Annotated in this window: 54 protein-coding genes (1 of these 54 cut by a window edge); 31 read left to right on the top strand and 23 right to left on the bottom strand. The window is 62.7% G+C overall.

The features are described from left to right. Window positions 1-527 carry the 5' portion of a glycerophosphodiester phosphodiesterase gene (gene ugpQ, locus BCA01S_RS30290; protein ID WP_027780114.1) on the bottom strand. It extends 238 nt beyond the left edge of the window, so 527 of the gene's 765 nt are visible here — the first part of the coding sequence; the start codon lies at window positions 525-527; its stop codon lies beyond the left edge, outside the window. 327 nt (window positions 528-854) lie between these two features. On the opposite strand from ugpQ, the gene BCA01S_RS30285 reads away from it, so the two are divergent. Beyond that, the gene (locus tag BCA01S_RS30285; protein ID WP_020067080.1) at window positions 855-1,625 is read left to right on the top strand and encodes a DeoR/GlpR family DNA-binding transcription regulator; all 771 of its coding nucleotides are present in this window, start codon (window positions 855-857) and stop codon (window positions 1,623-1,625) included. A gap of 29 nt (window positions 1,626-1,654) precedes the next feature. On the opposite strand, the gene BCA01S_RS30280 is transcribed toward BCA01S_RS30285, so the two are convergent. Further along, window positions 1,655-3,322, bottom strand: a complete 1,668-nt coding sequence (locus BCA01S_RS30280; protein ID WP_027780113.1) for a Na/Pi cotransporter family protein — start codon at window positions 3,320-3,322, stop codon at window positions 1,655-1,657. A 207-nt stretch (window positions 3,323-3,529) separates the two neighbouring features. Here BCA01S_RS30280 and BCA01S_RS30275 point away from each other — a divergent pair, with 207 nt between their 5' ends. After that, window positions 3,530-4,213, top strand: a complete 684-nt coding sequence (locus tag BCA01S_RS30275; protein ID WP_027780112.1) for a histidinol-phosphatase — start codon at window positions 3,530-3,532, stop codon at window positions 4,211-4,213. A 259-nt stretch (window positions 4,214-4,472) separates the two neighbouring features. Here BCA01S_RS30275 and lipA read toward each other — a convergent pair whose 3' ends face one another. From lipA to BCA01S_RS30260, 3 genes are all read right to left on the bottom strand, one after another. Next, complete coding sequence (gene lipA / locus BCA01S_RS30270) at window positions 4,473-5,480, bottom strand: lipoyl synthase (RefSeq protein WP_020067083.1); 1,008 nt, start codon at window positions 5,478-5,480, stop codon at window positions 4,473-4,475. 13 nt (window positions 5,481-5,493) lie between these two features. Beyond that, complete coding sequence (gene lipB, locus BCA01S_RS30265) at window positions 5,494-6,219, bottom strand: lipoyl(octanoyl) transferase LipB (RefSeq protein ID WP_027780111.1); 726 nt, start codon at window positions 6,217-6,219, stop codon at window positions 5,494-5,496. Between the two features lie 73 nt (window positions 6,220-6,292). Beyond that, a complete protein-coding gene (locus tag BCA01S_RS30260) occupies window positions 6,293-6,619 on the bottom strand; it encodes a DUF2917 domain-containing protein (protein WP_020067085.1) in 327 nt (108 codons plus the stop codon). Window positions 6,620-6,717: 98 nt separating this feature from the next. On the opposite strand from BCA01S_RS30260, the gene BCA01S_RS30255 reads away from it, so the two are divergent. Further along, on the top strand, window positions 6,718-7,695 hold the full coding sequence (locus tag BCA01S_RS30255) for a transcriptional regulator GcvA (protein WP_027780110.1): 978 nt from the start codon (window positions 6,718-6,720) through the stop codon (window positions 7,693-7,695). A 9-nt stretch (window positions 7,696-7,704) separates the two neighbouring features. Here BCA01S_RS30255 and BCA01S_RS30250 read toward each other — a convergent pair whose 3' ends face one another. The 10 genes from BCA01S_RS30250 to BCA01S_RS30205 all read right to left on the bottom strand — a co-directional run bounded on the left by BCA01S_RS30250 (window position 7,705) and on the right by BCA01S_RS30205 (window position 16,496). Beyond that, window positions 7,705-7,974 carry an HP0495 family protein gene (locus tag BCA01S_RS30250; RefSeq protein WP_020067087.1) on the bottom strand — a complete coding sequence of 90 codons (270 nt, stop codon included), beginning with the start codon at window positions 7,972-7,974 and terminating at the stop codon, window positions 7,705-7,707. After that, window positions 7,946-8,896: a D-amino acid aminotransferase gene (locus tag BCA01S_RS30245; RefSeq protein WP_027780109.1), complete on the bottom strand. Its 951-nt coding sequence runs from the start codon at window positions 8,894-8,896 to the stop codon at window positions 7,946-7,948. Before BCA01S_RS30245 ends, BCA01S_RS30250 begins: the two co-directional genes overlap by 29 nt. Window positions 8,897-8,908: 12 nt before the next feature. Then, a complete protein-coding gene (locus BCA01S_RS30240) occupies window positions 8,909-10,138 on the bottom strand; it encodes a D-alanyl-D-alanine carboxypeptidase family protein (protein ID WP_027780108.1) in 1,230 nt (409 codons plus the stop codon). A gap of 334 nt (window positions 10,139-10,472) precedes the next feature. After that, on the bottom strand, window positions 10,473-11,117 hold the full coding sequence (locus tag BCA01S_RS30235) for an alpha/beta hydrolase (RefSeq protein ID WP_027780107.1): 645 nt from the start codon (window positions 11,115-11,117) through the stop codon (window positions 10,473-10,475). An 8-nt stretch (window positions 11,118-11,125) separates the two neighbouring features. Then, a complete protein-coding gene (locus BCA01S_RS30230) occupies window positions 11,126-11,449 on the bottom strand; it encodes a (2Fe-2S) ferredoxin domain-containing protein (RefSeq protein WP_027780106.1) in 324 nt (107 codons plus the stop codon). Window positions 11,450-11,632: 183 nt separating this feature from the next. Next, window positions 11,633-12,796, bottom strand: a complete 1,164-nt coding sequence (locus tag BCA01S_RS30225) for a VanZ family protein (RefSeq protein WP_027780105.1) — start codon at window positions 12,794-12,796, stop codon at window positions 11,633-11,635. Window positions 12,797-12,827: 31 nt separating this feature from the next. After that, window positions 12,828-13,469 (bottom strand): ABC-type transport auxiliary lipoprotein family protein, encoded by a 642-nt coding sequence (locus BCA01S_RS30220; RefSeq protein ID WP_042319945.1) that lies wholly within the window; start codon window positions 13,467-13,469, stop codon window positions 12,828-12,830. Between the two features lie 30 nt (window positions 13,470-13,499). Further along, window positions 13,500-14,462 carry an MlaD family protein gene (locus BCA01S_RS30215; RefSeq protein ID WP_027780103.1) on the bottom strand — a complete coding sequence of 321 codons (963 nt, stop codon included), beginning with the start codon at window positions 14,460-14,462 and terminating at the stop codon, window positions 13,500-13,502. A gap of 25 nt (window positions 14,463-14,487) precedes the next feature. After that, entirely contained in the window at window positions 14,488-15,366 is an 879-nt protein-coding gene (locus BCA01S_RS30210) for an ABC transporter ATP-binding protein (protein WP_042319940.1), read from the bottom strand. Then, window positions 15,363-16,496: an MlaE family ABC transporter permease gene (locus tag BCA01S_RS30205; RefSeq protein ID WP_027780101.1), complete on the bottom strand. Its 1,134-nt coding sequence runs from the start codon at window positions 16,494-16,496 to the stop codon at window positions 15,363-15,365. The genes BCA01S_RS30210 and BCA01S_RS30205 overlap by 4 nt, the downstream gene beginning before the upstream one ends. Before the next feature lie 106 nt (window positions 16,497-16,602). Between BCA01S_RS30205 and BCA01S_RS30200 the strand changes: the two genes are divergently transcribed. From BCA01S_RS30200 to BCA01S_RS30190, 3 genes are all read left to right on the top strand, one after another. Beyond that, window positions 16,603-17,517 carry a biotin--[acetyl-CoA-carboxylase] ligase gene (locus BCA01S_RS30200; RefSeq protein WP_027780100.1) on the top strand — a complete coding sequence of 305 codons (915 nt, stop codon included), beginning with the start codon at window positions 16,603-16,605 and terminating at the stop codon, window positions 17,515-17,517. Next, entirely contained in the window at window positions 17,514-18,356 is an 843-nt protein-coding gene (locus tag BCA01S_RS30195) for a type III pantothenate kinase (RefSeq protein ID WP_027780099.1), read from the top strand. Before BCA01S_RS30200 ends, BCA01S_RS30195 begins: the two co-directional genes overlap by 4 nt. A 79-nt stretch (window positions 18,357-18,435) precedes the next feature. Beyond that, window positions 18,436-18,675 carry a hypothetical protein gene (locus tag BCA01S_RS30190; protein WP_020067099.1) on the top strand — a complete coding sequence of 80 codons (240 nt, stop codon included), beginning with the start codon at window positions 18,436-18,438 and terminating at the stop codon, window positions 18,673-18,675. A gap of 129 nt (window positions 18,676-18,804) precedes the next feature. Here the strand turns inward: BCA01S_RS30190 and rfaE2 are convergent, their stop codons facing one another. The 6 genes from rfaE2 to BCA01S_RS30160 all read right to left on the bottom strand — a co-directional run bounded on the left by rfaE2 (window position 18,805) and on the right by BCA01S_RS30160 (window position 25,253). Further along, window positions 18,805-19,287, bottom strand: coding sequence for a D-glycero-beta-D-manno-heptose 1-phosphate adenylyltransferase (gene rfaE2 / locus BCA01S_RS30185; RefSeq protein WP_027780098.1), 483 nt, complete (start codon window positions 19,285-19,287; stop codon window positions 18,805-18,807). 232 nt (window positions 19,288-19,519) lie between these two features. Further along, entirely contained in the window at window positions 19,520-20,392 is an 873-nt protein-coding gene (locus BCA01S_RS30180; protein ID WP_027780097.1) for a ferritin family protein, read from the bottom strand. A gap of 587 nt (window positions 20,393-20,979) precedes the next feature. Beyond that, entirely contained in the window at window positions 20,980-21,855 is an 876-nt protein-coding gene (locus tag BCA01S_RS30175; RefSeq protein ID WP_027780096.1) for a PhaM family polyhydroxyalkanoate granule multifunctional regulatory protein, read from the bottom strand. A 119-nt stretch (window positions 21,856-21,974) separates the two neighbouring features. After that, window positions 21,975-22,826, bottom strand: coding sequence for an enoyl-CoA hydratase/isomerase family protein (locus BCA01S_RS30170; protein WP_027780095.1), 852 nt, complete (start codon window positions 22,824-22,826; stop codon window positions 21,975-21,977). Between the two features lie 36 nt (window positions 22,827-22,862). Continuing rightward, complete coding sequence (locus tag BCA01S_RS30165; RefSeq protein ID WP_027780094.1) at window positions 22,863-24,146, bottom strand: ABC transporter substrate-binding protein; 1,284 nt, start codon at window positions 24,144-24,146, stop codon at window positions 22,863-22,865. 123 nt (window positions 24,147-24,269) lie between these two features. After that, on the bottom strand, window positions 24,270-25,253 hold the full coding sequence (locus BCA01S_RS30160) for a fumarylacetoacetate hydrolase family protein (RefSeq protein ID WP_027780093.1): 984 nt from the start codon (window positions 25,251-25,253) through the stop codon (window positions 24,270-24,272). A gap of 159 nt (window positions 25,254-25,412) precedes the next feature. Between BCA01S_RS30160 and BCA01S_RS30155 the strand changes: the two genes are divergently transcribed. The 7 genes from BCA01S_RS30155 (at window position 25,413) to BCA01S_RS30125 (ending at window position 33,608) form a co-directional block, all read left to right on the top strand. Further along, window positions 25,413-26,315 (top strand): IclR family transcriptional regulator, encoded by a 903-nt coding sequence (locus tag BCA01S_RS30155; protein WP_027780092.1) that lies wholly within the window; start codon window positions 25,413-25,415, stop codon window positions 26,313-26,315. Window positions 26,316-26,378: 63 nt separating this feature from the next. After that, entirely contained in the window at window positions 26,379-27,614 is a 1,236-nt protein-coding gene (locus BCA01S_RS30150) for a DUF3108 domain-containing protein (RefSeq protein ID WP_027780091.1), read from the top strand. Between the two features lie 194 nt (window positions 27,615-27,808). Next, entirely contained in the window at window positions 27,809-28,597 is a 789-nt protein-coding gene (locus tag BCA01S_RS30145; protein ID WP_027780090.1) for an alpha/beta fold hydrolase, read from the top strand. Window positions 28,598-28,715: 118 nt separating this feature from the next. Next, complete coding sequence (locus tag BCA01S_RS30140; protein ID WP_013337859.1) at window positions 28,716-28,973, top strand: BTH_I0359 family protein; 258 nt, start codon at window positions 28,716-28,718, stop codon at window positions 28,971-28,973. A gap of 392 nt (window positions 28,974-29,365) precedes the next feature. After that, complete coding sequence (locus tag BCA01S_RS30135) at window positions 29,366-30,436, top strand: homocysteine S-methyltransferase family protein (protein ID WP_020067110.1); 1,071 nt, start codon at window positions 29,366-29,368, stop codon at window positions 30,434-30,436. A 65-nt stretch (window positions 30,437-30,501) separates the two neighbouring features. Further along, window positions 30,502-33,228, top strand: a complete 2,727-nt coding sequence (metH, locus tag BCA01S_RS30130; RefSeq protein WP_255218487.1) for a methionine synthase — start codon at window positions 30,502-30,504, stop codon at window positions 33,226-33,228. A 173-nt stretch (window positions 33,229-33,401) separates the two neighbouring features. Beyond that, window positions 33,402-33,608: a hypothetical protein gene (locus BCA01S_RS30125; protein ID WP_020067112.1), complete on the top strand. Its 207-nt coding sequence runs from the start codon at window positions 33,402-33,404 to the stop codon at window positions 33,606-33,608. Between the two features lie 174 nt (window positions 33,609-33,782). Here the strand turns inward: BCA01S_RS30125 and BCA01S_RS30120 are convergent, their stop codons facing one another. Next, on the bottom strand, window positions 33,783-34,109 hold the full coding sequence (locus BCA01S_RS30120) for a DUF1840 domain-containing protein (protein ID WP_042319935.1): 327 nt from the start codon (window positions 34,107-34,109) through the stop codon (window positions 33,783-33,785). A 434-nt stretch (window positions 34,110-34,543) separates the two neighbouring features. Here BCA01S_RS30120 and argS point away from each other — a divergent pair, with 434 nt between their 5' ends. From argS to BCA01S_RS30085, 6 genes are all read left to right on the top strand, one after another. Continuing rightward, window positions 34,544-36,346 (top strand): arginine--tRNA ligase, encoded by a 1,803-nt coding sequence (gene argS, locus BCA01S_RS30110; RefSeq protein WP_027780087.1) that lies wholly within the window; start codon window positions 34,544-34,546, stop codon window positions 36,344-36,346. Window positions 36,347-36,407: 61 nt separating this feature from the next. After that, a complete protein-coding gene (locus tag BCA01S_RS30105; protein WP_027780086.1) occupies window positions 36,408-37,235 on the top strand; it encodes an SPOR domain-containing protein in 828 nt (275 codons plus the stop codon). Window positions 37,236-37,420: 185 nt separating this feature from the next. Continuing rightward, complete coding sequence (locus BCA01S_RS30100; RefSeq protein WP_020067117.1) at window positions 37,421-38,059, top strand: thiol:disulfide interchange protein DsbA/DsbL; 639 nt, start codon at window positions 37,421-37,423, stop codon at window positions 38,057-38,059. A 16-nt stretch (window positions 38,060-38,075) separates the two neighbouring features. After that, on the top strand, window positions 38,076-38,849 hold the full coding sequence (locus BCA01S_RS30095) for an SDR family oxidoreductase (RefSeq protein WP_027780085.1): 774 nt from the start codon (window positions 38,076-38,078) through the stop codon (window positions 38,847-38,849). Window positions 38,850-38,852: 3 nt separating this feature from the next. After that, a complete protein-coding gene (locus tag BCA01S_RS30090; RefSeq protein ID WP_027780084.1) occupies window positions 38,853-39,671 on the top strand; it encodes a cobalamin-binding protein in 819 nt (272 codons plus the stop codon). A gap of 256 nt (window positions 39,672-39,927) precedes the next feature. Beyond that, window positions 39,928-41,514 carry an ABC transporter substrate-binding protein gene (locus BCA01S_RS30085; RefSeq protein ID WP_027780083.1) on the top strand — a complete coding sequence of 529 codons (1,587 nt, stop codon included), beginning with the start codon at window positions 39,928-39,930 and terminating at the stop codon, window positions 41,512-41,514. Window positions 41,515-41,599: 85 nt separating this feature from the next. Here BCA01S_RS30085 and BCA01S_RS30080 read toward each other — a convergent pair whose 3' ends face one another. Next, window positions 41,600-42,670 carry an MBL fold metallo-hydrolase gene (locus BCA01S_RS30080; protein ID WP_020067121.1) on the bottom strand — a complete coding sequence of 357 codons (1,071 nt, stop codon included), beginning with the start codon at window positions 42,668-42,670 and terminating at the stop codon, window positions 41,600-41,602. 125 nt (window positions 42,671-42,795) lie between these two features. Between BCA01S_RS30080 and BCA01S_RS30075 the strand changes: the two genes are divergently transcribed. The 12 genes from BCA01S_RS30075 (at window position 42,796) to bioB (ending at window position 56,675) form a co-directional block, all read left to right on the top strand. Continuing rightward, a complete protein-coding gene (locus BCA01S_RS30075; RefSeq protein WP_027780082.1) occupies window positions 42,796-43,209 on the top strand; it encodes a MerR family transcriptional regulator in 414 nt (137 codons plus the stop codon). Window positions 43,210-43,430: 221 nt separating this feature from the next. Further along, entirely contained in the window at window positions 43,431-45,278 is a 1,848-nt protein-coding gene (gene aceK, locus BCA01S_RS30070; protein WP_027780081.1) for a bifunctional isocitrate dehydrogenase kinase/phosphatase, read from the top strand. A 94-nt stretch (window positions 45,279-45,372) separates the two neighbouring features. Then, window positions 45,373-46,149, top strand: coding sequence for a carbonate dehydratase (gene can, locus BCA01S_RS30065; RefSeq protein ID WP_027780080.1), 777 nt, complete (start codon window positions 45,373-45,375; stop codon window positions 46,147-46,149). Then, complete coding sequence (locus BCA01S_RS30060; protein WP_027780079.1) at window positions 46,142-47,350, top strand: acetyl-CoA C-acetyltransferase; 1,209 nt, start codon at window positions 46,142-46,144, stop codon at window positions 47,348-47,350. The genes can and BCA01S_RS30060 overlap by 8 nt, the downstream gene beginning before the upstream one ends. A 46-nt stretch (window positions 47,351-47,396) precedes the next feature. After that, complete coding sequence (locus BCA01S_RS30055) at window positions 47,397-48,074, top strand: SDR family oxidoreductase (RefSeq protein WP_027780078.1); 678 nt, start codon at window positions 47,397-47,399, stop codon at window positions 48,072-48,074. A gap of 12 nt (window positions 48,075-48,086) precedes the next feature. Next, window positions 48,087-49,223: an acyl-CoA dehydrogenase family protein gene (locus tag BCA01S_RS30050; RefSeq protein WP_027780077.1), complete on the top strand. Its 1,137-nt coding sequence runs from the start codon at window positions 48,087-48,089 to the stop codon at window positions 49,221-49,223. A gap of 6 nt (window positions 49,224-49,229) precedes the next feature. Beyond that, window positions 49,230-49,688, top strand: a complete 459-nt coding sequence (locus BCA01S_RS30045) for a YchJ family protein (protein ID WP_027780076.1) — start codon at window positions 49,230-49,232, stop codon at window positions 49,686-49,688. Window positions 49,689-50,330: 642 nt separating this feature from the next. Further along, window positions 50,331-51,620 (top strand): dienelactone hydrolase family protein, encoded by a 1,290-nt coding sequence (locus BCA01S_RS30040; RefSeq protein ID WP_027780075.1) that lies wholly within the window; start codon window positions 50,331-50,333, stop codon window positions 51,618-51,620. A gap of 645 nt (window positions 51,621-52,265) precedes the next feature. Further along, window positions 52,266-53,627: an adenosylmethionine--8-amino-7-oxononanoate transaminase gene (gene bioA / locus BCA01S_RS30035; RefSeq protein WP_027780074.1), complete on the top strand. Its 1,362-nt coding sequence runs from the start codon at window positions 52,266-52,268 to the stop codon at window positions 53,625-53,627. Then, window positions 53,627-54,811, top strand: a complete 1,185-nt coding sequence (gene bioF, locus BCA01S_RS30030; RefSeq protein WP_027780073.1) for an 8-amino-7-oxononanoate synthase — start codon at window positions 53,627-53,629, stop codon at window positions 54,809-54,811. Before bioA ends, bioF begins: the two co-directional genes overlap by 1 nt. After that, entirely contained in the window at window positions 54,808-55,536 is a 729-nt protein-coding gene (gene bioD, locus BCA01S_RS30025) for a dethiobiotin synthase (protein ID WP_027780072.1), read from the top strand. The genes bioF and bioD overlap by 4 nt, the downstream gene beginning before the upstream one ends. A gap of 35 nt (window positions 55,537-55,571) precedes the next feature. Further along, window positions 55,572-56,675, top strand: coding sequence for a biotin synthase BioB (gene bioB / locus BCA01S_RS30020; RefSeq protein ID WP_027780071.1), 1,104 nt, complete (start codon window positions 55,572-55,574; stop codon window positions 56,673-56,675). The last annotated feature ends 56 nt before the right edge of the window (window positions 56,676-56,731 follow it).

Raw genomic sequence — 56,731 nt, 5'->3', positions numbered from 1 at the left:
ATGCCGCGCAGCAACGAAGGCGCCGCGTCGCGCGCAGCCGCAAGCGCCTCGAAAGAGAACGACGACAGCAGCGGCGGCGTTTGCCCTTGCCACAACCTGAACGCACCGTCCGCAACGAGGTGGCCGGTGATCTCTTCACGGCCGGGACAGGGTTTGATTTCGATGTTCGCCGCAATGCCGTCGCGCGCGCAACGGGCTGCCGCATCGGCAAGCGTCGGCAGGCGAGTGCCGGCGAATTGCGGACCGTACCAGGCGCCCGCGTCGAGCATGGCGAGCTGCGCCCATGTATAGACGGCAGCGGCACCGTAGCCGTTGGTCGTGCGCTCGAGCGTGTCGTCGTGCAGCAGGAAGAGTTCGTTGTCGGCGGAAAGCTTGGCGTCGAACTCGACCATGCGGTAGCCGTAGCGCACACAGGCGTCGAATCCCGCTAACGTGTTCTCAGGCGCAAGCGTGCCGCCGCAGCGGTGCGCCACGAGCGGCGGATATGGCCAGTCTGCAGGTGATGCATGATCGATCCCGTTTCCCACGTCCGGTCACCTTTCACCCAGAATAAAGCGGAGAGCGCATTGGATGCGCTCCAACATATGCGGTCTTGTCAGAAAGCGCCACACTAATTCACGAAAGTGCACGAAAGAACAGATCAGACTTTGCCTTCGAACATTCGAGTTTCAAACAAGCGCGGCGCTTCGATTTGCGAAGGCTAAAGTCAAATACACAAACTTGCAAGCTGCCAAAAAAATACAACACAATGGGGCTAAAGTAGTAGGCTTGACATCGTCCGGACACACATTCGTGTCCACGATGTCACTGACTAAGACACGTTGTGCGAGCGCCTTCGCATCCAAGGAAAATGCATGTGGCAGGAAGACCGTCATCAGAGAATACGCGCGTTGGTGTCGACACTCCATCGGGTGTCGACCGAACGGATCATGGCGGACCTTGGCGTGTCGCGCGAAACGGTCCGGCGCGATCTGCTCGACCTCGAAGCGCTCGGTGAATTACGGCGGGTACACGGCGGCGCCATCAAGCCCGCCGACGAAGCGCCCATCGCCGAGCGCGCGCATATGCGCGTCAAGTCCAAAACGGCGATTGCGAAGGCGGCGACCGGCTTGATCGCGAGCGGCCAGACGCTGTTCATCGACGCGGGCACCACGACCGCCGCACTCGCCGAAGAGCTCGCGAAACTCGCCAACCTGACCATCGTGACCAATTCGATCGACGTCGCGTTGAAGCTGCGCGGCGCAGCGGAACAAGCCGATGCGGGTAACGAAGTGATTTTGCTCGGCGGCACGATCAGCGACCGCGCGATGGCAACCACGGGCGCCACTACCGTGCTCGATATTCAGCGCTACCGGGCGGATCTCGCGTTACTGTCGCCGGTCGGCGTCGATCACCGGCATGGCGCGACGAACTACGACCACGCGGAAACAGAAGTGGCGCGCGCTATGGTCGCGAATGCCGACCGTGTCGTGATCCTTGCGGATTACAGCAAGATTGGTCAGCGCAGCCGGATCTCGTATTGCCCGGTGGAACGGATCGACGTGCTCGTCACCAACAAGAAGGCCGCAGACGCCGCCGATTTCACGGCGCTAAAAAAGAAGCTCGAAGAGGTCGTGCTGGCCTGAAGCTTCGTGCTGCACGCCGCGCGCGCCGCTCATTCCTTCACATGCATCGTGTCGAGCGCGCGCTTTCGCAAACGCGTGTCATGCAATGCGCCGGCGGCGTCGAGTACCGGATAAGCCGTCGAACAGAACAGCGAGTTGAGCCGCTTCATGTCGCTGATCAGATCCAGATGCAATGCGCTCGTTTCAATGCTGCGCAGCGTCTGCCCCGTGAGTCGGTCCAGATGCCTGTATGAATACGCGCGCTCCAGATCGCGGAAACGCTCTTTTTCTGCGAGTAGACGTTCGGCGCAGCGCAGATCGTTGTTCAGGAATACGGATAGACCGAGTTGCAGATTACTGACGAGCCGCGTCTGCAGATCGTCCAGTTCACCGAGTCCTTCTTCTGAAAACGCCAGGCGGTGAGCGATCTTCTTCTCCTCGATATCTCCCACGATCCGCTCGATGATGTCGCCCGCATGTTCGAGGTTGATCGTCAGCGAAATGATGTCGGTCCAGCGGCGGCTGTCGGCTTCGTCCAGTTGCTCGCGAGAGATTAACGTGAGGTAGTTCTTGACCGCTGCATAGAGTTCGTCGACGTCGTCGTCCATACGGATCGTTTCGCGCGCCTTGTCGAGATGATTGTGATGAATCAATTCTGCCACGTTGTCGAGCATGGCCCGCACGATGTCGCCGATACGCAGCACTTCGCGCGCCGCATGCGCGAGCGCGAGCGTCGGCGTGGACAGCGCGGCCTCGTCCAGATGCAGCGGCCGCAGTTCGCCGTTCGGCATGGGCCGGTCGGGCAGCAGCCGCACGCAGACGCGCGCAACCGGATCGATCAGCGACAGGCACGCGCAGCAACGCAGCGCGTTGTAGATCAGATGAAAGCCCACCGTGGCTTCACGCGGATTGGCAATCAGCACCGGCAGTCCGCGCGCGAGCAGCGGCGCAAACGGCAGGATCAGCATCGCGCCCGCCAGCTTGAAGGCGAAGCTGCCCAAAGCGAGCCGCCGCGCCGCCGCGTTCTGCGCCACTGTGCCAAGCAGCGCCAGCATGCCGCTGCCGAGGTTCGCGCCGATCACGAGGCACAATGCGACCTTCAACGAAATGACGCCCGACGATGCAAGCGTGGCCGTGAGCAGCACGGCCGCGAGGCTGGAATACGACAGCATTGCGAAGGCTGCACCCACTAGCGCGTCGAGCATGGTGTCGCCGGTCAATGCGCCGAACATCACGCGCACGCCTGCGCCTTGCATCATGGGCTGCGCGGCCTCTACGATCAGATGCAGCGCGAGCAGAATCAGACCGAGGCCAATCAGCGTACGGCCGGCCTGGCCTGTGCGCGTCTGCTTGCGCGACAGGAACAGTGGCACGCCGAACAGGATCAGGATCGGCGACAACCAGGATAGATCGAGGGTAAGAACCCGCGCCATCAGCGCGGTGCCGACGTCGGCGCCGAGCATGATCGCAAGACCACTGGTCAGCGGCAGGAGCCCTTGCGCGGCAAACGACGTGACGATGACCGCCGTGGCGTTGCTGCTTTGCACGAGGCTGGTGACGCCGACTCCTGACAGGAATGCTCGCCAACGGCTGCGAGTGCTTCGCCCGAGGATGCTGCGCAGATCTGCGCCCAGTACGCGCAGGATGCCGGTGCGAACGATATGCGAGCCCCACACAAGCAGTGCCACGCCGGCGAGAAGGTTAAGGAGAATCAACATAAGGCACTGCTCTTATTCTCTGCTGCCATGACCCGAACCGCATGCCGCGCGTACGACACCCGGGGCGTATATGACAGTAGTGTTGCACATTTTTGCCTTATTGTAATTTTGTGCTTTTAAATATACGCTCGGCCAACGATGAAGATCGTCGCGTGACCGTCTGTGCCGTTCATGTGACGCTACCACCACCTGTCACGAGGACAACGGATGAGCCGCAATCTCGCGCTGTTCGACCTGGACCACACGTTGCTGCCGCTCGACAGCGACCAGGCGTGGGCTCACTTCATTGCTGGACTCGGCATAGAGGGCGCGGCGCGCCATGCGCAAGACATCGACGAATATTATCGGCAGTACGTAGCCGGTACGCTCGACATGGCCGCCTATCTGGACTACACGTTGGCGCCGCTCGCTCGCCACTCGCGCGAACAGCTCGACACGTGGCATGCGCAATTCATGCAGGAAGTGATCACGCCGGCGATCCTGCCGGCCGCACGTGAACTGGTGCAGCGTCACATCGAGGCGGGCGACCTCTGCTGCATCGTCACCGCGACGAATGTGTTCGTCACCGCGCCTATCGGAAAGGCGCTCGGCTTCGAGCATCTCCTTGGGATCGAACTGGGTACGGAGGGTGGTGATCCGCTTGCCCGTTTCACAGGTGCGTCGGTGGGCGTTCCGACTTTCCGTGAAGGCAAAATCGCGCGCACGGAGAGCTGGTTAGCTTCGCTCGGCCACCGTTTGCACGACTTTCCTCAAAGCTGGTTCTATAGCGATTCGATCAACGACGTTCCGCTGCTCGAACGCGTCACGCATCCGGTCGCGACGAACCCCGATCCGCGTTTGCGTGCGATCGCGAACGAGCGAGGCTGGCCTGTCATCGAGCTTTTCAGCTGACGCACGCTTGGCGCATAACCACTAGCGCGCTAGGACGGTCGCGATACGGAACACGAAGCAATGTCGATGTGGCCGTCAACGGTCGTGACCGCGATGGTGGCGGCCTCGTTCGCCGCATCTGATTATTCGTTAACCTAACCAATATATTTTTTGTTCGAGCCGGCGGTACTACGGTGAGCAGGCGCCTGCTCACCGCAAAATAAAAAAACCCGCAGCATGTGCGGGTTTTCTTAAACCTGACCGATCAGCCACCTGACACTCACACTACGCCGGCTCCATGCGCCTGCAAGTCGGCGTGGTAGCTCGAGCGCACCATAGCGCCCACCGCTGCGTGCGTGAAGCCCATCTTGTACGCCTCTTCCTCGTACATCTTGAAGGTGTCGGGGTGCACATAAGAGCGCACCGGCAAATGGTGTTCGGATGGCTGCAGATACTGACCGATGGTGAGCATGTCAACATCGTGCTCGCGCAGATCGCGCATGACCTGCAAGATCTCTTCTTCGGTTTCCCCCAGGCCGACCATGAGGCCCGACTTGGTCGCGACGTCCGGATGCAGCGCCTTGAAGTCTTTGAGCAGCTTGAGCGAATGCGCGTAGTCCGAACCCGGGCGCGCTTCCTTGTACAAACGCGGCACCGTTTCGAGGTTGTGATTCATGACGTCAGGCGGTGCGGCATTCAGAATGCCGAGCGCACGGTCCAGACGACCACGGAAATCCGGCGTCAGAATTTCAATGCGCGTGTCGGGCGACAACTCGCGCGTCTGACGGATACATTCGACGAAGTGCGCCGCGCCGCCGTCGCGCAAATCGTCACGATCCACGCTCGTGATCACCACATACTTGAGCTTCAACGCGGCAATAGTGCGCGCGAGATTCGCCGGCTCTTCCGGATCGAGCGGGTCCGGGCGGCCGTGGCCTACGTCGCAGAACGGGCAGCGACGTGTGCACTTGTCGCCCATGATCATGAACGTCGCCGTGCCCTTGCCAAAGCATTCGCCGATGTTCGGGCAGCTCGCTTCCTCACACACCGTATGCAGATTGTGCTCGCGCAGAATCTGTTTGATTTCGTAGAAGCGCGAATTGCCGGTCGCCGCCTTGACGCGAATCCAGTCCGGCTTTTTCAGCTTTTCGATCGGAACGATCTTGATAGGAATGCGGGCGGTTTTGGCTTGCGCCTTCTGCTTCGCGGTGGCGTCGTAGGCAGCGGCGGATGCCGGCACGCCTTCAGGCACGGGAGAAGTTGCGAGGTTCGCGGTAACGTCAGTCATTCGTTCGGTCCAGTCAGGCGGTGAGCGCACCGGCCTGCGGTTGGGCGACGGCCGCGGGATTGCCGTCGAGGTTTGCGGTGAGGCACGCTGCGAGGGTGTGAGCCACGTCGTTCCAGCCGGCCACAACGCCTAGCGTTGCCATGTCGACTGTTTCGAGCCCCACGTAGCCGCAAGGGTTAATGGCCAGAAACGGCCGTAAATCCATTTTCACGTTCAGGCTAACGCCGTGATAGCTGCAGCCGTTGCGGATCTTCAGGCCCAGCGCGGCGATCTTTGCGCCGGCATGCAACCCGGCGTGCGGCCCGGGCGCGACGTAAATACCGGGCGCGCCCGCCTTGCGTTCTCCGGCGAGATTATACGCCGCAAGGGTGTCGATCACGGCCTGCTCGATCCGCATGACCATCTCGCGCACCATCAACTTGCGACGCCTCAAATCGAGCAGCAGGTAGGCAACCACCTGCCCCGGACCGTGATATGTGATCTGCCCGCCCCTGTCGACTTTCACCAGAGGAATAGCGCTGTCGGCGGCCAGCAGATGTGCCGGATCGCCGGCCTGGCCAAGCGTAAACACGGGTGGATGTTCGACTAGCCAGATTTCGTCGGGGGTGTCGACGGTACGCGCGTCGGTGAACGCGCGCATCGCATCGAAACTGGCTTCGTAGAGTTCGCTGCCGCGCCAGCGCAGCACGAGCGGCGCCGCGGCGGGCATTGGGGAAGTAGAAACCGGCGGGACGGACATGATCCACGCAGTTTACCGAAATCCGGCGATTCCCGCCGGGAGTCGCCGCGCCCCGGAGCCGGGGCGCTCCCCATCAAACGGTGCGCCAGCCGCCGCGCATCCGCGCCGCCCAACGTTCGACGACTCGCGCAAACCAGTTAAGCGCACGCTCGTCGCAACGCGTGGGCACTGAAAACGCGATCGTCGCGCGCGGTGTACCTTCCGCACTGATCCACAGCCGTTCACCGCGCCGCAATCTCAGCGTGTGGCCCGGTTGCAGCCAGTAGTCTTCGGTGTCGTCGCTGCGTGTTACCCAAACCGCACCGCCGCGCACGACCAGCTTCGTGCTGCGGGCCACCTTCAGGGGAAGCGTTTCGCCACCGTGGATTTCATACGCGATGCTAGAGGAAACTTCTCGCATAATGCCCTCGCCAAAAGTCGTTTCATGGCTACAATCGTAGGCGTAGCAAGGGGTTACGCAAAACGATCAATTTTCACCTCTATGTGAGAAATACTACGATGGAGCTGCGTCATCTGCCGCCGTTGAATGCGATCAAAGCGTTCGAAGCCGCCGCCCGCCACGAGAGCTTTTCGCGCGCCGCCGACGAACTTTTCGTCACCCACGGCGCGGTCAGCCATCAGATCCGGGCGCTGGAGGCGGAACTCGGCGTGTCACTGTTCGCCCGCGACGGCAAGCGCGTGCGGCTGACAGAGACCGGCAGGCGTTACGCGAACCACGTGCGCTCCGCGCTAACCGCATTGTCCGACGCCACGCGCGAACTCCGTGCCGGTGACCGCGAGCGGCGGCTCGTGGTGTCCATGCTGTCGTCGTTTGCGGCGCGGTGGGTCACGCCGCGCGTCGGCAGTTTTATCGAAGCCCATCCGCAATGGGACCTGGAACTGTTGTCCACTAACGCGCTGACGGACTTCGCGCGCGACGACGTCGACGTGGCAATCCGTTTCGGGTACGGAAAATATGCGGGGCTTTACTCCGAACTGTTGCTCGAGGAGATTTTCTTCCCAGCATGCGCGCCGAATTTCAACGGTGGCAACCTGCCGAAAACGCCCGCCGAGTTGGCGAAGCTTCCTCTGCTCCGTTCCGACGACGAATTATGGCGGCCATGGTTCGACGCCGCGGGCCTTACCGAATGGCCGGAGCCAAAGCGCGGCGTGCTGTATCAGGATTCGTCGAACCTGTTGCAGGCGGCGATCGACGGTCAAGGGATTGCGCTCACGCGCCGTTCGCTCGCAATGCATGAGATTGCGGCCGGCCGCCTAGTGCGGCTATTCGATGTGGACGGGCCGAGTCCGTGGCAGTACTACTTCATCTGTCCGCCGCAAATGCTGGAAACAGCGCGGGTAAAGGCGTTCAGGGACTGGGTCTTTGCGGAGGTGGGACGGTTCAAGCTGCTGTTCGACCGGGCCTGCGAGGCCGGCTCGGCCGCAAGCGCGGTCCGAGCAGCGGACGCGGCGGACGCATTGCGCGTCGCGCTGTAGTGGGACGCCTTAAAGCACGACCTTGACCATGGGATGACCGGTGAGCGCCCGATAGATATCGTCGAGCTGTTCACGGCTAGTGGCGCGCACCGTCACCGTCAGCCCGGTGTAGTTTCCGCCGCTGGACGGACGCGTCTCGACGCGCGAGGCGTCGACTTCGCTATCGAACTGACGGACCACCGTGACGATCGTCTCGGTGAACTCGGGGTGCGATTTGCCCATGATCTTGATCGGGAAATCGCACGGATACTCAATTAGTGATTCGTTCGCCGGATTCATTTTTTGCTCCTTGCTGCTGCGCCTCTTTTGCCTTGGCTTGCTGATACGCCGCATACAGCGCCGCAAACACCGCACCCGGCTTGCCGGCGCCTACCGGCTGGCCGTCCAACTGTGTGACAGGCAGCACTTCTTTGGTGGCCGAACTGATGATGATCTCGTCGGCTGCGCGCACTTCGGCTTCGGCGATCTCGCGTACTTCCAGGCGGATACCGCATTCCGCCGACAACTCTTCGATCAGCCCGTAACGGATGCCTTCGAGAATCTTGTGACTGCGCGGCGGCGCGATCAATACTCCGCCCTTCACCACCCACACATTCGACGACGACCCTTCGGTCAACACGCCATCGCGGAACTGGACCGTCTCGAACGCGTCGTTTTCCGCGGCGTATTGCGCCATCAGCACATTGCCGAGCAATGACACAGACTTAATGTCGCAATTGAGCCAGCGGCGATCTTCCGCGCTGACGCAACGCACGCCCTCCGCGCGTTGGGTGGCATTGGGCAGATGGAGCGGCGTAACCATGACGAACACCGTTGGCTGGACGCCCGCGGGAAACGCATGGCCGCGCTTTGCGACGCCGCGCGTGACCTGAATGTACGCGATCGCATCCTGACTGGCGGCAAGACCTGCCTCGGCTTCGTTGGCCGCGACCACGCGCTCGATCAACGCGCGCCAGCCCGCATTGTCGAATGGATTGGTAATGCCGATCTTCTCGAGCGAACGCGACAGACGAGCCAGATGCTGTTCGAAGCGGAAGGCCGTGCGTCCGCCAGCGTGCGCATATAACGGCGCGACTTCGTAAATGCCGTCGCCGAAAATAAAGCCGCGGTCGAGCACCGGCACGCGCGCTTCGGACAAAGGCACCACTTCGCCGTTCAGATAAACGATCGGCTCGAGCGAAACATCAGGAAGAGCGGTCATTGCGATCAGTGTTTACTTTTTCTTGTTGAACATGAGCATCAGCGAATCCCACACGCGGCCCACCACGCCTGCTTGCGGCACGGCCTGCAAGGCGACAATCGGGAACTGTGCAAGCACCTTGCCGTCGGCGACGAGTTTCGCGGTACCGACCTGCTGACCGTTCGCGATCGGCGCGATCAGCGGATCCATCTGCTCGATTTGCGGCTTCACCTTGTCGGCCATGCCCTTGGGCACGGTGATGTACTGATCGCTCTTCACGCCGATCTGCACCGAGTCTTGCGTACCCTTATAGACGCGCGGCGTGCCCACCACCTGGCTCGCCTTGTAGAGGCGCACCGTGTCGTATGCGGAGTAGCCGTAGTTCAGCATCTTCAGGCTGTCCTGCACGCGGTCGTGTTCCTTCGTCTCACCCATCATGACCGAAACGAGGCGGCGCGATGCGTCCTGTGTGCCCGGCAGCGAGCGCTTCGCGCTCGCGATCAGGCAGTAGCCGGCGGCTTGCGTATGGCCGGTCTTCAGACCGTCGACGGTCGGATCGATCCACAGCAGACGGTTGCGGTTCGGCTGCTTGATCTTGTTGTACGTGAACTCTTTGACCGAGAAGATGTTGTAGTAGTCGGGGAAGTCGCGGATCAGACGCGCCGACAGCACCGCGAGATCGCCAGCCGTGGTGTAGTGCTGCGCGTCAGGCATGCCGTTGACATCGGCGAAATGCGTGTTTTTCATGCCGAGGCGCTGTGCTTCGGTGTTCATCATGTTGACGAATTGCGCTTCGCTGCCGCCCACCAGTTCGGCCAGCGCGATGGCGGCGTCGTTACCCGACTGCACGATCATGCCGTACACCAGATCGTGCACGGTCACGGGCTTGTTTGCCTCCACGAACATGCGCGATTCGTCGGTGCGCACGCGACGCACCGCTTCGCTCGGCGTCACCGTCTGGTCCATCGCGATCTTCTTCGTTTGCAGTGCTTCGAAGACGAGATACGCAGTCATCAGCTTGGTGAGCGATGCGGGTTCCACGCGCTCGTCGGGATTGCCCGAAGCCAGAACCTGGTTGCTGGTCGCGTCCACGAGCACCCACGAACGCGCATTCACCGCCGGCGGCGGCACTTGCGCGAACGCAGTGCTGGCCGCCAGCGTGGCGGGCAGCACGACGCCGAGCGTCAATGCGCGGCTTAGCGTGGGAGAAACAAAACTTGCAACGGAGGGAAAAGACGTGCGGCCGGAGGTGGAAAAACGCATAAGGTCGGTTCGTGCAGAAAAATTCAACGCGCGCAGGGCGCAGAGTTTGGAAGAGCCGGTCGGCGAGCGACTGGCCGTGACGACTAAACGTAACGGCTTGAGCGCCCATTGGACTTCCGGCCACGCGATCGGTTCGCGCAGCACACTCTTAGCCGGCACCGCTGCGCGCGTGAAAAGAAGTTACGCGTCGCGCGAACTGCCGGACAGGCCGTGCTGCGCCCAAAAAAGAGCGCCCATTATACGCGCGGTATTCCCCGAACTTCGCGCAATGACTGGTGAATAGCCAGGCGTTTGCGCGTACCTGTACCCCGGAAAACGCGCGCCGCGCGGCAACTTACCGCCAGGCGTCGACGATGATCCGCTTCAGGATATGCAGCTTGCGATGCAGAAAATGCTCTGCGCCCGGAATCACCACGACGGGTAATTCCTGCGGCTGCGCCCAGTCGTAAACGGATTGAATGGGAACGGTCTCGTCAGTCTCGCCGTGAATCACGAGCGTGTTTTCCGGCACGGGCGCCACGTCCCAGCGGCTCGCAGCGGTGCCCACGAACACCATCCGCTCGATCTCCTCGCCTTCGTCGCGCAGCTTTGCGGCCACATGCGACATCACGAAAGTGCCGAACGAAAAACCTGCCAGCACCAGTGGCAGATCGGCGTGGCCCGGTTGCGCGCGCATGTGGTCGAGCACCGCACGCAAATCGTCGCGCTCGCCGATGCCGGCGTCATGCTCGCCTTGCGTTTGCCCGACACCGCGAAAATTCGAGCGATACGTCACGTAGTTCAACTGGACGAGCGTGCGTGCGAGCGTCTGCGCGACCTTGTTGTCCATCGAGCCGCCAAATAGCGGATGCGGATGCGCGACGAGCGCAATGCCGCGCGGCGCCGCGCCGTTTTCGCGCGTCTCGTCGGGCAGATCGAGCGCGACCTCGATTTTGCCTACCGGGCCGTCGATCAGATACTTCTTCGTATGTGCGTTCATCGCGGCGCCTATTGATCGATCTTCAGACGCTCGACAACCTTGCCGTTCGCCAGATGCGAGTCGACGATTTCGTCGATGTCGCTCTCGTCGACATACGTGTACCAGACGCCTTCCGGATAGACGACGAGCGTCGGGCCGAGTTCGCAGCGGTCGAGGCAACCTGCCTTGTTGATGCGCACCTGGCCGGGGCCGGCGAGGCCGAGTTTCTTCACGCGCTTTTTCGCGTATTCCTGCATTGCCTGCGCATTGCAGTTCGCGCAACTCGGACGCTCAGCCCCCGGTTCACGCTGATTGAGGCAGAAGAAGACGTGGTACTTGTAGAAGGAGTCCATGTTGTACGAAGAGCGAGGCTGTCAGAAGGGCAATAGTGCAGCAGAAGGCAGTCGGGCGCAGCGGCGCGCGCTTTGTTGCGGGAGACCCGTTGCGCACGCCGCTTGCGAAGGTCGTTTGCGAAGGACCGCTTGCGAACGATTATAGCGAGCAAGAGGCCAGCATCGCTGACGCTGCAGGAATGCCTACTTCGACTCAAGCCTCGTGCGCCGCCTGAGCCAGACCCGTTCGACGACGAACGCGAGCCACACGAGCGCCGCATACGGCCACACCCACGCGAGCCATCGCGCGAGGCCATTGAAGTGCAGATAGCGTCCTTGGCGCCAGTCGGCCAGCACGACATCGAAATAAGGATTTACCGGCAGCAGGTTGACGAACACGAGCGTCACGACGAGTGCGCCCGCCGCCAGCGCGGCGCGCGATCTGCGCCGCAGACGCAGCACCAGGAGCCCGAGCGCCGCGCCGCAGCCGATGCCCGCGAGCGCGCCGGGCGTCGCCCAGTCGAAGGCGAGGCCGGATTGCGATTGCAAGAACGTAGCGCCCGCCTTCACTCCAAGAGCCACGACGATAAACAGCAGCAACAGCCGCACGCGCGGCGCATGACGGCGTATCGTCAACGACGCGAGCGCAAGCGCGGCAAACAGATTGAGCGTGGTGATGAGGGCTTCCCAGGCATCGTCAGGCAACCAGGCGGCGACCCACGCAGGCCATGCACCGACGTGCCAGCCGGCTGGCGTCCATGCGAAGAGGGCATCTTGCGTCGTGGAATCGACTCGCGTCCACAGCGCGCGCGGCCAGTTACCGAGCCCAAAAAGACGCGGCGACGGATACATCGTCGCAAAGGGCCAGGCCGCAACAAGACACGCGAGCGCGGCACTCTCGCGGTGGACCCACATGAGCCGCAAGCGTCGCAACAACCCGCGGTCGAGCAGCGCGCCCGTCGCCGGCGACATGATCGCCGCGCCAAGCAACGCGCCGAGCGCATTAGCCGCGAGGTCGAGGTTGGACGCGACCCGCGTCGGCAAATACGTTTGCACGGCTTCCATCACGCCCGACAGCAGGCCGCCGAGCACGAAAGCCAGCGCGACCGCGAGTGGCCCGCGCCAGCGCGGGTAGAGCGCAAGCACCATTAGCGCGCCAAACGGCATGTAGCCGAGCACATTCGTGACGACATCGAATGCCGTCAGATATTGCGGCATCGGATCGGAAAGGAAGGCGAACGGCGTGAGACCGAGCGAGCGCCAACCTGAAAACGGATACCACGAACCGTAGACGATCAGCACGGTGTACAGCAGCAGCGCTTGCCGCGAAAGCACCGACGGACGGCGCAGCCACGATCTTTCGCTCATGCAGCGCTCCGTTGCGTGCGCTGCGCGCCGGTCATTGCGCGGCGACCAGCGCCTGAACGCCGAGCCAGGCGGCGATTTGCGCGACGAGGTCGTCGCTTGCGGTGGCGAGCGCTTGCGCGCCGCCCGCAGCGTCGGCGGTACTGGACGGCGCCCTGGAGATGAAGGTGCGCTGACCCAGCACCTTGCCGTTTTGCGTCAGTGTGGCGCGCGCGGTCACCGCTGCATGGCTTTGCGACTGGCTGTCGAAGACCTGCTCGAACTCGCCCAGATCCACCTTCAGCACGGGCGCGGCGACGCCGTCGGCGCCCGTCAGCACCGTGCCGCGAGAACTCAGCGCGCCGCGCAGACGTTGCGTGAGCAACTGCGAAGGCGGCATCGTCCAGTGGCTGTTCGCGTACGCGGCCAACTGCTGCGCGTCGGCATAGCCGAGCCGGTACACGAGCTTGTCGGACTGGAGCATTTCCGGCGCGCTCACGTCGAGCACCTTGACTGCCGATTGCGTGCCCGCGGACGCTGCAGGCTTCGGCGGCCCGAAGTCGTAGCGAATGTCCGCGAGCGCGGCCGGCGTGCTGGAGCAGCCTGCCGCCAGCAGACTGAGCGCAAGCAGCGTCGCGCAAGCAGCGCCCGTGCGCGCGGCACGCGAGGACAACAAGCGGTGAATGGAGCGTGACATAACGATGTTCCTTTCTTCAAACCTTCAGATTCATTGTGCGGCGCGCGCGGCAGGCCACGTAAAACCAGCCTCGCCGGGCCCCGGCGCCGCCGCCGGCGCACCGAACAGCACGCTGCGCGGGCTCGTGCTGAACGTATCGGCGGCGCGATCCACGGAGCGCGCGGCGGAGCGCACGTCTTCAGCAAGCGAATTGACCCGCGGCAACGTGTCGTAACCGACCCGCGCCGACAGATCCTGCAATGAGCCGTTCATCGCGGTGAGCGCGTCGCCCGCTTGCTGAGCCGCGGTGCCCACCTTGTTCAGATTGGTCTCGAACGGACCATCCGCACGATTCAGACTCGTGATCAACTGGTTCGTCGAGACGAGCGTGCTATCCAGCTTGTCGATGGTGGCGGGCAGCTTGCCGGCCACCGGCGCCATCTGCTGCGTGAGCGTGGCGACGCCGTCCGCGGCTTTCTGGATGCTGGCCGCCGTGCCGTGCAACTGGTCGACCATCTCCTGCGACAACAGATTGTCGACGTCGTCCGTGACCTTTTCGAGTTTCTTCAACAGCACGTCGCCGCGTTGTTGCAATTGATCGAGCAAGCCCGGACGCATCGGCAGCTGTGCAACCTGTTTCACCGACGATGCGAGCGGCGACGGATCGCGCCCCGTGTCGTCGAGCTGAATGAACGCAATGCCCGTCACGCCTTGAAAGCCGAGACTGCCGAACGTGGAATGCGTGATCGGCGCATGCGTGTCGACGAGAATACGGATCAGGATCTGGCCCGGATGATCGCGGTCGAATTTGATCGACTGGACTTTGCCTACGTCGAGGCCTCTATAGCGCACGGCCGCGTCGGTAAAAAGACCCGTTACGTTGGTGCGCGCAATCAGATCGTACGGCACGCGCACTGCGCGGTCGACATTGAACAAAAAAGCCGCCGTGGCGATCGCGGCCAGCAGGACGACCGTAAAGAGTCCTGCCCAGAACGCATGCGATTTGTTTTCCATTGCCAGGTTCCCTAGTTTCCCTGATTCACAGCGGCAATTCAGACGATGCCGGCTCGAGCGCCGCGCGCGGCAGCTTTGCGCGGCGCTCGGGCGGCAATGCCTGCAAGGCGCGGCGCCCGCGCAAGCCGAGGAAATATTCGCGGATGAACGGATGATCGACGCCGGCGGCTTCTTCGACGGGCGCAGCGACCAGCACCTTGCGATCCGCCAGCACGGCCACGCGCGTGGAAAGCGCGACCATCGTGTCGAGATCGTGCGTGACCATCACGACCGTCAAGCCGAGCGCGCGATGCAGCGCCGAAATCAGTTCGACGAACTCGTCGGACGCTTCCGGATCGAGCCCGGCCGTCGGTTCGTCGAGAAACAGCAGTTCGGGTTCGAGCGCGATCGCGCGCGCAATGCCAACGCGCTTGATCATGCCGCCGGACAGCGCCGACGGCATTTTGGACGCGTGCTTGCACGGCAGCCCGACCATCTCCAGTTTCAGCATGACGATGTCGCGCAGCAGATCTTCGGGCACCTGGCCGAGTTCGCGCACCGGCTGTGCGACGTTGTCGAACACCGACAGCGACGAAAACAGCGCGCCCCGCTGAAACAGCATGCCGGAGCGGCTGCGCATCAGCAGCGCGGTTTCTGGAGAAATTGTCGCGAGGTCTTCGCCGAACAGCTTGATGGTTCCCGAAGACGGCCGCTCCAATCCGAGAATCTGCCGCACGAGCGTGGTCTTGCCCGAACCCGACCCGCCGACGATCGACACGATCTCGCCGCGCCGCACGTCCAGATTCACATGCTGATGCACTACGTTGCGGCCATAGCGCTTCGTGACGTCGATCACTTCGATCACCGGCTCGGCAATGGAAGGCATCGGCTGGCCGCGTACGGCCTGAGTTAGCGGCGCGATCATCCGAGCCCCACGTTCTGGAACAGAATCGCGAACACAGCGTCCGCGAGAATCACGATCGTGATGGACGTCACCACCGAGGTCGTCGTGCCTTCGCCGAGACTCTGCGAATTGGCTTTGATACGGAACCCGAAGTGGCAGCCGACGATCGCGATCAGCATTCCGAAGACGACGCCCTTGCCGAGACCGATCCACAGGTTCGCGGCCGGCACGACGCCGGGTAATGCGCGCGCGAAATAACTCATGTCGATGCCGAGCACGATCTTCGCGGCGAGCGCCCCACCGCTCAGCGCGATGATGTTCGTCCACATCACGAGCAGCGGCATTGCTACGCCGAGCGCCACCACGCGCGGCAGGATGAGCCGCAGACCGTGCGGAATGCCCATTACGCGCATGGCGTCGAGTTCCTCGGTCACGCGCATCACGCCGATCTGTGCGGTGATTGCGGAGCCGGAACGGCCCGCCACCAGAATCGCCGAGAGCACTGGCCCGAGTTCGCGGATCACCGAGAGCCCGAGAATATTTACGATGTACTGATTGGCGCCGAAGAGCCTCAATTGCTGCGCGGACAGATAGCTCAGCACGATGCCGATCAGAAACGCGACCAGCGCGGTGATAGGCAACGCCCTGGTGCCGGCGTTGTAGATATTCGCGGAGATTTCGGTCCACGGCGTGAGGGCTGGCTTGCGCGCGACCGCCAGCAGATCGAGCACGACGCGACCGAGCATAGCCACGCCGCCGTACAAATGCTCGAAGAACGAGAACAGCCCGAGGCCGAGCCGCGTGAACGGATCGAATCTGACGACCGGCTCCGCCGTCTCGCGGACGGTGTCGAGCAACGCAATGCGTTCGAAGATATCGCGCTGCGTGTCGGTGAGTTCGGTGTCGGGCGGCATTCTGTGGCCCCACACGCGCCACAGCGCCTGGCCGCCGACGTGGTCCATTCGGTCGATGCGCGATAGATCCCACTGGCCGATGCCTTCGGCGCCTTCGAGCGAACGCAGCTGCGGTATCACATGTCCGGTTGCACGGTCGCGCGCGAGCGCGAGCGCCGTCCACTGGCCCGAGAGCCGGACGATCTTGCCTTGGCTGCCAGCCGCGACTTCAAGGCCGGGCGGAGTGTCGTAGTTCAAGGATCGTTGCAATGTGGTTATCGGAGTAGGGGCCATTGTAACGAACGCGCAGCGGATGGACCGCTCTGGCGGGCTCAGGCGGTTCGCTGTCGTTACAATATGGGACATGAACGCTTCCACTCCTCCCAAAGGACCGGCCGCTGCCGCGAACGCAGCCGACTGGCGTATCGACCGCGAACGCGCCGTCGCTCTTTTCGGCGCGCATGCGCATGACTGGCCGATCGAAATCGTCGAGGAAACCGGCTCGACCAACGCCGACCTCATGTCCCGTGTAAAGGCGTTGCCGCGCAAGGCGGGCGCGCTGCCGAGGCCGATTGTGCGGGTGGCTTATCTGCAGACCGCCGGACGCGGCCGCCGCGGGCGTCCGTGGTACGCGGAGCCGGGCAATGCGCTGCTGTTTTCGGTGGCCTGCGTGCTGCCGCGTCCGCTAGAAGGACTGGCGGGATTGAGCCTCGCGGTGGGTGTCGCGCTCGTCGACGGACTGCGCTCGTTGCCTGTCGCCGGCCCCGGTCAGATTGCGCTGAAGTGGCCGAACGACATACTGCTCGAAGGCGACAAGCTCGCCGGCATCCTGATCGAGACCGCCTGGAGTACGGAGGACGCGAGCGCCGTCGTGATCGGCATCGGCACCAATGTAAAGGGCGCCGACGAACTCGCCGCGAAAATCGGCGCGCTCAACACCGGGGCGCCGCCGCAGGTGCGTGGCACGGCGCCGACCGCGCTGCAGCGCGCGCTGCCCAACGCAAACCTCACCGACACGCTCGCCGCCGAACTCAATGCATTGGAGCCCGCGTTGCAGCGCTTCGGCGCAGAAGGATTCGCGCCGTTTCAGGCGCGCTGGAACGCAATGCATGCGTACGCCGGCCGCGAGGTCGTGCTGCTCGAACAGGGCGCGGAAGTCACACGCGGCGTCGCTGCGGGCGTCGACGAGCGCGGCCAGTTGTTGCTCGATACCGCCGCGGGCCGGCAGAGCATCGCGACCGGCGACGTGTCCCTGCGTCTCGCCGACGGTGCTGCATGACGAGCGGCGCGCGTCATCTTTTGATCGACGCGGGCAATAGCCGCGTCAAATGGGCGATGGTGGAGGCTGACGGCACACAGATCGCCGGTGGCGCGCTCGCGCATGGCGGCGCAGAGCAGGCTCAATGGGCTACTGAGGGCGCGACGCAGTGGGCGAACTTGCCGGCGCCTCGCGGCGCATGGTTATCGAACGTCGCCGGCGATACCGCGGGTGAGCGAATCGCTGCGATGGTCGACGCGCAATGGCCGCATCTGCCGCTCACCACGATCCGCGCTCGCGAGCAGCAATGCGGCGTGACCAACGCGTACACGACGCCGCACGCGCTCGGCAGCGACCGCTGGGCCGGCATGATCGGCGCGCACGCGGCATTTCCCGGCGAGCATCTGCTCATTGCGACCTTCGGAACCGCGACCACACTCGAGGCGTTGCGCGCGGACGGCCGCTTCGTGGGCGGACTCATCGCGCCAGGCTGGACGTTGATGATGCGCTCGCTCGGCGAGCACACGGCTCAATTGCCGACGCTCGACGCTAACGCCGCGCGCGGCCTTCTGGCGAGTTCCGCTGGTAAGCAGGACGCAGCCCGACGCGGCCCGTTCTTCGCGACGGATACGCCACGTTCGTTATCCGCCGGCTGCACGCTGGCACAGGCAGGACTCGTCGAGCGGACATGGCGCGACCTGACGGATGAATGGCAGGTGCCGGTGCGCCTCGTGGTCGGCGGCGGTGCTGCAGACGAAGTGGCGAGCGCACTCAAAGTGCCGCATACTCGCCACGATTCACTGGTTTTGTCTGGGCTTGCACTGATAGCTTCCGAGCGCGCTTCGGAACACGGCGTGTAGAACACCGGCCGGATGTGATGGCTGTACTTCGCGTCTGCACCACATCGGCGGGTCAACTTCTGGAAGGGAAAATATAACGATGCTGCGCTGGCTGATTGCCATACTGTTCCTGGCCAACCTTCTGGCATTCGTCGCAGTGCGCGGCGTGTTCGGCCCGACGCCCACTGCGAGCGGGCGCGAACCCAATCACCTGAGCCGTGAAGTCCATCCGGACTGGTTGAAAGTGCGCCCGGTCACTGCCACGGACGCCGCTGATCAGGCTGTTGTCGGCGCGGCGGCACCGGTCGCGCCCATCGCGGCGTCGGCGTTGCCGCAATAAAGCGGAAAATCGAAGCTGCGAGTTGGAGCGGTATATTGCAGCGGCGCGTTGGAGCGCCGCGTCGAACTGCGCAAGCCCACGCCCAAGCCCAGGCCATGCAGACTTTGCACCGTGCTCGCCCGCTCGCGCTTAGCCCTGCGTGCGAACCTTCTTGAGCAGCGCAGTTGTCGAGCGGTCATGTTCGAACGGAATTGCCAACGCCTTGCCGCCCCAGCCGCGCACGATCGCCGACTCCGGCAACGTATCCATGTCGTAGTCGCCGCCCTTGACGAGCACATCCGGACGTAGCGCCGAGATCAGTTCGACAGGCGTCTTTTCCCCGAAGCAAACCACGTAGTCGACGCTCTCCAGCGCCGCGAGCAAAGCCATCCGGTCGGCTTCGTTGTTGATCGGCCGGTCATCGCCCTTGCCCAGCATACGGACCGACGCGTCGCTGTTCACGCCGACGATCAGGCAAGCGCCCTGCGCTTTCGCGTCCGCGAGATAGGTCACATGCCCGCGATGCAGAATGTCGAACACGCCGTTTGTAAATACGACCGGCGCGTTCAGCGAAGGGCGCAGCGCGACCAGCGCGTCGCGAGTAAAAATCTTGCGTTCGAAAATAGCGGCCATTTGGGGTATGGAAGATACAGAGATTGCCGTCGCAATACGGCGTGAGCAACGTGCGGCATGACGCTCACGCAGACTGGTCAAACGTACAGGTCGAGCATCGAAATCACGCGCAAATCAAACAAAACGGTCCGGCAAGCTCGCGCCTGCCAGACCGTTTTACAGCGCCGAACCGGAGCCCGGCGCTAGCTTTGCATCATGCGCGACCCGCGAACCCGGATTCACGAGACTACATTCAAGCCGGCTGTTCGGCCGACTTCTGGTCGGCCTGCAGCCGCGTCACCACTTCCTTGCGGTAGCGGTTCAGTTCCTGCGCGGTAGTGAACGTGCGCTCGAAGAGCAGCGACAAGTTATGCAGAATGCGCTCGACAACCTTCTTTTCCCAACCGTCGTCGAAGCGGATCTGCTCGTCGAGCCAGCGTTCGAGCCATTCCGGGTCGGGCAGGCGCGACTGGATCGTGTCGCGCGGAAACAATGCCTGATTGACGTGCAGATTCGTGGGATGCAACGGCTTTTCGGTGCGACGCGCGGACGCCATCAGCACGCCGATCTTTGCAAAAGCGGCCCGCGCGATGTCGCCGGTTTGCACCATGGCTTTCTTCATGTAGCGCAGGTAAGCGCCGCCATGCCGCGCCTCGTCGCGCGAAATGGTTTCGTAGATGTGCTTGATGACCGGCTCGGTATGCCATTCGGCAGCACGGCGATACCAGTGATTCAGGCGGATTTCGCCGCAGAAGTGCAGCATCAGCGTTTCAAGCGGCGGCGCCGGGTCGAATTCGAAGCGCACGGCGTGCAGCTCTTCTTCGGTGGGGCACATTTCCGGCTTGAAGCGGCGCAGATATTCCATCAGCACCAGCGAATGCTTCTGTTCTTCGAAGAACCACACGCTCATGAACGCGGAGAAATCGCTGTCGTGATGATTGTCACGCAGAAACATTTCCGTGGCGGGCAGCGCCGACCATTCGGTGATCGCGTTCATCTTGATCGTCGCAGCCTGCTCGTCGGTCAATAGCGATGCATCGAACTTGTCCCAGGGAATGTCTTTCTCCATGTCCCATCGAACGGATTCGAGCGATTTATAAAGTTCCGGGTAAAGCATGGTGTTCATAGTCCCACCCCTGTTCTGCACATACTGTTTGTGTCTGTCACTACTACGTGTAGCACTTTCCTGACCACGAACGAAACGCGCCGGGTGCCGTACCCGAACGCCGCGCCGTTCTCCGGCCAAGCCATCAATTTTACGCGGTAACCGGCCGCCTGGATGCACGGCCAGCGAAGAAGTCCGGGCGCTCGCGGGAGGAGCGGCTAACGCAAAGTTACACGCTCGAGTCACGCATTGCGCGGCCAACCGTGGGTGAGGGATACCCTATGCCTGAGGTCGAGCCAGTTTGCGATGAAAACCGCACCGTCCAGCCCTGCGCCGGTGATGCCGGCGGTGAATGAAGCCTGGGCGGCTGGTTGGTTGTTTTCAGCGCACGCCCAAACCAAACAAATGCCTTCCAATGATAGCACGCTGACTTCCTCAAACCCGCGCGATAGCGGACGCAATTCCAATGCCTGGTTGACCTGTCTCAACGACTGTGCAATCGGCGGAGTGTGGCTCGCGACGGGGTCAAAACGGTGACAGCCGGCGATTTTCTGGTCAACTGCCGCCGACAGTCGGCCCGGCTGCCGCCCGCCTCTCGCTGCGCGTCGTCAGAGGGATTTTTTTGGCGGTTTCGACCCGCTGCTGGCCGTACCGGCCGCTGCGCGTTTTGCCGTTGAGGGCGCGCGCTTCGCTGCCGGCCGCTTTGCCGCAGACTGGCCGGCAGCCCCAGCGCCTTCAGCCGAACTTGCCGACGCTGCGGCGGCTTCGTCCCCGGGCGACGGTCGCGGTACGTCGGTCGCCCCGCCAACTGCCTCGCTCGCCTCGTCGGCAGCGTCCGCGTCGGTCTCGGCTTGCGCGCCGCCGCTCCCGGCCGCGCCCGCGGCGCTCGCTGGCGGCTGAGTCATCGCGAATTGCGCGATCTGGTTGAATTGCGATTGCAGCAGATTCCACCATGCCGATGCGTCGAACGGCGGAGTGGCAGGTGTGCCTTCCTCGTCGCCCGACGATTCGCCGCTAGTCGAGTTTTCGGCCGAAGCCGCCGGCTCCGGATGAGGCCAGCCGCTCGTCGGCGACGGGCTCGGCGCGGGGGCCGGCGCTGGCGACGCCGCCGCCGGCTGACTCATCGATTGCTGTGCAAACGCGCCGAACGCACGCAGCGTCGCAAGCGTCGCGCGCTGCACTTCGAGCGCCTGAATCGCGGACTGCAGCATGCTCAGGTTCAGCTTGAGCCATTGCTCGACCGCGCGCATGTCGGTGATGCGCTTATCGAGTTCTTCGACGTTCGTAAGCGGCGCCATCATGTCGGACATCATCGACAGCGACGGACCCATGCCCGCGCCCACGCCCGCGCCCGATGGTGCGCCGGAGAACGCGGAGCCGAACGGCGACATGCGCATCATGCCCCACATGTGTTCCAGCATTTCGGCGGGCGGAAACCCAGGAAAGCCAGGGAACGGCGGCGTCGAACCAGATGTGTCAGTCATGCTTGTCGCCTCGCTGCATTAACAAAAAAGCGCGGAAGGAAAAATGCGAACCCAAGAGCGCATTGAGCGCGCCTGAAACCGATCATACAGCGCTGTGCATCGGAATCGCGCTGCATCCGTTACGGTGCGCGCCAAGGGTCGGCGCCGCCAAAATCCGGCGCACGCCGCTCGCGCAGCGAGTTCACGCCTTCACGCACGTCCGGCCCGGCGAACCCCATGAACTCCAGCGCAAGCGACGCATCGAAAGCGGGTCCTGCCGAGCGCAGCCAGTTGTTCAACGCGTACTTCGTCCAGCGGATCGCGGTTTGCGAACCGTGCGCGAGCTTCTGTGCGACTTCAAATGCTTTGGGCAGCAGGTCGTTTTCGTCGACCGCAAGCGACACGAGCCCGATGCGCTCCGCCTCCGCGCCGCTCACCGGCTCGCACAGCATCAGGTAGTACTTGGCCTTCGCCATGCCGCACAGTAGCGGCCAGACTATCGCCGCGTGGTCGCCGGCGGCTACGCCGAGCCGTGTGTGCCCGTCGATAATGCGTGCAGTCTTCGACGCGATCGAGATATCGGCAAGCAGACCCGCGACCAGACCCGCGCCGACAGCCGGACCGTGCATTGCCGAGACGATCGGTTTGCTGCAGTTGATGACGTTGTAGACCAGATCGCGAGCCTCGCGCCACACACGCGCGCGCACATCGAAGTCGGTAGCCATGTCTTCGACCAGTTGCAGATCGCCGCCTGCCGAAAAGCCCTTGCCCTCGCCGCGAATGATAGCGACGCGCGTGTCGGCATCGCGGTCGATGTCGCGCCAGATTTCCGCGAGTTCGTAATGCATGCGCGCGTCGGCCGTGGCAAGCGCGCTTCTGTTCGCGCCTTCGCCGCTCATCACCACTTCGAGTATGCCGTGCGGACGGCGATGTAACTTGAGCGACTGGTACCGTGCGTAGAACGCATCGTTGCTGTGAGGTTGTTCAGACATGGTGATCGATCCGTGTGTGCATGATGCGCGCATCGCTTAACGCGGCTGATAAACCCATTTGCCGCCGCTGATTTCGACCATGACGCGCGCGCGTTGGTCGAGCCCCAGGTGGTCCCCGGCGCTCATGTTGACGACGCCGTTGGTATCCGCGAGACCGCGCGTGCCTTCGAGTGCGTCGCGCAACGCACGACGAAATTCCGGCGTGCCCGGCGCGGCTGTTTTCAACGCGATCGGCACTGCGTGGCTGAGCAACATGCCTGCGTCCCACGTGTAGGAGCCGAATGCCGAAACGCTGCCCGGCCCACGCAGCGCTTCGAAGCGCGCGATGTAATCGAGCGCGAGGCGCTTCGCCGGATGATCCGCGGGCAATTGCGCCGCGACCAGCACTGGGCTCGCGGGCAGGAAGGTGCCGTTGCAATCGGCGCCGCACACGCGCAAGAAGTCGTTATTGCCCACGCCGTGATTGTGATAGATCAGCCCTTTGTAGCCGCGCTCGCGCAGTGTCTTCGGCGGTAGCGCCGCGGGCGTGCCGGCCGCACCCACCACCACTGCATCGGGATGCGTTGCAAGGATTTTCAGCACCTGCCCCGTCACGCTCGGATCAGTGCGATTGAACCGCTCGCTCGCCACCATCTGCATGTGGTGAAGCTGCGCGAACTTCGCGACTTCGGCGTAGAAGGTCTCGCCGAGCGCATCGGCCTGACCGATGAACGCGACAGTTTTCACTCCGCGTGTGCTGGCGTGCTCGGCAATTGCCGAAGCCATCATCGCATCCGTTTGCGGAGTCTTGAAGACCCAATGGCGCTTGGCATCAACGGGTTCAATGATTTTCGCCGACGACGCAAGCGAGATCATCGGCGTGGTTCCGTCGGCGACCACGTCGATCATTGCCAGCGAGTTCGGCGTAATGGATGAACCGATGATCGCGTCGACATGATTTTCGGAGATCAGCTTCTTGGTGTCCTGGACAGCCTGGGTCGTGTCCGACGCATCGTCGAGCACGATGTATTCGACGCTCTGGCCGCCTATCTGTTTCGGCAGCAACGTCGCCGTATCGCGCGCGGGAATGCCAAGCGACGCGGCGGGCCCCGTCAGCGAGAGCACGAGCCCGATCTTCACCTGAGCCAGCGCCGCCGCGGGCGACAGGCATACAAGCGCCGTACACAACGCGGCGACACGAGCCGCGGCTCTGGCGAGCCGCCTGCTCAGCTTCAGGCCCTCCCGCCTATTCAGCCGCAGCGGCGGCCGCCACGCGCTCGCATGCAGACCGCACGCGCGAGCGCTCCCCAATCCCGCGTCAATCGATCCAGCTCGCCGCATGGTGTCTCCTCACATGAGTTTTTCGTTTTGATATGCCGCCGATGCCGCCGCGCCAGTCAGTGTAGCGGCACGCGATGGCAGCGGCATCGGGCGAAACCCTTTCGGACGATGCGCCGTACCGCTTCAGTCGAGCGGTGCGATGCTCTGCTCGATGGAGCCGAAAATCGACTTGCCCGCTTCATCGAACATTTCGATCTTCACCGTGTCGCCGTACTTCATGAACTCGGTCTGCGGCGCGCCATGTTCGATCGTTTCGAGGCAGCGTTTTTCGGCGATACAGCAATAGCCGCGCTTCGCGTCCTTGTTGGAGACCGTGCCCGATCCGACAATCGCGCCCGCTCGCAAATTTCGCGTTTTCGCGGCATGCGCGATCAGCTGGCCGAAGTGGAACACCATGTCCGTGCCGGCGTCAGGCTGGCCGACTTTCTTGCCGTTCCAATGGACGATCATTGGCCGGTGCACTCGGCCTTCGCGCCAATGTTCGCCGAGTTCGTCGGGCGTCACGGCGACCGGTGCGAACGAAGAGGCCGGCTTGCTTTGGAAAAACCCGAAGCCCTTCGCGAGTTCGGCGGGAATCAGATTGCGCAGCGAGACGTCGTTGACGAGCGTAATCAGACGCACGCTTTTGAGCGCCTGCTCGGGCGTCGCGCCCATCGGCACGTCCGTGGTGATAACGGCAACTTCTGCCTCGAAGTCGATGCCGAACGCTTCGGATGCGCAGACCACGTCGTCTCTCGGACCGATGAAGTCGTCGCTGCCGCCCTGGTACATGAGCGGATCGGTCCAGAATTCCGGCGGCATCTCCGCGCCGCGCGCGCGCCGCACGAGTTCGACGTGATTCACATACGACGACCCGTCCGCCCATTGGAAAGCGCGGGGCAGCGGCGCCATGCAGTCGCTTGCGTCGAATGAAAATGTGTTGCGGGCTCGCCCCTGATTGAGCGCGTCGTACAGGTCGTGCAATTGCGGCGCGTAGAAGGTCCAGTCGTCGAGCACGCGCTGCAACGTGGGCGCGATCGCGTCGGCAACGGCCGCCGTGTGCAGGTCGCGGGACACGACAATCAGTTGGCCGTCGCGCGTGCCGTCCTTCAGCGTGGCAAGTTTCATGGATGATGAACCGGGTTAGTGACGATAGAGGGAATCTATTCTACGATGGTGAATCGGTGCAGCCCAAGCCCGCCTTGCCGAAACTGCTGACAGGCACATCCCGCGGGCTCTGTGGCCGGCTTTCTTTCATCGCTTCTGAACGCGCTTCGCGCCTTGCTCATGCCGAACACTGCCCGCTCCGGCACAATTCCTAACCGCGCCGACGCCGACGCCGCCGAAGCGTCCGACATCGACGACGAGACCGCCGAAACCACCGACGCAGCCGACGCCGGCGAGGAAAAGCTGCGCTCGGGCATCCAGTCGATCGAAGTCGGTTTCAGGCTGCTCGACGTGCTGACCCGCGAACCGCGCGCAATGATGCTGCGCGATCTCGCGCAGCGCGCCGGCATGAGTCCCGCGAAAGCGCACCGCTATCTCGTGAGCTTTCTACGCCTCGGCGTCGTCTCGCAAGACCCGCTCTCCGGCCGATATGAGCTGGGCGGCTTCGCGTTGCAACTCGGACTTGCGCGGCTTGCTCGCGTTGACGGCGTGAAGCTCGCGCGGATCGCGCTCGCCGAATTGCGCGACCGGCTGGATCTGACCGTGGGCATCGCCGTGTGGGGCAATCAGGGGCCGACCATGGTTCATTGGATGGAATCGAGCCATCCGGCAAAGGCGTCGTTGAAACTCGGCGACGTGATGCCGCTCCTCAGTTCCGCGACGGGCCTGCTCTTCGCGGCCTATCTGCCCGCGGGCAAGACCGGCGCGATGCTGCAACGCGAACTGGCCGACACCCGCCGCTCGTCGCATATGGGCGTGCCGCGCACCCGCGAGGAAGTTGAACGAGTGCTGGCGGACGTGCGCGAGCATGAAGCGGCGCGCGTCGAAGGCATGTTGCTTCCGACCATTCACGCGTTCTGCATGCCGGTGTTCGACTCGACCGGCGAACTGGCGCTCGGCCTCGTCGCGCTAGGTCACGAAGGTGCGTTCGACATTGGCTGGGGCGGCGAAATCGACACGGCGCTGCGTGAATGTGCGCAAAAGCTGTCGTACGAGCTGGGGTATAGTCCGACGCCGCGTTGAGGCTCGCCGCCGGCATTCCATTCATTCGCACTTTGCGCCCGCACTGCACGCATTCAATCGCCGATGGCTCTACCTTCCACCGCACGCCAGTCCGATCTGACGCTCGCTGACGAGCCGCGTGTCCGTTGGCGTACGTGGCGCTGGATCGCGGTCCTACTCGTGGTCGGCTTTCTTCACTGGATCGCCGCACAATGGGTCGAGCGCCACCGCGCGACGCTGAATCCATCCGACGACGAACATGTCCCAGTGCAGGTTGCGCTTCTTAAACCCGAACGTATCGAGCGCAATCCGGTTGCCACAGCCCCGGCTGTGCCCGCGCCCGAGCGGAAACGCAAGCCCGTCGCCGGCAAGCCGCGCGAACATGTGTTGACCGCGTTGCAACCGGCCGAGAAGCCCACCGTCGACGCCGCTATCGCCACATCGGACACCGCCGCCAGCGCGCCTGCCGCGAACGCGGTGCCGACCAGCGCGGCAAACTCCGCGAGCGCGGCGCAAGCCGCGCCAGCGGCGCCGGGCGTCAAGTTCTCGGTCCCGCCGTCCGGCGAACTTCAGTACGACACGTTTTACAACGGCGTGCGAAACCAGCCTGGCACGATCCATTGGACCAGCAGCGCGCAAAGTTACGAAATGGTGGTTTCGGTGCCCTTACCTTTTGTCGGCACCTTCGTGTATTCGAGCCATGGCCGTATTGATGCATTCGGCCTCGCTCCCGAGCAATACGTGGAAAAGCGCGGTCACCGCGTGGAAGATGTTTCCATCTTCAATCGCGCCGACAGGAAGATCGCCTTCACGCGAACACCGACGACGCTGCCGTTGCCCGACGGCGCGCAGGACCGCTTCAGCATGATCATGCAGCTGGCAAGCCTGGTGCGCGGCGACCCCGATGCCTACAAGCCGGGCGTGACGCGGCAGTTTTTTGTAGTAGACAGCGACAGTGGTGAAAACTGGCCAGTCGAGACTATCGGCGACGAAACCATCCGCACCGCGCAGGGCTACCTGCAAACGCGTCATTTCAAGCGGCTGCCGCGCCGCCAGGGCGACCAGCGCCGCATCGACGTATGGCTCGCGCCTTCGCTTGGCTGGCTGCCCGCGCGGCTCGTGCAGACGGAGCCGAACGGCACACAGTTCGAACTGGTGTGGCGCGGCAAGATCAATGTCGATAACAACGCGGGCTCATCCGATATATCGCCGGATGCCTCCCCTTCAGCTGCGCCGACAGCCGCCCCGCTGACATCGCCGCCAGGCCCACCTGTCAATTCGACCGGTGCCGACGACACTTCCGGCAACATCAAGCCCTGATCCATAGCCCGCCGGCACAGGCGGCAATGCGGGCATGCACTCGAATAGTGCCTCGCACATACTCGCGAAACTTCCTTCCCTGTGCCGACTCTGCATCATCTGATGCAACCGTTGGCGGGCCGCATACGTATCACACCGTATATGCGTGCAGCCTCGACCAATTCTTCCACTGCGATCCCCTTAAAGGAGCCCGCATGCAAGTGAACATCGACGGAATCGAGACCCGCTACGTGCTGAGCAATGAAGGCGGCGGCCCCTGGCTTACGTTCATTCATCAACTAGGCGGAGATCTGTCCGTGTGGGACCAGCTCGCCGGCTATTTTCGCGACGACTATACGGTTCTTCGCTACGACGTGCGGGGTCACGGCCAAACGGCATTGTCAAAAGAGCCGTTCTCGGTTGCCGATCTTGCCGGCGACCTTGCCGCGCTGCTCGATGCGCTGGGCGCGCCGAGCACGCACCTCGTAGGTATGTCGATGGGCGGCATGATCGCGCAGCAGTTCGCGCTGGATCACTCTTCGCGCGTGGACTCGCTCACCATTGCCGACAGCGTTGCCGCGAATCCGCCAGAGGCCCGCGCCACATGGGACCAACGCGCCGCGAGCGCCCGCCGGGACGGCATGGCGCCGCTTGCGGCCGCCACGCTCGAACGCTGGCTGACCGAGGATTTTCGGGTCGCGCATCCCGAAGCAGTAGAGCCGATACACGAGGCGCTGACCCGCACGTTGCCAGAAGGCTACGCCATGGCGTGCGAAGCGCTGCGCGACTTCGACGTACGCGGTAAGCTGGGAGCGATTCACTGTCCAACCCTCGTCGTGGCAGGGCGCCACGATACGGGCACGCGGCCTGCTGCTAGTCAGGAGATAGCAGATGCCATTGAAGGCGCTCACTTCGAATTACTCGACGCCGCTCATCTTGCGCCAGTCGAGCAGTCTCAACGTTTTGCTGCACTGCTTGAAACGTTTCTTGAAAGGCCGGTCTAACCGGTAGGTTCGGAACTTTTACAAGCGTCAATCCGGACCCACCCCTTGAATTCCACACCATAAGCTCCACGTATGGCGCAGGAATGGCCAGGAGCCAACGGAAATAAGGAGTGTCGCCATGCAAATGATCTACAACAGCCCTAACTATTGTGTCGTCGAATTTCCGCCGCAAGAAGGCCCGCTGGCCATGAAATCGGGTGGCTACGAGATCGTCGACAAAAACATGCAGCGTGAAATTTACATTGACGGTGCAATGGCGGCGCGGTTTCGCGAGAACGTGCAAAAGCTGATCGAAGAAGAACCGTCGCTAGACGAAGTCGACGAATTCCTCGGCCAGTTCGACAGCCTGATGCATCAACCGGTAATCCTCCACTGACCTTAAGGTCACGCCGACGTTCTCGGCGGTAGGACCGTTTGTACAGTTTTCAACGTATTTGGCGACATATATCGACCACGCCGTCCGGCACCGCCGGCGGCCTCTACAAGATGGTCGGCAGTCATGAAAGCGGTTCAGCGGGCTTCAGCCTGCTGAGCCGTTTTTCTTTTTGTGGTGTTCCTTCGCCGCGACGCGCTGCGCGCGTGTTGCGGTGTCGTTCAGTGGGATTCGCGCGCAGTAGTGCGCTGCGGTCTTTCGATGCCTTTGTCCCGACCTGAATTGCGCCTCACGCGACATCCAGTCAGCGCCCCGCCGCCCGCGCCCGGCGAATTAGCCCGGCTACGGCTACAATGACTGGTTCCCGAAAAAGTCGGCGCAAGCCCTTGTCCGCCATGAACCAGCCTGCCCAAACTGCCAAGCCTGTCCGTCCCGAGCTCGCCTATACCCGCGGCACGGCGCTGCCCGCGCTGCTCAAGTCGCGCATTCTGATTCTGGACGGCGCAATGGGCACGATGATCCAGCGCTACAAGCTCGACGAAGCGCGCTATCGCGGCGAGCGCTTCAAGGACTATGGGCGCGACATCAAAGGCAACAACGAACTGCTGTCCATCACGCAGCCGCAGATCATCAGCGAGATTCACGAGCAGTATCTGGCTGCGGGCGCCGACATCATCGAGACGAACACGTTCGGCGCGACCACGGTCGCGCAGGCGGATTACGGCATGGAAGCGCTTGCAGTCGAAATGAATCTGCAATCTGCAAAGCTCGCGCGCGCCGCATGCGACAAGTATTCGACGCCAGACAAGCCGCGCTTCGTAGCAGGCGCGATCGGACCGACGCCGAAGACCGCGAGCATTTCGCCCGACGTCAACGATCCCGGCGCGCGCAACGTCACATTCGACGAACTGCGCGCGGCCTATTACGAGCAGGCAAAGGCGCTGCTAGAGGGCGGCGCGGACCTGTTTCTCGTCGAAACGATCTTCGACACGCTCAATGCGAAGGCCGCGCTTTTCGCGCTCGACGAACTGTTCGAAAACACCGGCGAACGTTTGCCGATCATGATCTCCGGCACGGTCACCGACGCCTCGGGGCGCATTCTCTCGGGCCAGACCGTCGAGGCATTCTGGAACTCGCTGCGGCATGCAAAGCCGCTCACGTTCGGTTTGAACTGCGCGCTGGGCGCGGCGTTAATGCGCCCTTACATCGCCGAACTTGCGAAGCTCTGCGACACATATGTGTCGTGCTATCCGAACGCGGGCTTGCCGAATCCAATGAGCGATACGGGATTCGACGAATTGCCCGCCGACACGTCCGGACTGCTCAAGGAATTTGCCGAAGCGGGCCTCGTGAACATTGCGGGCGGCTGCTGCGGTACGACGCCGGAGCACATCGCTGCAATAGCGAAGGCGCTCGCCGAAGTGAAGCCGCGCAAATGGCCGACGCAGTATCGCGACGCCGCGTAAGCGGCGTCCAGGCAGACGCACCGCAGACCCAACCGAGCCGCACCTAACGCACGCAATCGACTCGCATATACGCCATGACAGATCACACCATGCGCCTTGCCGGCCTCGAGCCGTTCAACGTCACGTCCGGGACGCTTTTCATCAACGTCGGTGAACGCACCAACGTGACAGGATCGAAGGCGTTCGCACGAATGATCCTGAACGACCAGTTTGACGAAGCCATTGCCGTCGCGCGCCAGCAGGTGGAAAACGGCGCGCAGGTGATCGACGTCAACATGGACGAGGCGATGCTCGACTCGAAAGCGGCGATGGTCCGCTTCATGAATCTGATCGCGTCGGAGCCGGACATCGCGCGCGTGCCGATCATGATCGACTCGTCGAAGTGGGAAGTGATCGAAGCGGGCCTGAAGTGCGTGCAAGGCAAGGCGATCGTCAACTCCATCTCGCTCAAGGAAGGCGAAGAAGCGTTCCGCCATCACGCGAACCTGATTCGCCGCTACGGCGCGGCCGCCGTAGTCATGGCGTTCGACGAGCAGGGCCAGGCCGACACCTTCGAGCGCAAGACGCAGATTTGCAAGCGCTCGTACGACTTCCTCGTGAACGAAGTGGGCTTTCCGCCGGAAGACATTATCTTCGACCCGAACATCTTCGCGATTGCCACCGGTATCGAGGAGCACAACAACTACGCGGTCGATTTCATCAACGCGGCGCGCTGGATCAAGGAAAACCTGCCGTATGCGAAGGTGAGCGGCGGCGTGTCGAACGTGTCGTTCTCGTTCCGCGGCAACGATCCGGTGCGCGAGGCGATTCACACTGTGTTCCTGTATCACGCAATCCAGGCCGGCATGGACATGGGCATCGTCAACGCGGGGCAGCTCGGCGTGTATGCCGACCTCGATCCGGAACTGCGCGAACGCGTTGAAGACGTGGTCCTGAACCGTCGCCAGGACGGCACCGACCGCCTGCTCGAAATCGCCGACAAATTCAAGACCGGCGCGGCGAAGAAAGAAGAGAACCTGGAGTGGCGTAACCAGCCCGTCGAGAAGCGCCTGTCGCATGCGCTCGTGCATGGCATTACGAACTTCATTGTCGAAGATACCGAGGAAGTGCGCGCGAAGATCGCGGCCGCAGGCGGCCGTCCGATCAACGTGATCGAAGGCCCGCTGATGGACGGCATGAACATCGTCGGCGACCTGTTCGGTCAGGGCAAGATGTTCCTGCCGCAGGTCGTGAAGTCGGCGCGCGTTATGAAGCAGGCGGTTGCGCATCTGATCCCGTTCATCGAAGAAGAAAAGAAGCAACTTGCGGCCGCGGGCGGCGACGTGCGCGCGAAGGGCAAGATCGTCATTGCGACCGTCAAGGGCGACGTGCACGACATCGGCAAGAACATCGTGTCGGTGGTGCTTCAGTGCAATAACTTCGAAGTGGTCAACATGGGTGTGATGGTCCCATGCAACGACATTCTCGCGAAGGCGAAGGTCGAAGGCGCGGACATCATCGGGCTCTCCGGGCTGATCACGCCGAGTCTCGAAGAAATGGCCTACGTCGCGTCGGAAATGCAGCGCGACGACTACTTCCGCGTGAAGAAGATTCCGCTGCTGATCGGCGGCGCGACCACCTCGCGCGTGCACACCGCAGTGAAGATCGCGCCGCATTACGAAGGTCCTGTGGTGTACGTGCCGGACGCGTCGCGTTCGGTGTCCGTCGCCTCTAGTCTGCTGTCAGATGAAGGCGCGACGAAGTATCTCGACGAATTGAAGTCCGACTACGAGCGCATTCGCAATCAGCACGCGAACAAGAAGGCGCTGCCGATGGTCTCGCTTGCCGAAGCCCGCGCGAACAAAACGCCGATCGACTGGAACGGCTATCAGCCGGTCAAGCCCAAGTTCATCGGCCGGCGCGTGTTCAAGAACTTCGATCTGAACGAGTTGGCCAACTACATCGACTGGGGGCCGTTCTTCCAGACCTGGGACCTCGCCGGCCCATATCCGGCGATCCTGAACGACGAGATCGTCGGCGAATCGGCGCGGCGCCTGTTTTCCGACGGCAAGTCGATGCTCGCGCGCCTGATCCAGGGTCGCTGGCTGCAGGCAAACGGCGTGATCGCGCTGCTGCCCGCCAACACGGTCAACGACGACGACATCGAAATCTATACGGACGAATCGCGCACCGAAGTCGCGCTCACATGGCGCAACCTGCGGCAGCAAAGCGTGCGGCCGGTGGTAGACGGCGTGATGCGCCCGAACCGCTCGCTAGCAGACTTTATTGCGCCGAAAGACTCGGGCGTGGCGGACTACATCGGCATGTTCGCGGTCACGGCGGGTCTGGGCGTCGATGTGAAGGAAAAGCAGTTCGAAAAGGATCACGACGACTACAGCGCAATCATGCTGAAGGCGCTCGCCGACCGTTTCGCCGAAGCCTTTGCCGAAGCGCTGCATGCGCGCGTGCGGCGCGACCTGTGGGGTTACGCCAACACCGAAAACCTGTCCAGCGACGACCTGATCGCCGAAAAATATCGCGGCATTCGCCCGGCGCCCGGCTATCCGGCGTGCCCGGACCATCTGGTGAAGCGTGACATGTTCGAGGTGCTGCAGGCGGGGGACATCGGCATGAGCGTGACCGAATCGCTCGCCATGCTGCCGGCGGCCAGCGTCTCCGGCTTCTATCTCGCGCATCCGGACAGCACGTATTTCTCGGTGGGCAAGATCGGCCAGGACCAGCTGGAAGACTACGCGCAGCGAATGTCGCTTTCGAAGGCGGATGCCGAGCGGGCGTTGGCGCCGTTGCTCTAAGCCGGTAAGAGCCGATCTGCCGGCGTGGCGGGAAACCCACTATATCGGGCGAGAAAGACTGAATATTTGCGGCAACGTAATTTTCGGCTTTGTAGACTGAGGCGGCTTGACCCGCCAGACGCGGCCAAAACGCGTCGGCTCAATTAATTGCAACCGTCGACGGAGAAAATCCTATGAAGAAGCTGGTGCTGTTATTGACTGCTGTTTCGCTTGCCGCGGGCGCTTCGGCGGCGCTCGCGCAAACTGCCGCTCCGGGCGGTTCGAGCGCGGTCAGTTCGTACTCCCCGCCCACGGTCAAACACGTCAAGAAACCGAAGAAGCAAAAAATGAAGAAAGGTGAGTCAGCTCCCGCAGCCGCTCCGGCAGCCGCCAGTCAGTAAGCAGGCTGCACGGCCACAGCGCTTTCGGCCTCGCAACAAAAAAGAGCCCGCGTCGAGCGGGCTCTTTTTCATTCAGACGTGAGGCGCGGGCCGCCGGGCATCAGGTCTGCGGCCGATACCGCGCGCGCATATCCCTCGCGGTCCGATTGCGTTGGCGTGGCTCGCTCGCGAGAATCAAAGTCCCCAGACAATGTCTGCGTTCTCTTTTTGCGCGGCGCGCAGCATGTCGAGGAACGGGTAAGCGCGCTGTGCGAGTCCAGGCGGAATCTCGTGATGCTCGTGGCCCTCTTCGCCTTCGTGGAAATGGCCGTCGTGCTCGGCGCGTTCCTGCTTGTCGAAGGTGATGGCCGCTTCGAGTTTGGTGATAGCGTCTGCGAGTTCGTCGTGCGTAATGACGCCTCGTTGACCTAGACGTTTGCCGACAATGCCGACCAGATGCTGTGCCAGATTGTCGAGCATCATCACGTCTGGACAAGCGCGACATTTGAAAGTAATCAGCATGACTGTTCCCTTTTTCGTTATGTTCGATTGACGCGCGAGCGGCGCTCAATGCAGCCGTCAGCACGCGCTCCGTTAGCTCGCCAAAGAGACGCGGCGGCATCGGCCCTTGCTGGGCATCTGATTGAACATATTAGCACCTGCTAAAATCCGTCTGGACGGAAAAGCGCGCCTTGCTGCGCCGCGCGCACAGGTGCAAGCGCGGCGCAGCAAGCCCGGCCGGTCCGCGCCTGCATGCCGCCGCGGCCATGCCTTTGCAGGGCGTCGCGCAACGCGCTTATTGTGTTGCAGGCGGCGTGCCCGATGGCGCGTCCGTCATGCCGATGCGTTGACGAGCGAACCGCCGCTTTCCACGCTTCTGACGAATCGGCCGTGCCTGCCGCGCGGCCGGCGCCTCTTCCGCATCACCGGATTGCCTCACTGGACTCGCAACAAGCATGCTGCCCGCACATAAACATACTCTTGAAACACTGCTCGCCGACACGGTGAAGCAGGTAGCTCTTGCCACGCAAGGTGCGGCCGAAGCCGCGTTCGTGTCGCCCACTATCGCGCTGGAGCGACCCAAAGTCGCTGCCCACGGCGACGTCGCGTGCAATGTGGCGATGCAACTCGCCAAGCCGCTGCGCGCCAATCCGCGCCAGCTTGCACAGCAGATCGTCGACGCGCTGCTCGCGCAGCCGCAAGCGCGCGGACTCATTGAAGCCGCCGAAGTCGCGGGTCCCGGCTTCATCAACCTGCGCCTCGCCGCCACGGCAAAGCAGGCCGTGATCGCCGCCGTGCTCGCCGAGAAAGAAACGTATGGCCGCTCGCAACGCGACGCCGGCAAGCATGTGCTCATCGAATTCGTGTCGGCGAACCCGACGGGACCGCTGCACGTCGGCCACGGTCGCCAGGCCGCGCTCGGCGACGCGCTGTCGAACGTGCTCGCGTCGCAAGGCTGGGACGTGCATCGCGAGTTCTATTACAACGACGCCGGCGTGCAGATCGCAACGCTCGCGCTGTCCACCCAGGCACGCGCACGCGGTCTCGCTCCGGGCGACGAAGGCTGGCCGGCTTCGGCGTACAACGGCGAGTACATTGCCGACATCGCGAAAGATTATATGAACGGCGTCACGGTATCCGCGAGCGACGGTGAACCCGTCACCGGCGCGGGCGACGTCGAAAACCTCGACGCGATCCGCCGTTTCGCGGTCGCGTACCTGCGCCGCGAGCAGGACATGGACTTGCAGGCGTTCGGCGTGAAGTTCGACCAGTACTATCTGGAGTCGTCGCTTTACACCGAAGGCCGCGTGGAGAAGACAGTGCAGGCGCTGATCGCCGCGGGCAAGACCTACGAGCAGGAAGGCGCGCTCTGGCTGCGCACGACCGACGACGGCGACGACAAAGACCGGGTCATGCGCAAAACCGACGGCACGTACACGTACTTCGTGCCGGACGTCGCGTATCACGTCGCGAAGTGGGAGCGCGGCTTCACGAAGGTCATCAACATTCAGGGCTCCGATCACCATGGCACGATCGCGCGCGTGCGCGCCGGCCTGCAAGGTCTCGGCATCGGCATTCCGAAAGGCTACCCGGACTACGTGCTGCACAAGATGGTCACGGTCATGCGCAACGGCGAAGAGGTGAAGATCTCGAAGCGCGCGGGCAGCTACGTGACGGTGCGCGATCTGATCGAATGGTCGGGCGGCGCGACGCCGGGCTCCGAAGCCGCTGTCGATCTGATCGACGAAGAAACGATTCGCCGTGGCCGCGACGCTGTTCGCTTCTTCCTGATTTCGCGCAAGGCCGATACTGAGTTCGTCTTCGACATCGACCTCGCGTTGAAACAAAATGACGAAAACCCCGTGCACTACGTGCAATATGCGCATGCCCGGATCTGCTCCGTGATAGCCGAATGCAAGTCCCGCTACAGCGGCGACCAAAGTGCTGACGAAAGCACGCTTGCCAGCGTCGACCTCGCGCCGCTCACGAGCGAACGCTCAATGGCTTTGCTGAACAAGCTCGCCGAGTTCCCGGACATGCTTCAACATGCCGCCGACGAACTCGCGCCGCACGCGGTCGCGTTCTATCTGCGCGACCTCGCCGGGGAATTCCACTCGTTCTACAATGACAGAGCCGAGCGCGTGCTGGTCGACGATGCCGCCGAACGCAATGCACGCGTCGCGCTGCTTGCGGCCACGCGTCAGGTGCTCGCCAACGGTCTTGCGATCATCGGCGTCTCCGCTCCAGTCAAGATGTAAGTCCTCCGGCGCAACATGTATGCGGCCGTCGTTATAATCGGCGGCCGTTCCAGGATTCTTTTTGCAGGTAATTCGTACGATGGCAAAACCACGCCGCACAACAAAGCAATCGAAACAAACCGGGGGCACTTTTCTCGGCATCGTGCTGGGCCTGATCGTCGGCCTTGCGATCGCGGTAGTGGTGGCGCTTTATATCACCCGTGCGCCTACGCCGTTCGTCTCGAAGGTGGCGCCGCCTGCTGCATCCGATTCGAGCGCGAGCCAGGCGCAATACGATCCGAACCGTCCGCTGCAAGGCAAGACGCCGGGGCAGCCGGTGCCGCAAGCGGCACAACCCGCGCCACCGAATACCGCGCCTGGCCAGACCAACTCGCAGACCCAGTCGGGCATGCTCGAGCAGCCTCAGATCATCGAAGTGCCGCCGACCATCGGCAATAATCCGAACGCCAACGCGAACGGCACCGCGGTCGCTCCGAAGCCGGCTCAGGACAATGGCAGCACCACCACCGCCGCCGTGCCTGCGAAGAAGCCGCAAGCTACCAGCGCGCCGGCAGCGACGGCCGCGGGTTCGGCGCCGAAAAGCACTTCGTCGGCCACAGCCGCAAACGGCAAACCGGGTTCGGGCGCAGCCCCGGCGCCAGGCGACGCGAACACCGGCTACTTCCTGCAAGTGGGCGCGTACAAGACCGCTGCCGACGCCGAACAGCAACGCGCGCGTCTCGCGTTCCAGGGCTTCGAGTCGAAGGTCACGCAGCGCGATGCGGGTGGCGTCACGTACTATCGCGTGCGTATCGGACCGTTTTCGAAGTTCGAGGACATGAACGCGAACCGTCAGCGCCTGTCGGACGCGGGCGTGGACACAGCGGTCATCCGCTTCACCAAACAATAAACAGCGAGCGACCGCCGGCTGCGCCGCCGCCGAACTATCGGTGTGCGGCGCCTGTCACAGGAATCGCAAGCAAGAAAAGCATGATTGAGCTCTACGGACGATAGAACCGTCGAACGCCGATTCTAAAAACGGTGACGGGCATTTGCGTGGCGCCACTGTTTTACGCCTACTTGGGTCAACAAAACATGAAAAAACTGCTGAGCATTCTGTTCCTCTCGCTGGGGCTCGTTGCAGCCACGGCGCACGCATCGCCGACGGCGCCGGTCGCGGGCAAGGACTACACGGTGTTGCCGAGCGCGCAGCCCACCGACGTGCCCGCCGGCAAGATCGAAGTCACCGAATTCTTCTGGTACGGCTGCCCGCACTGCAACGAATTCAACCCGTACCTCGAAGCATGGGTGAAGAAGCAAGGTGCCGACGTGGTGTTCAAGCGCGTGCCGGTTGCCTTCCGCGACGACTTCATTCCGCATTCCAAGATGTATCACGCGCTCGACGCACTGGGTCTCGCCACACAACTCACGCCGAAAGTCTTCAACGAAATCCACGTCAATAAAAACTATCTGCTGACGCCCGAAGATCAGGCCAAATTCCTCGCGAAGAACGGCGTCGATCCGAAGAAGTACATGGACGCGTACAACTCTTTCTCGACGCAAAGCGCGTTGCAGAAAGACAAGAAGCTGCTCGAGGACTATAAGATCGACGGCGTGCCGACTATCGCAGTCCAGGGCAAGTATGAAACCGGCCCGGCTGCCACCAATAGCCTGCCCGGCACCGTGCAGGTGCTCGACTATCTGGTCCAGCAGGTTCGCGCAAAGAAGATGTAAAACCCGAGGCGCCGGAATGAGTTCACCGTTGAAAGTTTTCATTACCGGCGCGTCAAGTGGAATCGGCCTCGCGCTCGCCGCCGAATATGCGCGGCGCGGCGCGATTCTCGGCCTGGTTGCCCGCCGCGGCGACGCCCTTGCTGCCTTCCAGCGGTCTCATCCGCAGAACCCCATTTCCATCTATTCCGTCGACGTCCGTGACGCCGAGGCGCTCGCCGATGCCGCCGCGCAATTCATCGCGCAGCACGGCGTGCCGGACATCGTGATCGCCAATGCAGGCGTGAGCCGCGGCGCGATCACCGGACAGGGCGATCTGCGCACGTTCCGCGAAGTGATGGACGTCAACTACTTCGGCGTGGTCGCCACCTTCGAGCCGTTCGCCGCGCCCATGATCGCGGCCAGGCGCGGAACGCTGGTCGGCATTGCCAGCGTAGCAGGCGTGCGCGGCTTGCCCGGCTCGGGTGCGTACAGCGCGTCGAAAACCGCGGCGGCGAAGTATCTCGAAGCGCTGCGCGTCGAGATGCGTCCGCTCGGCGTCGGCGTGGTCACGATCGCGCCTGGCTATGTCCGCACGCCGATGACCGCGCACAATCCGTACAGCATGCCCTTCCTGATGGACGCCGATCGTTTTGCCGCCAAGGCCGCGCGTGCGATCGAGCGTCGCACGGCTTACGCTGTGTTCCCCTGGCAGATGCGCGTGGTGGCAATGCTGCTGCACGTAGCGCCACGCTGGCTCTATGACCGCGTGTTCGAACGCGCGCCGCGCAAGCCGCGCGCCGTCGCCGAGTAAATCATGTCACTGCGTGCGGTCGATGCAACCGGCGTCGCGCACGAGAAAGCGGGTGCCGGCGCGCGCATCGTCTCGCTGGTACCGAGCATCACCGAACTGCTGTTTGCTCTCGGCCTCGAACCGCAGATCGTCGGGCGCACCGGCTTTTGCGTGCATCCGCGCGACAAGGTTCGCAACGTGCCCAAGGTCGGCGGCACGAAAGCGGTGAATATCGAAACAATTCGCGCGCTGCAACCTACGCATCTGATCGTCAATATCGACGAGAACGAGCGCGGCACCGTCGAACAGTTGCGCGCGATCGTGCCGCATGTCGTCGTCACGCATCCGCAGACACCGCAGGACAACCTTTCGCTCTACGCGCTGCTGGGCGCAATTTTCGATCGGGATAAGGAAGCGCAGCGTCTCGCCGCAATGCTTGAAGCGCGTCTGCACGAGGCCGCCTCACGCGCGTTTGCTGCGCAGAACGTGCTGTATCTGATCTGGCGCGAACCATGGATGACCGTTGCGCGCGACACTTACATTTCCGCGATGCTGCGCCTCGTGAACTGGCACACGCTGCCCGACGTGCAAGGCGGAGCCGCGGGCGCGGCCCGTTATCCGGCGTTCGATTTCGACCGCTCGCCGTGGCTTGCCGGCGTCGACCGTATTCTGCTTTCAAGCGAGCCATATCGCTTCACGCAAGCACATTGCGATGCGCTCAAAAGCGATCCGCGAATGGCCGGCAAGCACATTGAGTTGATCGATGGCGAGATGGTGTCGTGGTACGGCGTGCGCGCTATCGACGGCATCGCTTATCTAATGAAGCGGGCCGGGTCTGCGTGAACCCGCGGCGCTGATTCCATATGAATATGCGGATTATGTTGTTGTCGTCGCAACGGCCCTTCGATAAGCTTTCGCGAAGGCCGGCGCGCGCCTGGTCCGTCAGTTGATCACCTGGTTGGTCCCGACTGATGCTGGCCATGCGCGAGCGCTGGAAACGTATCAAAATGAAGTCGACGGCCACGCCGCCGTCGCCCGTCAACGGAACATAACCAGAAACCAGACGCACTGCCTGACTGCGCTTGTTATCGGAGATCTTATGCGCTTCAAACTGCTCGCAGCCGCCGTACTGTTCACAGCGCCCGCGCTCGTGCTCGCCAAACCGCTGACCGTCTGCACCGAGTCGAGCCCCGACGGCTTCGATGTCGTGCAGTTCAACTCGCTCGTCACGACGAATGCGTCGGCTGACGTGATTTTCAATTCGCTGGTCTCATACGACGAAGCCGCAAAGAAAGTGGTGCCGTCGCTGGCCGACAAATGGGACGTGAGCGCGGACGGTCTCACCTACACGTTCCACCTGCGCCCGAACGTGCAGTTTCAGACCGCCGACTACTTCAAGCCGAGCCGGCCGCTGAACGCCGACGACGTCGTCTTCACGTTCGACCGCATGCTGAACGACAGCAACCCGTGGCACAAGGTGGCGGGCGCGAGCGGCTTCCCGCATGCGCAGTCAATGGGATTGCCGAAGCTCATCAAGTCGATCAGCAAGGTCGACGACAACACCGTCAAGTTCGAACTTAACGCACCGGACGCGACCTTCGTGTCGATCCTCACCATGGGCTTCGCCTCGATCTATTCCGCCGAGTACGCGGATCAGTTGCTCAAGGCCGGCAAGCAGGTCGATCTGAACTCGAAGCCTATCGGCACGGGTCCATTCGAACTGAAGAGCTACACGAAAGACGCGGTGATCCGTTATGACGTCAATCCGTCCTACTGGGGCGCGAAACCGAAGATCGACCGTCTGATCTACGCAATTACGCCAGACGCCACGGTGCGCGCGCAGAAGGTGAAGGCGGGCGAATGCCAGATTGCTTTGTCGCCGAAGCCGCAGGATCTCGCCGACGCAAAGGGCGACAAGTCGCTCGCCATCGTTCAGACGCCTGCATTCATGACCGCGTTCGTCGCGTTGAACACGCAGAAAAAGCCGCTCGACAATCAGAAAGTGCGCGCCGCTTTGAACATGGCGTTCGACCGCACCACGTATCTGAAGACCGTCTTCGACAACACTGCGACGCCGGCGGTCAATCCGTATCCGCCGAATACGTGGAGCTATGACAAGGCAGTAAAGGCGTGGCCCTACGATCCCGCGAAGGCCAAAAAGCTGCTCGCCGACGCGGGCTATCCGAACGGCTTCGAAACGACGATCTGGGTGCGCCCGAACGGCAGCGTGCTGAATCCGAATCCGAAGGCCGGCGCCGAACTGCTTCAGGCGGACTTCGCCAAGATCGGCGTGAAGGCGGACGTGAAAGTGATCGAATGGGGCGAACTGATCAAGCAGGCCAAGCAGGGCCAGCATGATTCGCTATTCATGGGCTGGGCCGGCGACAACGGCGACCCGGACAATTACCTGTCGCCGCTCTTTAGCTGCAACGCGGTGAAGTCGGGCATCAACTTCGCGCGCTTCTGCAATGAGGATCTCGACAAGCTCATCGCCGACGGCAAGTCCACGCCCGATCAGGCCAAACGCGCGAAAGCGTATCAGGCCGCGCAGCAGATCATCCACGATCAGGCGCTGTGGATTCCGCTCGGCTATCCGACTGCCGCAGCTATCACGCGAACCAACGTGAGCGGTTATCACGTGAGTCCGTTTGGACGACAGAACTTTGGAACGGTGGCCGTGCAGTAGTCACTCGCTGCGCTCTGAAACGTAAAAAAAGCCCGGAGGCGAGAGCTCCGGGCTTTTTTTTCGACATCTCACACGAGGTGAACCATCACGCCGAAAAGCGCATCACTCCATCCGCATCCAGCCTGCGCTTTAGCGCGCCCGCCAGCCACAGCAGATGCAAGTGCGCGAGCGCCTCGCCCATCGCGAACGTCAACTGGTGAATATCGAGCTCGCGCTTGAACATTAGCGGAACGATATCTGCCGCGCTTTGCGGTTTTTGCGCACACGCTTCACGGACTTCCGCGAGACGCGCATCGTGATGTTCGCGCAGCTGCCTCACGCGCGTACGCACGCCGCGAAACGGCTTGCCATGCGACGGCAGCGCGAGCGTGTCCTCGGGCATTGCTTCGTAGCGCGCAAGCGATTCCAGATACAGCGCGAGCGGCGAGCCCTCCGGTTCCATCGCGAAGACCGACACGTTTGTCGATATGCGCGGCAAAACCATGTCACCGGAGATCAGCACGCCGATCTCCTCGCAATGCAACGCGCAATGCTCCGGCGAGTGACCGAAGCCCGTCACCACGCGCCACGTCTTGCCACCGATCCTGACGGCATCCGCTTCGCGCAAGCGCCTGTACTGGTCCGGGACTTCAGGCACCAGGTTCGCGTAATAGCTTTGTCGGCTGCGTAGCTTGTCGAGCGACGCCTCGTCGGTCACGCCATGCAGCGCGAAGTGGCGCGCAGCGCCCTCGCCGCCCGCGTTCGAGCCGTCGCCCGCCGCCATCACGCGAGCCTGCATGTATTCGCCGAGCGTCATCCATAGCCGGGCGTCCCAGCGCTTCTTGTCACCGCCGCTGCAAATCCAGTGCGCGAGACCGACGTGGTCCGGATGGCAATGCGTGACGATCACGCGCAGCACCGGCAAACCGCCGAGCACGGACTCGAACACTGTCTCCCAGTTCTCCTTGATCGCGTCGGACGCGATCCCGCAATCGACCACCGTCCATCCGTCCTGACCGTCGATCTGATCGCGCAGCAGCCAGAGATTGATATGGTCGAGCGCAAACGGCAGCGGCATCCGCACCCAGAAGACGCCGGGCACGACTTCCTGCGCGTGGCCGGGTTCGGGCAATGTGTCTTTGAACGGATAGTCGAGTTGATGTTCGAGCGCATTCATTTCGGATGTCTTCCTCCACGCGTTCCGCGTACTTGCCGCAGGTTGCATTCAACCCAAGTTGACGATAACGTAAACGTCGATTCTATCGTTCAATCCGATTTTTTGCCCGGTTACTGAATGTCCCGATGAACACGCAATACACGATCACCGAGCTCGCGCGGGAGTTCGACGTCACACCGCGCGCAATTCGCTTCTACGAAGATCAGGGTTTACTCTCACCGAGCCGCGAAGGTTCCAGCGGCTTGCGGCGCGTCTACTCGGGCCGCGACCGCACGCGGCTCAAGCTCACGTTGCGCGGCAAACGACTCGGTTTCACGCTCTCCGAGATTCGCGATCTGCTGGACGTCTATGAATCGCCAACTGACACGGTGCCGCAACTGCAAGCGTTTCTCGCCACGGTCGCGCGTCATCGCGATGTGCTGGAGCGCCAACTGGAAGACCTGAACGCGACGCTCGAAGACCTCGCGCAATATGAAGCTCAGGCGCGGGCGCTGCTTGAGAACGGCATGCACAAAGCACGTGAACCCAAGCCGGCGTAAGCAGGCGGAGAACCACCGCCGAACAGTTTTTTTGCCGCAAGTTGAGCCGTGTAACGATGCGGAACAGGAGCATTGAGCGGAGTTAGTCGGAAAAGTCGGCGAGTGCCCTGCAACGTTCACGTGGCGGCGGGTCACCAACCGGTTGGCGCAATGCGTCGAAGGCGCACTCGAACGATACAATCACGGGTGTCTTCACGACATGAGACGAATGCACGGTCGACATGAATCACTTCCCCAAACTGTTGTCGTCGCAAATCGGCTTTGACGTCGCGGAAACGCTGCTCGAAGGATTCAACCGGCACTATCGGATCTTTCGCGACGCGGCGATCCACGCCAAGGCGCTGTTCGAAAGCGGCGACTGGCACGGTCTGCAAAAGCTGGCCCGCGAGCGCATTACTTCATACGACGATCGCGTGGAAGAATGCGTCGCGCTGCTCGAGGACGAGTACGACGCGGAGAATATCGACAGCGAAGTGTGGCAACAGATCAAGCTGCACTACATTGGGCTACTGACCACGCATCGTCAGCCCGAGTGCGCGGAAACGTTTTTCAATTCCGTCTGCTGCAAAATCCTGCATCGCTCGTATTTCAACAACGACTTCATCTTCGTGCGCCCGGCGATCTCGACCGAATACATCGAGAACGACGAGCCCGCAGCAAAGCCTACTTACCGTGCGTACTATCCCGGCAAGGACGGCCTCGCCGCCACGCTCGAGCGCATCGTTACGAACTTCCAGCTGGAGCCGCCGTTCGAAGATCTGACGCGCGACGTCGGCTGCGTGATGCAGACGATTCACGACTCGTTCGGTACGTTCGACGAAGCGCCGAACTTCCAGATTCATGTGCTTTCGTCGCTGTTCTTCCGCAACAAGTCGGCGTATATCGTCGGCAGAATTATCAACGGCGATATGCTGCTGCCGTTCGCAGTGCCGCTGCGCCATGTGCAGCCCGGCTTGCTCGCGCTGGATACCGTGCTGCTCAAGCGCGAACAGTTGCTGATCATTTTCAGCTTCTCGCACTCGTACTTTCTGGTGGATATGGAAGTGCCGTCCGCTTACGTGGAATTCCTCGGCACCATCATGCCGGGCAAACCGAAGGCCGAGATCTACACGTCAGTCGGCTTGCAGAAGCAGGGCAAGAATCTGTTCTATCGCGACTTGCTGCATCACCTGTCGCATTCGAGCGATCAGTTCATCATCGCGCCGGGCATCAAGGGGCTCGTGATGCTGGTGTTCACGTTGCCTTCGTTTCCGTATGTGTTCAAGCTGATCAAGGACAACTTCCCGCCGCCGAAAGAAACCACGCGCGCGAAGATTCAGGAGAAGTATCAGCTGGTGAAACGGCACGACCGCCTGGGCCGCATGGCGGACACGCTCGAATATTCGAGCGTTGCGCTGCCCCTTTCGCGGCTCGACGAAGCGCTCTTACGCGAACTGGAAAAGGAAGTGCCGTCGCTGCTCGAATACGACGGCGACAATCTCGTGATTCGCCATATGTACATCGAGCGTCGCATGGTGCCGCTCAATCTGTTCCTGCAAAACGGCAGCGAGAACGACGTCGATCACGGCATCAAGGAATATGGCAACGCGGTGAAAGAACTGATGCAGGCGAACATTTTCCCCGGCGACATGCTGTACAAGAACTTCGGCGTGACGCGCCACGGCCGTGTCGTGTTTTACGACTACGACGAGATCGAATATCTGACAGATTGCAACGTGCGCGCGGTGCCCGCACCGCGTAACGAGGAAGACGAAATGTCGGGCGAGCCGTGGTACTCGGTCGGCCCGCACGACATCTTCCCGGAGACGTATGGCACTTTCCTGCTCGGCGATCCACGCGTGCGCCGCTCGTTCCTGCAGCATCACGCCGACTTCTTCGATCCCGCGCTGTGGCAAAAGCATAAGAACCATCTGCTGAAGGGCGAATTGCCCGATTTTTTCCCGTACGACAGCAGCGTGCGCTTCTGCATCCGCTATCCGGAACGCTTTGCCGATACGGCATTCAACGCACCGAATGCTCAGGACGCCGCGCAAGCGCCAGAGAACGAGCGCAGCGTAAGAGTCGCATAGTGGCCCGCACGCCGCATGAATGACGCCTGTACGACACCGAATCTAACGTAACGACCCGGCCGCTCAAGCGGTCGAATAACCGCCAAGACGCTTTATGAACACGAACGCTTCCAACCCTGCTCACCCGCTCGCTCATCTGTTCGACAACAACGACGCGTGGGTTGCCCGCAAACTGTCCGAAGACCCCGAGTACTTCTCGCGCCTTGCGCATCAGCAGACGCCCGAGTATCTGTGGATCGGCTGCTCCGATTCGCGCGTGCCGGCCAACCAGATCATCGGCTTGCCGCCGGGCGAAGTGTTCGTGCATAGAAACATCGCAAACGTAGTGGTGCATACGGATCTGAACTGTTTGTCGGTGATCCAGTTCGCCGTCGATCTGCTGAAGGTCAAGCACATCATGGTGGTCGGCCACTATGGCTGTTCCGGCGTGGGCGCGGCATTGCACGGCCGCCGCGTGGGTCTCGCGGATAACTGGCTGCATCACGTGCAGGACGTGCGGGCGAAGCATGCCGCGCTGCTCGACGAATGGCCGCTCGGCGAGGCGCGTCACCGGCGTCTCGTCGAACTGAACGCTCTCGAACAAGTGGTGAACGTGTGCCGCACGACCATCATCAACGATGCATGGGCGCGCGGCCAGGAACTGACCGTGCACGGCTGGGCGTACGGCGTGCACGACGGCAAGGTGCGCGACCTCGGCATGACGATCAACAACGCGGCCGCGCTCGATGAAACTTACCAGCGTTGCGTCGCCGCCGTGTCGGCAAGCCGCGCGCATCAGGCGGACAACGACGTGGTCGCCGCCGATGCGGCCCAGCTTGGCGACGTGCCGGCTATCGTCGAAGGTGTGATCAAGGAGCTAAAACATGAGTGAGACAAACATGAACGGCACAACGGCTGATCCAGTTGTAATCGTGAGCGCGGCGCGCACGCCGATGGCCGCGTTTCAAGGCGATTTCGCGTCGCTGACTGCGCCGCAGCTCGGCTCGGTGGCGATCGAAGCCGCGGTTCAACGCGCGGGCCTCAAGCCCGAGCAGATCGACGAGGTGGTGATGGGCTGTGTGCTGCCGGCCGGCCTCGGCCAGGCGCCCGCACGACAGGCCGCGCTCGGCGCCGGCTTGCCGCTTGCAACCGGCAGCACCACGGTCAACAAGATGTGCGGCTCCGGCATGCGCGCGGCGATGTTCGCGCACGACATGCTGGCCGCCGGCTCGGTCGACGTGATCGTCGCGGGCGGCATGGAGAGCATGACGAACGCGCCGTATCTGTTGCCAAAGGCGCGCGGCGGCATGCGCATGGGTCACGGCCAGGTGATCGACCACATGTTCTACGACGGCCTCGAAGACGCATACGAAAAAGGCCGCCTGATGGGCACGTTCGCGGAAGAATGCGCGGCTTCGTTCGACTTCACGCGCGACGCGCAGGACGCATTCGCCGTCGAATCGCTGAACCGCGCGAAGCGCGCGAACGAAGACGGTTCGTTCGCGTGGGAAATCGCGCCAGTGAAGGTCGAGAGCCGCAAAGGCGAAGTCACGATCGACCGTGACGAACAGCCGTTCAAGGCAAACCTCGAAAAGATTCCTACGCTCAAGCCGGCATTCAGCAAAACCGGCACGGTGACGGCAGCGAACTCGTCGTCGATTTCGGACGGCGCCGCGGCCCTCGTGATGATGCGCGAATCGACGGCCAAGCGTCTCGGCGTCACGCCGATTGCGCGCGTGGTCGGCCACTCGACTTTCGCGCAGGAGCCGGCGAAGTTCACCACTGCGCCGGTCGGCGCGATTCGCAAGCTGTTCGAGAAGAACGGCTGGCGCGCCGACGAAGTCGATCTGTACGAAGTCAACGAAGCGTTTGCCGTGGTGACCATGGCGGCGATGAAAGAGCACAAGCTGCCGCACGACAAGGTCAACGTGCACGGCGGCGCATGCGCGCTCGGCCATCCGATCGGCGCATCGGGCGCACGTATTCTCGTCACGTTGATTGGCGCGCTGAAACAGCGCGGCGGCAAGCGCGGCGTCGCGACGCTGTGCATCGGCGGCGGCGAAGCGACTGCAATGGGTATCGAACTGATTTGACGCGTAGTACGCACGTTCAAGCGTGTCACTTGGTCTGAGGTGAATCATGAAGACAGTGTTGATCGTCGGTGCATCGCGCGGCATCGGCCAGGAGTTTGTCCGGCAGTACAAACATAGTGGCTGGCGGGTGCTCGCCACAGCGCGCGACGGCGCCGCGCTCGACACCCTCACTCAGCTTGGCGCACAAACCTACTCCGTCGACGTGACCGAGCCGGAGGATATCGCCGCGCTCGGCTGGAAGCTCGATGGCGAGCATGTGGACGTTGCCATCGTCGTGTCGGGCGTGTACGGCCCGCGCACCGAAGGCATTGAAACCATTACCGCCGAAGACTTCGACCATGTCATGCACACCAACGTGCGCGGCCCGATGCAGCTGATGCCGATCCTGCTGCCGCTCGTCGAAGAATCAGGCGGCGTGCTGGCGGTGATCTCGAGCAAGATGGGCAGCATCGGCGACACGAGCGGCACGAGCGGCTGGCTGTATCGCGTGAGCAAAGCGGCGTTGAACGACGCGCTCAAACTCGCGTCGCTCGACGCGCAGCGCGCCACGTGTGTGTCGTTGCATCCCGGCTGGGTGCAAACCGATATGGGCGGCGCGCAGGCGGCGATCGACCCCACGCGCAGCGTCGCCGGCATGCGCGAGGTACTCAAGCAGGCCGCCGCCTCGCGCGAAGCATTCAATGGCCGCTTTTATCAATACGACGGCACGCCGCTGGAATGGTGAGGAGACACGCTCATGCTGCTTGATCAGGACCACCTGATGGTCCGCGACGCGCTGCGCACATTCGTGCGCGAAGCAGTCACGCCGTACGCGGCGACGTGGGATCGCGAGCGCACGTTCCCGAAAGACGTTCACCGCCAACTCGCGGAACTTGGCGCATACGGCGTGCTGGTGCCCGAAACCTACGGCGGCGCCGGCATGGACGCGCTCGCGCTCGCGCTGATTCTCGAAGAAATTGCCGCGGGCGACGGCGGTACATCCACGGCGATCTCCGTGAACAATTGCCCTGTATGCAGCATCCTGCTGACTTACGGCAACGACGCGCAAAAGCGTGACTGGCTCACGCCGCTCGCGCGCGGCGAAATGCTCGGCGCATTCTGTCTGACCGAACCGCAAGCCGGCTCGGACGCATCGGCGCTGCGCACCACCGCCACACGCGACAAAGACGGCGACGCCTACGTGCTGAACGGCGTCAAGCAGTTCATCACGAGCGGCAAGAACGGCAACGTCGCGATCGTGATGGCCGTCACCGACAAGGCGGCGGGCAAGCGCGGCATCAGCGCGTTTATCGTGCCGACCGACAGCAAGGGTTATGTGGTCGCGCGAGTCGAAGACAAGCTTGGCCAGCATTCGTCGGACACCGCGCAGATCATCTTCGAAGACTGCCGCGTGCCGGCCGCGAATCTGATCGGCGCGGAAGGCGAGGGCTATCGCATCGCGCTGTCGGGGCTCGAAGGCGGGCGCATCGGCATCGCTGCGCAAAGTGTCGGCATGGCACGCGCCGCGTACGAAGCCGCGTTGACCTATGCAAAAGAGCGCGAGAGCTTCGGTCAGCCGCTTTTTTCGCACCAGGCGGTGCAATTCCGCCTCGCCGACATGGCGACGCAACTGGAAGCCGCGCGTCAGTTGATCTGGCACGCGGCGTCGCTAAAGGACGCCGGTCAGCCGTGTCTCACGGAAGCCGCCATGGCGAAACTGTTTGCGTCGGAAGCTGCCGAGCGGATTTGTTCGGCGGCGCTGCAGATCCACGGCGGCTACGGGTATCTCAGCGACTTTCCGGTCGAGCGGATTTATCGCGACGTACGCGTGTGCCAGATCTACGAAGGCACGAGCGACATTCAGAAAATATTGATCGCGCGCGGTCTCGGCTAGGGTTCGATGAGTTCGAAAAACAGGCACAAGTCGTCCGCGCAGCGGCCCACCGACTGCCCATGCGGCGGCGCCGTTCCCGGCGAGGCGAGCGCCGCAAAAGCGCCGCGTTTCGAGCAGTGCTGCGGCCGTTACATCGACGGCGGCGAGGTCGCGCCGCGCGCACTGGAACTGATGCGCTCGCGGTACAGCGCTTACGTTGTCGGCGCAACGAACTATTTGCGCGCGACCTGGGCGCCGCAAACCTGCCCCGCCGATCTGGACGCCGACGTGTCGGCGCCCGACGCTCCTCGCTGGCTCGGACTGCAAATCAAGACGTTCGCGGAGATCGATCCGCGTCATGCGACGGTCGAGTTCGTCGCCAGATACAAGGTTGCGGGCCGCGCGCACAGGTTGCACGAGTTGAGCCGCTTCATTTGCAACGACGACGGACGCTGGCTCTACGTCGACGGCGATGTAAGCGAGTAGCTTTCAGCGCCTTTCTGTTATCTGGCCGCGCGGCCGCGGATAATGCGCCGTCATCGCATATGGCCCCATAGAAGCGTCGTTTTCTTCCGTTGGCTCGGCGCCACAAGCCGCGCCTTACCTTTGCTCACGTCGTGCGCTGCGGTGCCGCGCGACGGCTTGCCAGCGCCTGCTCAAGGACCCTCGAGGACCCGTCTGCCGCCGCCCCCAGCCGCGCCCCGGGCCGAGTTCACGCCCCCCATGCAAGCCCTCGCGCGATGCAGCAATTTTTTCGTCGCGGGTTCTCCTTGATTGCACAAAACAAAATTGTCGTGCCAGGATGAGGCCGTTGCTTCGTGACGCCGCGATGCGAGGGCCAGTTGGTAAGGGTTCCGCAAGCCGCGCCGGTGCCTGGCCGATAACCAGATAGAAACGGTTACGGCCGCGGCGCCCGGCGGCAGACGTGGCGTTCATCATCGGCGCGTGGGGTCGCGTCGGCCGTTGGGTTTATCCCGTGCGATCTCGATTGACGTGCGTGCGCTTCGCGCAATGCGTACGTGAGCATCTTTTTGTTTGTCGCAAACGTGCACGAAAGGCGAATGTCGGCCGCGTGTTTCGGTGAACGGACATGAGATGTCCAGGCAGTCTTTTCAGGCAGGTGCGTGAATGGTGTTGAGCAAGGTCCTTACGAAGTGTGCGGTGATTTGTGCAGCGGCCACGTGCGCTGTCGCAGTCGCGCAGGCGAATCCGCTCGCGGACGCCCAGCCTGGACCCCTCGCCCGCGCGCAGGTGCCGCGCATCGCGCTCCAGGACGACGTTTATCTACCCACCGCGCGCCTGAACCAACAGATTATCCGCATACCCGTCGATGCCGACGGTGACATCACGCTTCAGACAACGGTCTACAAACCGGACGGCGCAGGCCCGTTTCCAATGATCGTCTTCAATCACGGCAAGATTCCCGGCGATCCGCGCATGCAGGAACGCAGCGACCCGCTGCCGCTCGCGCGCGAATTCGTGCGCCGTGGCTATGTGGTCGTAGCACCGAACCGCCAGGGTTTTGGCCAGTCGGGCGGCGTCTATCATCAGGACGGTTGCGACGTCGAACGCAACGGCATATCGCAGGCCGGCGACGTTGCGGCCGCCGTCGACTACATGTCGAAGCAACCTTATGTCGACGCGTCACACATCGTGGTGGCCGGCACGTCACACGGCGGTCTCGCTACATTGGCCTACGGCACCGAGGCCGCACCGGGCGTGCGCGCGTTGATTAACTTTTCGGGCGGCTTGCGACAGGACGCGTGCGGCGACTGGCAAGGTAACCTGACCCGCGCATTCGGCGCCTACGGCGACAAAACGAAAGTGCCGTCGCTGTGGATGTACGGCGACAACGACTCAGTGTGGAATGCGCCACTCGTGGCCGGCATGTACGCGGCGTACGTAGCGCACGGCGCGAGCGCAAAGATGGTCGACTACGGCAGCTATAAGAACGACGCACATCGGCTCGTCGGCGACCGCGACGGCGTACATGTGTGGTGGCCGGCCGTCGAGGCCTTCCTCGCCCGCGTCGGCATGCCCACGGGCGTGCAGTACCGGGTGGCGGATCCTTCGGCGCCCAAAGCGAGCGGCTTTGCTTCAGTAGATGCCGTAGACGCCGTGCCCTATGTCGACGAAGCTGGACGCAACGGCTATCGCAACTTCCTGCATCAATATCCGAGCCGCGCATTTGCGGTGTCCGACACGGGTGCATGGTCGTGGGCCGAGGGCGGCGACGATCCGATGTCGGTCGCGATTGCTAATTGCCAGAAACAGAGTTCCGCGCCTTGCCGGTTGTATGCCGTCGATAGTTCTGTCGTATGGGGCGATCAGGGTTCGCGGACGGCGGATAGTGGTGCTACCGGCGGGTCCGGGTCTTCTGCCGACGAAGCGCGGCGGGCTATTGCCAGTCGCGAGTGATGTCGCGATTGGGTTCTGGTTTAGATGCGCAGCGGTTTAGGGCATCGGCGGGGCGCCGTTTTTTAAATACCGGCAATCTTCACACGCCGTCTGCCTGTTCTTTGCTGCCCCTCCTTTAAATGTCTCAGAGGCCCCGCTGTCGGGCCTTTCTTGCCTTCCTCTGTGCTGTCAATCTGCCTGACTCGCTACTTGCGAAGTGGCTGCACTTGCCATCGTGCAGATCGAACTTCAGACTGAGCTGTCATCACGTTGACTCCGTCTGATTTCGCTCCTTCATACGCAACAATTTGCCAGCCGCAGGTCGTCTCCGATCGCCTGCGGCCCGGCAGTCACATCTCCCGGCTCGCCGCCCCTTCCCCCCAATCTCGCCCACTACCCCCAATTACTTTGCCGTCGTCAATTACAGCGATTAGCGCGCTTCAGATTCAAACGCAAATCACCTGTCGCGAACACCGCTGAACCACGCGGCCGTCAGCGAAAAGCACGGTCAAAGGCCTAGTGCAAAGGCCGAAATAAACCGCTAATCTCGACCCCGCACGCTAGCCGAGGGCTGCGCGCAGCGTCGCCAACGCGCACGCGCCGCGCCCGGAAAAACCATAAAAACCAACCACGGCAGCAGCAAGAAAAGCTTCTCTGGAGTACCTCTTGGAAAATTCAGCAACACCGTCAATATCGACCGAAGACTGGGTAGCCCGCAGCCTGCGAGCGGTCTGGCATCCCTGCACACAGATGAAGCACCACGAGCGCCTTCCGCTCGTGCCGGTCGCGCGCGGCCAAGGCGCGTGGCTTTACGACCGCGCCGGCCATCGTTATCTGGATGCGATCAGTTCGTGGTGGGTGAATCTCTTCGGCCACGCAAACCCGCGCATCAACGCGGCGCTCAAGGACCAACTCGATACGCTCGAGCACGCCATGCTCGCCGGTTGCACGCACGAACCCGCGATCGAACTTGCGGAGCGCCTCGGTGCGCTCACACAGGGCACGCTGGGGCACGCGTTCTTCGCATCAGACGGCGCATCGGCAGTCGAAATTGCGCTCAAGATGAGCTTCCACTCGTGGCGCAATCGCGGTTTCGCCGACAAGCAGGAATTCGTCTGCATCGCGAACAGCTACCACGGCGAGACCATCGGCGCGCTCGGCGTGACCGACGTCGCGCTGTTCAAGGACGCCTACGACCCGCTGATCCGCAACGCGCACGTCGTCGCGTCACCCGACGCGCGTCTTGCGAAATCCGGTGAAGCGGCTGCGGACGTCGCACGTCGCGCGCTCGACCATGTACGCGCGCTCTTCGAAGCCCGCGCCACGAAGATCGCGGCGCTGATCGTCGAGCCGCTCGTACAGTGCGCGGCCGGCATGGCCATGCACGACGCTTCGTATATCGCCGGTTTACGGACGCTGTGCGATCGATATGGCGTGCATCTGATCGCCGACGAAATCGCCGTTGGCTGCGGACGCACGGGCACCTTCTTCGCGTGCGAACGGGCTGGCATCTGGCCGGACTTTTTGTGCCTGTCCAAAGGTATAAGCGGTGGCTATCTGCCGCTTTCCATCGTGCTCTCGCGCGACGAAATCTTCGAAGCCTTCTATCACGACGACACCGCTCGCGGCTTCTTGCACTCGCATTCGTACACTGGCAATCCGCTCGCGTGCCGCGCGGCGCTCGCCACGCTCGATCTATTCGCGACCGACAACGTGCTCGCAGCCAACGCGCAAAAGTCGGCAAAGCTGATGGCCGCGCTCGCGCCGCTCGCAAAGCATGAACAGGTGCGCAACCTACGGCAATGCGGCACCATCATAGCCTTCGATGCGGCAATCGAAAACGCTCAGCATGCCAAAACATTCTCGCGCCGCTTCTTCGAAAACGCGTTGCAACGTGAACTGCTGCTGCGCCCCATTTCGACCACGGTTTATCTGATGCCTCCATACATTCTCGACGACGAAGAACTTGCGCTGCTCGCCTCGCGCACTCGCGAAACGTTCGAAGCGACGCTCGCGCAGGTCCGCTAATGCATCTCCTCGACAAACTCTCAGCGGGGCTGAAGGAAATCGACGAACGCGGCCTGCGCCGTCGACGCCGCACGGCCGACACGCCCTGCGCCGCGCACATGACGGTCGACGGCCGCGAGATTATCGGCTTTGCAAGCAATGACTATCTCGGCCTCGCCGCGCATCCGCAATTGATCGCGGCCATTGCCGAAGGCGCGCAACGCTACGGCGCGGGCAGCGGCGGTTCGCATCTGCTCGGCGGCCACTCGCGCGCGCATGCGCAGCTCGAAGACGACCTTGCTGAATTCGTCGGCGGTTTCGTGGATACGCCGCGCGCGCTCTACTTCAGCACCGGCTACATGGCGAATCTCGCGACGCTCACTGCGCTCGCAGGCCGCGGCACGACGCTCTTCTCCGACGCACTGAATCACGCGTCGCTGATCGACGGCGCCCGTTTATCGCGGGCAGATGTGCAGATCTATCCGCATTGCGATATGGAAGCGCTGAGCGCGATGCTCGACGCGTCGGACGCGGACGTGAAAGCGATCGTCTCCGACACGGTGTTCAGCATGGACGGCGACATTGCACCGCTGCCGCGTCTGCTTGAACTCGCGGAACAGCATGGCGCATGGCTGATCGTCGACGACGCGCACGGTTTCGGCGTGCTCGGTCCGCAAGGCCGCGGCGCCGTCGCAGACGCCGCGTTGCGCTCGCCGAATCTGATTTCCATCGGCACGCTCGGCAAGGCGGCGGGCGTGTCGGGCGCGTTCGTCGCCGCGCACGAGACGGTGATCGAATGGCTCGTACAGCGCGCGCGTCCTTATATATTCACCACGGCATCCGTGCCCGCAGCGGCGCATGCGGTTTCGGCGAGTCTGCGCATTATCGGCGGCAATGAGGGCGATGAACGCCGCGCGCATTTGCGCCAATTGATCGACCGCACGCGCGCCATGCTCAAAAGCACGCCGTGGATTCCCGTCGATTCGGACACTGCCGTGCAGCCGCTCGTGATCGGCGCGAACGAGGCGACGCTGGATATTGCGGCCTCGCTCGACCGCGCCGGTCTGTGGGTTCCCGCAATCCGTCCGCCGACCGTGCCCACCGGCACATCGCGCTTGCGCATATCGTTGTCGGCCGCGCATTCGCACACGGATCTCGACCGGCTGGAAGCCGGCTTGCAACAGGCAGGAGCGCAAGCCATATGACCGCCACGAACTCTGCCCTGTCGCTATTCGTCACCGGCACCGATACTGAAATCGGCAAGACGTTCGTCTCTTGTGCATTGTTGCGCGGCTTCGCGCGCGAAGGCTTGCAAGCCGCCGCGATGAAGCCGATCGCTGCTGGCGCATTCGAACTGAACGGCGAACTGCATAACGAAGACGCGGATCAGCTCGACGCCGCTTCGACCGTGCTGCTGCCGCCCGCAATGCGCACGCCGTATCTGCTGAAGGAACCAGCGGCGCCCCATATCGCGGCCGCGCTGGAGAACGTCGCCCTCGATATCGACCATATCGTCGCTTGCCATGCGCAGGCGTTGCAGCGGGCGGACGTCGTGGTCGTGGAAGGTGTCGGCGGTTTCCGCGTACCGTTGACCGCCACACATGACACCGCCGATCTCGCCGTCGCGCTGAAGCTGCCGGTCGTGCTGGTGGTCGGCATGCGCCTCGGCTGCATCAGCCACGCGTTGCTCACCGCTGACGCCATCGCCGCGCGCGGGCTCACGCTTGCTGGCTGGGTAGCGAATCGCGTCGACCCGGACATGACTTTCCCCGACGAAAACATCGCGTCGATCCGCGAGCATCTCGCGCGTGAACACGGCGCGCCGTTGCTCGGCATCGTGCCGCATCTGCGCCCAACGGCGCCGGAACTCGCGGCTGATCAACTCGACATCAACCGGCTATTGCAGACGCTGCGTGACGCGCAGCGCTGAATCAACCAACACATCCATTCATGAGGATTGAGCACATGACGCAACTGAACATCGCCCCCGCGCGTGCTGAAACGGCCGCCAGCAACGCCAATGCCAACGCCAATGTCGATGCAGCGGGCAAGCAGCTCGCGCGCTGGCGCGTTGCCGATATCGTCGCGTTGTATGAACTGCCGTTCAACGACCTGATGTTTCGCGCGCAGCAAACGCATCGCGAGCATTTCGATGCGAACACCGTGCAACTGTCGACACTGCTTTCCATCAAGACCGGCGGCTGCGAAGAAGATTGCGCGTACTGCCCACAGTCCGTGCATCACGATACGGGCCTGCAAGCCGACAAGCTGATGCCGGTCGACGAAGTGCTCGCCGCCGCGAAGGCCGCCAAGGAAAACGGTGCGACGCGCTTCTGCATGGGCGCCGCGTGGCGCAATCCGAAAGACCGGCACCTTGAGCCGATCAAGGACATGATTCGCGGTGTGAAGGCGATGGGTCTGGAAACCTGCGTGACGCTCGGCATGCTCGAAACGCATCAGGCGCAGCAACTGCGCGAAGCAGGCCTCGACTACTACAACCACAACCTCGACACGTCGCCGGAGTTCTACGGCCAGATCATTTCGACGCGCACTTATCAGGACCGTCTCGACACGCTCGAACGCGTGCGCGACGCCGGCATCAACGTGTGCTGCGGCGGCATCGTCGGACTGGGCGAGTCGCGCCGCGAACGTGCGGGCCTGATCGCGCAACTGGCGAACATGGACCCGTATCCGGAATCGGTGCCGATAAACAATCTGGTGCAAGTGGAAGGCACGCCGTTGACAGGCACTGAATCGATCGATCCGTTCGAATTCGTTCGGACGATTGCGATTGCGCGCATCACCATGCCGCGCGCGATGGTGCGCCTGTCGGCCGGTCGCGAGCAGATGGACGAAGCGTTGCAGGCAATGTGCTTCCTCGCAGGCGCGAATTCGATTTTCTACGGCGATCAGTTGCTCACCACGAGCAATCCGCAAGCGGAAGCGGACCGCAAGCTACTCGAACGCCTCGGCATTCGCGCCGAAGCCGCGCAGCACATGCCGCTCGATAAAAGCGGCTGCGAACATGGTTGTGAACATGAGCAACCCGCGCAGGCCGCGACGAACTAAGCACACTGACCGCGCGCTATAAATGCTGCGCAATGAAAAAGGCCGCTTCAATATGA

The organism is Paraburkholderia caledonica NBRC 102488 (genome assembly GCF_000685095.1).
Classification (GTDB): Bacteria; Pseudomonadota; Gammaproteobacteria; order Burkholderiales; family Burkholderiaceae; genus Paraburkholderia; species Paraburkholderia caledonica.
The sequence above is the reverse complement of the archived record's forward strand: the minus strand, read 5'-3'. Positions and strand labels throughout refer to the sequence as shown.

What these genes read in the sequence shown, in the direction of transcription:
- BCA01S_RS30160 (WP_027780093.1), bottom strand. Translation starts at nt 25,253, where the DNA reads ATGAAACTTGCCACGCTGAAGGACGGCACGCGCGACGGCCAACTGATT.
- BCA01S_RS30285 (WP_020067080.1), top strand. Translation starts at nt 855, where the DNA reads ATGTGGCAGGAAGACCGTCATCAGAGAATACGCGCGTTGGTGTCGACA.
- BCA01S_RS30260 (WP_020067085.1), bottom strand. Translation starts at nt 6,619, where the DNA reads ATGCGAGAAGTTTCCTCTAGCATCGCGTATGAAATCCACGGTGGCGAA.
- lipB (WP_027780111.1), bottom strand. Translation starts at nt 6,219, where the DNA reads ATGTCCGTCCCGCCGGTTTCTACTTCCCCAATGCCCGCCGCGGCGCCG.
- BCA01S_RS30180 (WP_027780097.1), bottom strand. Translation starts at nt 20,392, where the DNA reads ATGAACACCATGCTTTACCCGGAACTTTATAAATCGCTCGAATCCGTT.
- BCA01S_RS30040 (WP_027780075.1), top strand. Translation starts at nt 50,331, where the DNA reads ATGGTGTTGAGCAAGGTCCTTACGAAGTGTGCGGTGATTTGTGCAGCG.
- BCA01S_RS30230 (WP_027780106.1), bottom strand. Translation starts at nt 11,449, where the DNA reads ATGGACTCCTTCTACAAGTACCACGTCTTCTTCTGCCTCAATCAGCGT.
- BCA01S_RS30245 (WP_027780109.1), bottom strand. Translation starts at nt 8,896, where the DNA reads ATGACCGCTCTTCCTGATGTTTCGCTCGAGCCGATCGTTTATCTGAAC.
- rfaE2 (WP_027780098.1), bottom strand. Translation starts at nt 19,287, where the DNA reads ATGGCCGCTATTTTCGAACGCAAGATTTTTACTCGCGACGCGCTGGTC.
- BCA01S_RS30240 (WP_027780108.1), bottom strand. Translation starts at nt 10,138, where the DNA reads ATGCGTTTTTCCACCTCCGGCCGCACGTCTTTTCCCTCCGTTGCAAGT.
- BCA01S_RS30145 (WP_027780090.1), top strand. Translation starts at nt 27,809, where the DNA reads ATGCAAGTGAACATCGACGGAATCGAGACCCGCTACGTGCTGAGCAAT.
- BCA01S_RS30215 (WP_027780103.1), bottom strand. Translation starts at nt 14,462, where the DNA reads ATGGAAAACAAATCGCATGCGTTCTGGGCAGGACTCTTTACGGTCGTC.
- BCA01S_RS30235 (WP_027780107.1), bottom strand. Translation starts at nt 11,117, where the DNA reads ATGAACGCACATACGAAGAAGTATCTGATCGACGGCCCGGTAGGCAAA.
- BCA01S_RS30190 (WP_020067099.1), top strand. Translation starts at nt 18,436, where the DNA reads ATGCTGCGCTGGCTGATTGCCATACTGTTCCTGGCCAACCTTCTGGCA.
- BCA01S_RS30080 (WP_020067121.1), bottom strand. Translation starts at nt 42,670, where the DNA reads ATGAATGCGCTCGAACATCAACTCGACTATCCGTTCAAAGACACATTG.
- BCA01S_RS30155 (WP_027780092.1), top strand. Translation starts at nt 25,413, where the DNA reads ATGCCGAACACTGCCCGCTCCGGCACAATTCCTAACCGCGCCGACGCC.
- BCA01S_RS30060 (WP_027780079.1), top strand. Translation starts at nt 46,142, where the DNA reads ATGAGTGAGACAAACATGAACGGCACAACGGCTGATCCAGTTGTAATC.
- BCA01S_RS30045 (WP_027780076.1), top strand. Translation starts at nt 49,230, where the DNA reads ATGAGTTCGAAAAACAGGCACAAGTCGTCCGCGCAGCGGCCCACCGAC.
- BCA01S_RS30140 (WP_013337859.1), top strand. Translation starts at nt 28,716, where the DNA reads ATGCAAATGATCTACAACAGCCCTAACTATTGTGTCGTCGAATTTCCG.
- aceK (WP_027780081.1), top strand. Translation starts at nt 43,431, where the DNA reads ATGAATCACTTCCCCAAACTGTTGTCGTCGCAAATCGGCTTTGACGTC.
- BCA01S_RS30250 (WP_020067087.1), bottom strand. Translation starts at nt 7,974, where the DNA reads ATGAATCCGGCGAACGAATCACTAATTGAGTATCCGTGCGATTTCCCG.
- BCA01S_RS30055 (WP_027780078.1), top strand. Translation starts at nt 47,397, where the DNA reads ATGAAGACAGTGTTGATCGTCGGTGCATCGCGCGGCATCGGCCAGGAG.
- bioD (WP_027780072.1), top strand. Translation starts at nt 54,808, where the DNA reads ATGACCGCCACGAACTCTGCCCTGTCGCTATTCGTCACCGGCACCGAT.
- BCA01S_RS30165 (WP_027780094.1), bottom strand. Translation starts at nt 24,146, where the DNA reads ATGCGGCGAGCTGGATCGATTGACGCGGGATTGGGGAGCGCTCGCGCG.
- BCA01S_RS30095 (WP_027780085.1), top strand. Translation starts at nt 38,076, where the DNA reads ATGAGTTCACCGTTGAAAGTTTTCATTACCGGCGCGTCAAGTGGAATC.
- lipA (WP_020067083.1), bottom strand. Translation starts at nt 5,480, where the DNA reads ATGACTGACGTTACCGCGAACCTCGCAACTTCTCCCGTGCCTGAAGGC.
- BCA01S_RS30225 (WP_027780105.1), bottom strand. Translation starts at nt 12,796, where the DNA reads ATGAGCGAAAGATCGTGGCTGCGCCGTCCGTCGGTGCTTTCGCGGCAA.
- BCA01S_RS30255 (WP_027780110.1), top strand. Translation starts at nt 6,718, where the DNA reads ATGGAGCTGCGTCATCTGCCGCCGTTGAATGCGATCAAAGCGTTCGAA.
- can (WP_027780080.1), top strand. Translation starts at nt 45,373, where the DNA reads ATGAACACGAACGCTTCCAACCCTGCTCACCCGCTCGCTCATCTGTTC.
- BCA01S_RS30170 (WP_027780095.1), bottom strand. Translation starts at nt 22,826, where the DNA reads ATGTCTGAACAACCTCACAGCAACGATGCGTTCTACGCACGGTACCAG.
- BCA01S_RS30220 (WP_042319945.1), bottom strand. Translation starts at nt 13,469, where the DNA reads ATGTCACGCTCCATTCACCGCTTGTTGTCCTCGCGTGCCGCGCGCACG.
- BCA01S_RS30175 (WP_027780096.1), bottom strand. Translation starts at nt 21,855, where the DNA reads ATGACTGACACATCTGGTTCGACGCCGCCGTTCCCTGGCTTTCCTGGG.
- BCA01S_RS30135 (WP_020067110.1), top strand. Translation starts at nt 29,366, where the DNA reads ATGAACCAGCCTGCCCAAACTGCCAAGCCTGTCCGTCCCGAGCTCGCC.
- BCA01S_RS30125 (WP_020067112.1), top strand. Translation starts at nt 33,402, where the DNA reads ATGAAGAAGCTGGTGCTGTTATTGACTGCTGTTTCGCTTGCCGCGGGC.
- BCA01S_RS30050 (WP_027780077.1), top strand. Translation starts at nt 48,087, where the DNA reads ATGCTGCTTGATCAGGACCACCTGATGGTCCGCGACGCGCTGCGCACA.
- BCA01S_RS30210 (WP_042319940.1), bottom strand. Translation starts at nt 15,366, where the DNA reads ATGATCGCGCCGCTAACTCAGGCCGTACGCGGCCAGCCGATGCCTTCC.
- argS (WP_027780087.1), top strand. Translation starts at nt 34,544, where the DNA reads ATGCTGCCCGCACATAAACATACTCTTGAAACACTGCTCGCCGACACG.
- bioB (WP_027780071.1), top strand. Translation starts at nt 55,572, where the DNA reads ATGACGCAACTGAACATCGCCCCCGCGCGTGCTGAAACGGCCGCCAGC.
- BCA01S_RS30085 (WP_027780083.1), top strand. Translation starts at nt 39,928, where the DNA reads ATGCGCTTCAAACTGCTCGCAGCCGCCGTACTGTTCACAGCGCCCGCG.
- BCA01S_RS30090 (WP_027780084.1), top strand. Translation starts at nt 38,853, where the DNA reads ATGTCACTGCGTGCGGTCGATGCAACCGGCGTCGCGCACGAGAAAGCG.
- BCA01S_RS30200 (WP_027780100.1), top strand. Translation starts at nt 16,603, where the DNA reads ATGAACGCTTCCACTCCTCCCAAAGGACCGGCCGCTGCCGCGAACGCA.
- BCA01S_RS30100 (WP_020067117.1), top strand. Translation starts at nt 37,421, where the DNA reads ATGAAAAAACTGCTGAGCATTCTGTTCCTCTCGCTGGGGCTCGTTGCA.
- BCA01S_RS30150 (WP_027780091.1), top strand. Translation starts at nt 26,379, where the DNA reads ATGGCTCTACCTTCCACCGCACGCCAGTCCGATCTGACGCTCGCTGAC.
- bioF (WP_027780073.1), top strand. Translation starts at nt 53,627, where the DNA reads ATGCATCTCCTCGACAAACTCTCAGCGGGGCTGAAGGAAATCGACGAA.
- BCA01S_RS30275 (WP_027780112.1), top strand. Translation starts at nt 3,530, where the DNA reads ATGAGCCGCAATCTCGCGCTGTTCGACCTGGACCACACGTTGCTGCCG.
- BCA01S_RS30280 (WP_027780113.1), bottom strand. Translation starts at nt 3,322, where the DNA reads ATGTTGATTCTCCTTAACCTTCTCGCCGGCGTGGCACTGCTTGTGTGG.
- BCA01S_RS30120 (WP_042319935.1), bottom strand. Translation starts at nt 34,109, where the DNA reads ATGCTGATTACTTTCAAATGTCGCGCTTGTCCAGACGTGATGATGCTC.
- BCA01S_RS30195 (WP_027780099.1), top strand. Translation starts at nt 17,514, where the DNA reads ATGACGAGCGGCGCGCGTCATCTTTTGATCGACGCGGGCAATAGCCGC.
- BCA01S_RS30075 (WP_027780082.1), top strand. Translation starts at nt 42,796, where the DNA reads ATGAACACGCAATACACGATCACCGAGCTCGCGCGGGAGTTCGACGTC.